This is a genomic window from uncultured Thiohalocapsa sp., assembly GCF_913062725.1.
GTDB lineage: Bacteria > Pseudomonadota > Gammaproteobacteria > Chromatiales > Chromatiaceae > Thiohalocapsa.
On record NZ_CAJXWY010000024.1, the window covers coordinates 1 to 55367 of the forward strand.

General features: G+C 66.7%; 47 protein-coding genes, 3 tRNA genes and 1 pseudogene. 15 read left to right on the top strand and 36 right to left on the bottom strand.

Going from position 1 to position 55367, the window contains the following annotated elements; translation table 11 throughout:
- Positions 1-320 precede the first annotated feature (320 nt).
- Complete coding sequence (locus tag QZ588_RS08480) at positions 321-1661, top strand: UDP-glucose/GDP-mannose dehydrogenase family protein (RefSeq protein ID WP_295541714.1); 1341 nt, start codon at positions 321-323, stop codon at positions 1659-1661.
- Positions 1662-1705: 44 nt separating this feature from the next.
- On the opposite strand, the gene QZ588_RS08485 is transcribed toward QZ588_RS08480, so the two are convergent.
- The 7 genes from QZ588_RS08485 to QZ588_RS08515 form a co-directional block, all read right to left on the bottom strand.
- Positions 1706-3241: an outer membrane protein transport protein gene (locus QZ588_RS08485; RefSeq protein ID WP_295541715.1), complete on the bottom strand. Its 1536-nt coding sequence runs from the start codon at positions 3239-3241 to the stop codon at positions 1706-1708.
- A gap of 414 nt (positions 3242-3655) precedes the next feature.
- A complete protein-coding gene (pth, locus tag QZ588_RS08490; protein ID WP_295541717.1) occupies positions 3656-4240 on the bottom strand; it encodes an aminoacyl-tRNA hydrolase in 585 nt (194 codons plus the stop codon).
- A 100-nt stretch (positions 4241-4340) separates the two neighbouring features.
- Complete coding sequence (locus QZ588_RS08495; RefSeq protein WP_295541719.1) at positions 4341-4964, bottom strand: 50S ribosomal protein L25/general stress protein Ctc; 624 nt, start codon at positions 4962-4964, stop codon at positions 4341-4343.
- 179 nt (positions 4965-5143) lie between these two features.
- On the bottom strand, positions 5144-6097 hold the full coding sequence (locus QZ588_RS08500) for a ribose-phosphate diphosphokinase (RefSeq protein WP_295541720.1): 954 nt from the start codon (positions 6095-6097) through the stop codon (positions 5144-5146).
- A 217-nt stretch (positions 6098-6314) separates the two neighbouring features.
- Positions 6315-6389: transfer RNA gene (locus QZ588_RS08505), tRNA-Gln, on the bottom strand.
- 79 nt (positions 6390-6468) lie between these two features.
- Positions 6469-7323 (bottom strand): 4-(cytidine 5'-diphospho)-2-C-methyl-D-erythritol kinase, encoded by an 855-nt coding sequence (ispE, locus tag QZ588_RS08510; RefSeq protein ID WP_295541722.1) that lies wholly within the window; start codon positions 7321-7323, stop codon positions 6469-6471.
- A gap of 25 nt (positions 7324-7348) precedes the next feature.
- Positions 7349-9100 (bottom strand): tetratricopeptide repeat protein, encoded by a 1752-nt coding sequence (locus QZ588_RS08515; protein ID WP_295541723.1) that lies wholly within the window; start codon positions 9098-9100, stop codon positions 7349-7351.
- Between the two features lie 285 nt (positions 9101-9385).
- On the opposite strand from QZ588_RS08515, the gene hemA reads away from it, so the two are divergent.
- From hemA to moeB, 5 genes are all read left to right on the top strand, one after another.
- Positions 9386-10660: a glutamyl-tRNA reductase gene (gene hemA / locus QZ588_RS08520; protein WP_295541725.1), complete on the top strand. Its 1275-nt coding sequence runs from the start codon at positions 9386-9388 to the stop codon at positions 10658-10660.
- A 73-nt stretch (positions 10661-10733) separates the two neighbouring features.
- Positions 10734-11816, top strand: a complete 1083-nt coding sequence (gene prfA, locus QZ588_RS08525; protein ID WP_295541727.1) for a peptide chain release factor 1 — start codon at positions 10734-10736, stop codon at positions 11814-11816.
- 96 nt (positions 11817-11912) lie between these two features.
- Positions 11913-12740, top strand: coding sequence for a peptide chain release factor N(5)-glutamine methyltransferase (gene prmC, locus QZ588_RS08530; RefSeq protein ID WP_295541729.1), 828 nt, complete (start codon positions 11913-11915; stop codon positions 12738-12740).
- Between the two features lie 52 nt (positions 12741-12792).
- Positions 12793-13200: a hypothetical protein gene (locus QZ588_RS08535; protein WP_295541730.1), complete on the top strand. Its 408-nt coding sequence runs from the start codon at positions 12793-12795 to the stop codon at positions 13198-13200.
- Positions 13201-13253: 53 nt separating this feature from the next.
- Positions 13254-14018 (top strand): molybdopterin-synthase adenylyltransferase MoeB, encoded by a 765-nt coding sequence (moeB, locus tag QZ588_RS08540; RefSeq protein WP_295541732.1) that lies wholly within the window; start codon positions 13254-13256, stop codon positions 14016-14018.
- 204 nt (positions 14019-14222) lie between these two features.
- Here moeB and QZ588_RS08545 read toward each other — a convergent pair whose 3' ends face one another.
- The 8 genes from QZ588_RS08545 to QZ588_RS08580 all read right to left on the bottom strand — a co-directional run bounded on the left by QZ588_RS08545 (position 14223) and on the right by QZ588_RS08580 (position 25693).
- A complete protein-coding gene (locus tag QZ588_RS08545; protein WP_295541733.1) occupies positions 14223-14858 on the bottom strand; it encodes a heme-binding protein in 636 nt (211 codons plus the stop codon).
- A 428-nt stretch (positions 14859-15286) separates the two neighbouring features.
- Complete coding sequence (locus QZ588_RS08550) at positions 15287-16063, bottom strand: molybdopterin-binding protein (RefSeq protein WP_295541735.1); 777 nt, start codon at positions 16061-16063, stop codon at positions 15287-15289.
- Between the two features lie 190 nt (positions 16064-16253).
- Complete coding sequence (locus QZ588_RS08555; protein WP_295541736.1) at positions 16254-17429, bottom strand: putative zinc-binding metallopeptidase; 1176 nt, start codon at positions 17427-17429, stop codon at positions 16254-16256.
- Positions 17430-17615: 186 nt separating this feature from the next.
- Positions 17616-18281 carry a 3'-5' exonuclease gene (locus tag QZ588_RS08560; protein WP_295541738.1) on the bottom strand — a complete coding sequence of 222 codons (666 nt, stop codon included), beginning with the start codon at positions 18279-18281 and terminating at the stop codon, positions 17616-17618.
- 174 nt (positions 18282-18455) lie between these two features.
- Positions 18456-20423, bottom strand: coding sequence for a DUF294 nucleotidyltransferase-like domain-containing protein (locus QZ588_RS08565; RefSeq protein ID WP_295541740.1), 1968 nt, complete (start codon positions 20421-20423; stop codon positions 18456-18458).
- A 70-nt stretch (positions 20424-20493) separates the two neighbouring features.
- Entirely contained in the window at positions 20494-23631 is a 3138-nt protein-coding gene (locus QZ588_RS08570; RefSeq protein WP_295541742.1) for an error-prone DNA polymerase, read from the bottom strand.
- 222 nt (positions 23632-23853) lie between these two features.
- On the bottom strand, positions 23854-24618 hold the full coding sequence (locus tag QZ588_RS08575; RefSeq protein ID WP_295541744.1) for a VacJ family lipoprotein: 765 nt from the start codon (positions 24616-24618) through the stop codon (positions 23854-23856).
- Between the two features lie 127 nt (positions 24619-24745).
- Positions 24746-25693, bottom strand: a complete 948-nt coding sequence (locus QZ588_RS08580; protein ID WP_295541746.1) for a TraB/GumN family protein — start codon at positions 25691-25693, stop codon at positions 24746-24748.
- Positions 25694-25788: 95 nt separating this feature from the next.
- On the opposite strand from QZ588_RS08580, the gene rnt reads away from it, so the two are divergent.
- Positions 25789-26451 (top strand): ribonuclease T, encoded by a 663-nt coding sequence (gene rnt / locus QZ588_RS08585; protein ID WP_295541748.1) that lies wholly within the window; start codon positions 25789-25791, stop codon positions 26449-26451.
- Positions 26452-26529: 78 nt separating this feature from the next.
- On the opposite strand, the gene grxD is transcribed toward rnt, so the two are convergent.
- The 3 genes from grxD to QZ588_RS08600 all read right to left on the bottom strand — a co-directional run bounded on the left by grxD (position 26530) and on the right by QZ588_RS08600 (position 30597).
- The gene (grxD, locus tag QZ588_RS08590; RefSeq protein ID WP_295541750.1) at positions 26530-26871 is read right to left on the bottom strand and encodes a Grx4 family monothiol glutaredoxin; all 342 of its coding nucleotides are present in this window, start codon (positions 26869-26871) and stop codon (positions 26530-26532) included.
- A 289-nt stretch (positions 26872-27160) separates the two neighbouring features.
- Positions 27161-28960, bottom strand: a complete 1800-nt coding sequence (locus QZ588_RS08595) for an N-acetylglutaminylglutamine amidotransferase (protein WP_295541752.1) — start codon at positions 28958-28960, stop codon at positions 27161-27163.
- Between the two features lie 65 nt (positions 28961-29025).
- Positions 29026-30597 carry a hydantoinase B/oxoprolinase family protein gene (locus QZ588_RS08600; protein ID WP_295541754.1) on the bottom strand — a complete coding sequence of 524 codons (1572 nt, stop codon included), beginning with the start codon at positions 30595-30597 and terminating at the stop codon, positions 29026-29028.
- A gap of 241 nt (positions 30598-30838) precedes the next feature.
- Here QZ588_RS08600 and QZ588_RS08605 point away from each other — a divergent pair, with 241 nt between their 5' ends.
- Positions 30839-31420: a Fe-Mn family superoxide dismutase gene (locus tag QZ588_RS08605; protein ID WP_295541756.1), complete on the top strand. Its 582-nt coding sequence runs from the start codon at positions 30839-30841 to the stop codon at positions 31418-31420.
- Between the two features lie 74 nt (positions 31421-31494).
- Here QZ588_RS08605 and QZ588_RS08610 read toward each other — a convergent pair whose 3' ends face one another.
- Positions 31495-31818, bottom strand: coding sequence for a multidrug efflux SMR transporter (locus QZ588_RS08610; RefSeq protein ID WP_295541818.1), 324 nt, complete (start codon positions 31816-31818; stop codon positions 31495-31497).
- Between the two features lie 266 nt (positions 31819-32084).
- Here QZ588_RS08610 and QZ588_RS08615 point away from each other — a divergent pair, with 266 nt between their 5' ends.
- Positions 32085-32666: a lipid-binding SYLF domain-containing protein gene (locus QZ588_RS08615; RefSeq protein WP_295541758.1), complete on the top strand. Its 582-nt coding sequence runs from the start codon at positions 32085-32087 to the stop codon at positions 32664-32666.
- A gap of 123 nt (positions 32667-32789) precedes the next feature.
- Here the strand turns inward: QZ588_RS08615 and QZ588_RS08620 are convergent, their stop codons facing one another.
- The 3 genes from QZ588_RS08620 to QZ588_RS08630 form a co-directional block, all read right to left on the bottom strand.
- Positions 32790-33296: a hypothetical protein gene (locus tag QZ588_RS08620; RefSeq protein WP_295541760.1), complete on the bottom strand. Its 507-nt coding sequence runs from the start codon at positions 33294-33296 to the stop codon at positions 32790-32792.
- 207 nt (positions 33297-33503) lie between these two features.
- Positions 33504-33579, bottom strand: a tRNA-Glu gene (locus tag QZ588_RS08625).
- A 71-nt stretch (positions 33580-33650) separates the two neighbouring features.
- A tRNA-Ala gene (locus QZ588_RS08630) sits at positions 33651-33726 on the bottom strand.
- A gap of 210 nt (positions 33727-33936) precedes the next feature.
- Here QZ588_RS08630 and htpX point away from each other — a divergent pair.
- Together htpX and uvrA are read left to right on the top strand one after the other, a co-directional pair.
- Positions 33937-34812, top strand: coding sequence for a protease HtpX (gene htpX, locus QZ588_RS08635; protein WP_295541762.1), 876 nt, complete (start codon positions 33937-33939; stop codon positions 34810-34812).
- 138 nt (positions 34813-34950) lie between these two features.
- The gene (uvrA, locus tag QZ588_RS08640; protein ID WP_295541763.1) at positions 34951-37788 is read left to right on the top strand and encodes an excinuclease ABC subunit UvrA; all 2838 of its coding nucleotides are present in this window, start codon (positions 34951-34953) and stop codon (positions 37786-37788) included.
- Between the two features lie 39 nt (positions 37789-37827).
- On the opposite strand, the gene cowN is transcribed toward uvrA, so the two are convergent.
- The 4 genes from cowN to QZ588_RS08660 form a co-directional block, all read right to left on the bottom strand.
- On the bottom strand, positions 37828-38127 hold the full coding sequence (cowN, locus tag QZ588_RS08645; RefSeq protein ID WP_295541765.1) for a N(2)-fixation sustaining protein CowN: 300 nt from the start codon (positions 38125-38127) through the stop codon (positions 37828-37830).
- A gap of 284 nt (positions 38128-38411) precedes the next feature.
- The gene (locus tag QZ588_RS08650; RefSeq protein WP_295541767.1) at positions 38412-39380 is read right to left on the bottom strand and encodes a metallophosphoesterase family protein; all 969 of its coding nucleotides are present in this window, start codon (positions 39378-39380) and stop codon (positions 38412-38414) included.
- A gap of 103 nt (positions 39381-39483) precedes the next feature.
- Complete coding sequence (locus QZ588_RS08655) at positions 39484-40251, bottom strand: hypothetical protein (protein WP_295541769.1); 768 nt, start codon at positions 40249-40251, stop codon at positions 39484-39486.
- Positions 40252-40368: 117 nt separating this feature from the next.
- Positions 40369-41208 carry a SirB1 family protein gene (locus tag QZ588_RS08660; RefSeq protein ID WP_295541771.1) on the bottom strand — a complete coding sequence of 280 codons (840 nt, stop codon included), beginning with the start codon at positions 41206-41208 and terminating at the stop codon, positions 40369-40371.
- 136 nt (positions 41209-41344) lie between these two features.
- Here QZ588_RS08660 and cysZ point away from each other — a divergent pair, with 136 nt between their 5' ends.
- Positions 41345-42085, top strand: coding sequence for a sulfate transporter CysZ (gene cysZ, locus QZ588_RS08665; RefSeq protein ID WP_295541773.1), 741 nt, complete (start codon positions 41345-41347; stop codon positions 42083-42085).
- A gap of 134 nt (positions 42086-42219) precedes the next feature.
- On the opposite strand, the gene QZ588_RS08670 is transcribed toward cysZ, so the two are convergent.
- Together QZ588_RS08670 and pta are read right to left on the bottom strand one after the other, a co-directional pair.
- Entirely contained in the window at positions 42220-43425 is a 1206-nt protein-coding gene (locus QZ588_RS08670) for an acetate kinase (protein ID WP_295541774.1), read from the bottom strand.
- A 50-nt stretch (positions 43426-43475) separates the two neighbouring features.
- Entirely contained in the window at positions 43476-45587 is a 2112-nt protein-coding gene (pta, locus tag QZ588_RS08675) for a phosphate acetyltransferase (protein WP_295541799.1), read from the bottom strand.
- A 214-nt stretch (positions 45588-45801) separates the two neighbouring features.
- Here pta and QZ588_RS08680 point away from each other — a divergent pair, with 214 nt between their 5' ends.
- Positions 45802-46224, top strand: a complete 423-nt coding sequence (locus tag QZ588_RS08680) for a hypothetical protein (RefSeq protein WP_295541801.1) — start codon at positions 45802-45804, stop codon at positions 46222-46224.
- 33 nt (positions 46225-46257) lie between these two features.
- Here QZ588_RS08680 and QZ588_RS08685 read toward each other — a convergent pair whose 3' ends face one another.
- Positions 46258-46782 carry an FmdB family zinc ribbon protein gene (locus tag QZ588_RS08685; protein ID WP_295541803.1) on the bottom strand — a complete coding sequence of 175 codons (525 nt, stop codon included), beginning with the start codon at positions 46780-46782 and terminating at the stop codon, positions 46258-46260.
- Positions 46783-46853: 71 nt separating this feature from the next.
- Positions 46854-47999, bottom strand: a complete 1146-nt coding sequence (locus tag QZ588_RS08690) for an aminotransferase class I/II-fold pyridoxal phosphate-dependent enzyme (protein ID WP_295541805.1) — start codon at positions 47997-47999, stop codon at positions 46854-46856.
- A 446-nt stretch (positions 48000-48445) separates the two neighbouring features.
- On the opposite strand from QZ588_RS08690, the gene QZ588_RS08695 reads away from it, so the two are divergent.
- A complete protein-coding gene (locus tag QZ588_RS08695) occupies positions 48446-48619 on the top strand; it encodes a hemin uptake protein HemP (RefSeq protein ID WP_295541807.1) in 174 nt (57 codons plus the stop codon).
- 147 nt (positions 48620-48766) lie between these two features.
- Here QZ588_RS08695 and QZ588_RS08700 read toward each other — a convergent pair.
- Positions 48767-48916: pseudogene (locus QZ588_RS08700) on the bottom strand (AAA family ATPase); the annotation flags it as partial.
- Positions 48917-49102: 186 nt separating this feature from the next.
- Between QZ588_RS08700 and wecB the strand changes: the two are divergent.
- Positions 49103-50266, top strand: a complete 1164-nt coding sequence (wecB, locus tag QZ588_RS08705; RefSeq protein ID WP_366929547.1) for a UDP-N-acetylglucosamine 2-epimerase (non-hydrolyzing) — start codon at positions 49103-49105, stop codon at positions 50264-50266.
- Positions 50267-50270: 4 nt separating this feature from the next.
- On the opposite strand, the gene QZ588_RS08710 is transcribed toward wecB, so the two are convergent.
- The 5 genes from QZ588_RS08710 to QZ588_RS08730 all read right to left on the bottom strand — a co-directional run bounded on the left by QZ588_RS08710 (position 50271) and on the right by QZ588_RS08730 (position 55230).
- Positions 50271-51650 carry a hypothetical protein gene (locus tag QZ588_RS08710; RefSeq protein WP_295541808.1) on the bottom strand — a complete coding sequence of 460 codons (1380 nt, stop codon included), beginning with the start codon at positions 51648-51650 and terminating at the stop codon, positions 50271-50273.
- A gap of 89 nt (positions 51651-51739) precedes the next feature.
- Entirely contained in the window at positions 51740-52891 is a 1152-nt protein-coding gene (locus tag QZ588_RS08715) for a hypothetical protein (RefSeq protein ID WP_295541810.1), read from the bottom strand.
- Positions 52892-52940: 49 nt separating this feature from the next.
- Positions 52941-54110, bottom strand: coding sequence for a glycosyltransferase (locus tag QZ588_RS08720; protein ID WP_295541812.1), 1170 nt, complete (start codon positions 54108-54110; stop codon positions 52941-52943).
- Positions 54110-54505: a DUF2304 domain-containing protein gene (locus tag QZ588_RS08725; protein ID WP_295541814.1), complete on the bottom strand. Its 396-nt coding sequence runs from the start codon at positions 54503-54505 to the stop codon at positions 54110-54112. Before QZ588_RS08725 ends, QZ588_RS08720 begins: the two co-directional genes overlap by 1 nt.
- Positions 54505-55230, bottom strand: coding sequence for a glycosyltransferase family 2 protein (locus QZ588_RS08730; protein ID WP_295541816.1), 726 nt, complete (start codon positions 55228-55230; stop codon positions 54505-54507). The genes QZ588_RS08725 and QZ588_RS08730 overlap by 1 nt, the downstream gene beginning before the upstream one ends.
- Positions 55231-55367 lie beyond the last annotated feature (137 nt).

A 55367-nucleotide genomic window follows, 5' to 3' on the forward strand; every position in this document is an offset into this window, starting at 1 on the left:
GCTGAGCCGTCAGATTTACAGTCTGATCCCTTTGACCGCTCGGGAACCCCTCCAAGCAATCGAGCGCGGCAGTATAGAGCCGGTTGAGTCGGCGGTCAATAGCCCGTGCCACGGCAGTGTCGTGCGTGACGGCCTCGAGGAGGCCGGAGGCCGTCAGGAAACCGACGCGGCCGCCACGACGGCCGCCGGCGGGGGTACCGGCGGGGATGCCGGTACGCTGCGATGGGGCATGGACTGGCGGGGTGATGGTAGACTGTTGGACGGTCATGCCGGCGCCCGGGCGCCCGCGATTGATGTCAAGCCGAAGGTCTTACACCCCGATGGATGTCACAATTTTTGGTAGTGGTTATGTGGGCCTCGTCACGGGCGCCTGCCTGGCGGAGGTTGGTAACAACGTCCTGTGCGTCGATGTCGACACCCATAAGATCGATCTGCTGAATGCGGGCGGCGTACCCATCTACGAGCCCGGCCTGGAGGACATGATCCGCCGCAACGCCGGGGCCGGCCGTCTTGCGTTCAGCACTGACCTTGCCGGTGGCGTGGCCCACGGCCTGTTTCAGTTCATCGCTGTTGGCACACCGCCGGATGAGGACGGCTCGGCGGATCTCCAGCACGTGCTCAGCGTTGCGACCACCATTGGCGAGTGCATGCAGGGTTACCGTATCGTCGTGGACAAGTCTACGGTGCCGGTCGGTACCGCGGATCGTGTTGCCGAACGCATTCGCGAGACCCAGGCCCGTCGTGGCACCAACATCGAATTCGACGTCGTCTCCAACCCGGAGTTCCTGAAAGAAGGCGCCGCCATCGAAGACTTCATGCGCCCGGATCGGGTCATCGTCGGTACCGACAACCCGCGTACCGCCGAGCTGCTGCGCGCGCTCTACGCCCCGTTCAACCGCAGTCATGATCGGCTGATGATCATGGACGTTCGCTCCGCGGAGCTCACCAAGTATGCCGCGAATGCGATCCTCGCCACCAAGATCAGCTTCATGAACGAGCTCTCCAATATTGCGGAGGCGGTCGGCGCTGACATCGAGCAGGTCCGAGTCGGCATCGGCTCCGATCCGCGCATCGGCTACCAGTTCATCTACCCGGGCTGTGGCTACGGCGGCTCCTGTTTCCCCAAGGACGTCCGGGCGCTGGAGCGTACGGCCACCGCAGTGGGTTACGGCGCCGAGCTGCTGCGAGCGGTCGAGGCGGTCAATTTCCGCCAGAAGGATCTGCTGTTTCGCAAGATCTCGGACTACTTCGAGCAGGCCCTCAGGGGGAAAGTGATCGCCCTCTGGGGCCTTGCCTTCAAGCCGAACACGGACGACATGCGCGAGGCATCGAGCCGTCGCCTCATGGAACAACTCTGGGACGCGGGGGCGAGCGTGCGCGCGTTCGACCCCGCCGCCATGGACGAGACACGCCGCATCTACGGCGAGCGCGCGGACCTGGCGCTGTTGGACGACCCGATGACCGCATTGGATGGCGCCGACGCCCTGGCCATCGTGACGGAATGGACCCAGTTCCGAAGCCCCGACTTCGTCGCACTACGCACCCGCCTGCGCACTCCTGTCATTTTCGACGGACGCAACATCCTTGACCATGGACAGGCCACCGCCGCCGGCATGACCTATGTCTCCATCGGCCGTGGCCCCATCGGTCCGCGGGACTGATCCGCCGGTTGAGACCAAACCACGGCCCGTGCGTCGCCACCCGCTTAAAATCGATGGTTCCAGCTGATCTCGATGTCCATTTGCTCCATGTAGATGCTGCCGGTCTGTCCCGGGGTGATGGACGGGCTGGTGCCGTTGACGGTCTCCTTGGGCATGTAGGAAAAGGCCAGGTTGAATTCGTCGTTGGCGCTGTGGGCATAGCTGGCGCCAAGGGTCAGATGCCAACGAACTGTTGCCGGGGCCAGCACATTGAACAAACTCTCCCGATCCGTCTTCAGGAAATCGGTGTTGTAACTGGCGCCACCAAAGAACGTCCACCGCTCGCTCTGATCCCAGCGTACACCCAATTTGAAGACATCCATACTGTCCCAGCCAAAGCCGAGCCCCGCCGTGCCGCCGAGACAGTAAGATGGCTTTGGTGGGGCAGCGAAGCAGGGTGAAAGGTCGAGATCGTTGGAGTTGGAAATCGCATCGATCTCGTTGTAGAAGATGTGTTGGTAGTCGAACCCGAGTGTTATTGCCGGGCTCAGCTTGTACGCGAGGCCAAAGTTGAACATCGCCGGGATATCGAAGGCGCCGCCGCCGGCGAACAGTCCACTGTAGTCGTCGAAATCCGACATCCACATTTTCGTCCGGTAGGAGAGTCCCAACGCGAGCTGCTCGGAGACCTCCCCGTACCAACCGACGTGCAGGCCTGCGCCATAGGACCAGTCTTTGCCGTTATTGGTCACCTTCTGCGGATTCACCGACGCCGCCCGGAACGGCTCCAAGCCCTCGGCTTCGAAGCTTTGGATTGCGAAAACCGGCGCGATACCAAAGGCCTGGTTGTCGGTGAGCTTGAGGGTGTAGGGCACCTCGATGAACAGCTGCTCGAGATTGACACCGGTGTTTGCCGTCGCAGTCAGGATGCCGTTCGGGTTGCCGTTTTCGCTGCCGGGTAAAGGCGTCGTCACCGGAATCGGCGCCCCATCCTCGATGAGCACCCGACCACCCGCCGGAATCGGCGTCCCCGCGGGAACGGTGGCGAAAACCGGCTGACCGTTGACCACCCGCTGGTTTGGTGCCGGTGCAAAATTCTCCCAGACGGCAGTCGGATAATCGGTGTTCATGCCACCGTTTCCATAAATGCTGATGCCGATGCTGGAGCGCTCATTCAACGGATGGTTGTAACCGATGCTGGGGATCAGAAACCAATCGCTGTCGCTGTCGACCCGACCCGGCGTGACGAAACCGCCCGCCGGAAACTGGACGTTGAAGTCCTGAAAGCCGCCGGGCGTCTGCACGGTGGCAGGCACCGTTTGTGTCGCGAAGTCACTGTTGGCTTGGTAGCCCCGATCGGACGGATGGAAAAACGCGACGCCAACATCGAAGCGGCGGCCCAGGAAAGCCATCCCCGCAGGATTGGTCGCCGTGACCAGAGTGTCCTGGGGTAACGCTGCGGCGACGCCGGCCATGGCTTTGGATTTCGTGCCCCAACCGTGCGCGAAATACCCATTGGTCGCCCAGGCCGTCGCCGGCAGCGCCAGGGTCAGTGCCACGGCGGGAGCAAGCGGCCGCCGAAGCCCGTTGATAGTCATCATAGGTTCCCCTTTCAGTGGTAGCCGCCCGTCACCACCGGACGGGCATTGGTGTTGACGCCACACAATCCAACGAGGCGGAACGCCGCTGGCGAAACGCCGGGCCGCAGGCAAGCAACAGTGTAGTTGTAGCGGTAATGCTAACGAATGTTTGCGTTCTGTCAACGTCCGACGATCACTGAACGGACGCATCCCTGGATCGCTGTCACCAGCGATACGAGGCTACCTGACACGCTTACCAGGGAGGGGGGCGGGCATGCACCAGGGGGGGAGCCGAACGGCACGATGTTGCAGATCAGCAACGCTATCGTATTCCAGCCAATGGGGCGCTCCCAGGGCACCGGCGATCCGGTGCCGCTCGCCGACGCAAGGCCACAAATACAGCGGCCCGTGTCACACAACCGATATTACTGTCGGTTACTGCTGGGAGTGGAGGCGGTTGACGGCCAGCTGATAGCGGCCTTCGACCAGGTCAGGAAGGGCGTGGACGGCATCGTCGATGACGTCGTGGATCAGTTTGCGATCCGTTTGCGAGGGTCGGCCCAATACATAGCCGAGCACACGGGACTTCTCGCCCGGATGACCAATACCGATCCGCAGCCGCCAGAAGTCTCGGCTGCCCAGTGCGTCGATGCTGTCGCGCACGCCGTTGTGGCCGGCATGGCCGCCGCCGTGCTTGAGCTTGACGCGCCCCGGCGGCAGATCCAGCTCGTCATAACACACCAGAATCTGCTCGGCGGGGATGTCGAAGTAATGTGCCACGGCGGCGACCGCACGGCCACTGTGGTTCATGTAAGTGGTGGGCTTGAGCAACCGCAGGTCGACACTACCGATGGTGACCCGTGCCAGCACGCCGTGAAACTTCGCCTCCGCGCGGAAGCTGCCTTGAGACGCCGCCACCACTCGGTCCACAAACCAGAATCCCGCATTGTGGCGTGTCTGCGCATAGTCGGGTCCGGGGTTGCCGAGCCCGATGATGAGCCGGATACCTGGCTGGGACATGGGTGAGCGCTCGTCGGCGTTGGCTGGGCGGCGGCGCTACGACGCGGCGGCGGGTGCGTCGGTGCACCCGCCGCGCGCGCGATTCGCCGCCGCGTGGCGCTCAGTCCGAGGCGGTCGCACCACCTTCGCCCTCGGACTCATCGGACGCCTCACCACCGAAGGCGGCGTGGATACTGACGATCATCGTCTCCGGCTCCATGGCGTAAGTGAGCTCGACGCCTTCGGGGAGCTTCAGGTCAGACATCAGCAGGCTCTCGCCCACCGCAAGCGGCCCCATATCCACTGCGATGAACTCGGGCAGATCCTTCGGCAGGCACGTGACCTCCACCTCTGTCAGGTTGTGCGCCACGACGCCGCCTGCCTTCACACCCACGGCGGTGCTCTCGTTCTCAAAATGCAGCGGCACGCTCATGCGCAGCTTATCCTTGGCGCTGACCCGCTGGAAGTCCACATGAATGACGAAGGGCTTGGACGGATGCCGCTGCAGATCCTTCAGCACCACCTGTGTCGTCTCGCCGTCGATCTGCAAGTTGAGCAGGCTGGAATAAAAGGCTTCGTAATCGAGCTGGCGGTAGAGCTCGCTGTGCTGTACCGAGACCATCTGCGGGTCGCGATGGCCACCATAGACGATGGCCGGCACCAGACCCTGGCGACGCAGGCGGCGGCTCGCACCCTTCCCCCCGTCGGTCCGCGGCTCGGCTACGACGTTGAACGTATCACTCATATCCTCTCTCCACAAAAAGCGGCGCCGCCACCCGCGACCAGGTTGGCGGCGCCCACATCACCGTTGCACCAGGCATCGGCTCGCTTCGGGCTTGGGGCCATCACAGACCCCTTCGACCCATTCCAATCGTTGGCGCACAGGCCACACCCCGAGTGCGGCGGCCCGGCGCCATCGACGCTTCAGTCGACGAACAAAGAGCTGACGGACTCTTCGTCGGACACCCGACGCATGGTCTCGGCGAGCAGTTCGCCGATACTCAGCTGCCGAATCTTGGGGCAGGCCGCAGCGTCGGCGTTGAGTGGGATGGTGTTGGTCACCACCAGCTCATCCAGCTTGGAGGCGGCGATGTTGTCCACCGCCGGCCCCGACAGGACCGGATGGGTGCAATAAGCCGAGACCATCGCTGCACCGTGCGCCTTCAGGGCGCCGGCCGCCTGGCACAGGGTGCCCGCCGTATCCACCAGGTCATCGATGAGCACACAGCTTCGATCACGCACGTCGCCGATGATGTTCATCACCTTCGCCTCGTTCGGCTTCGGCCGGCGCTTATCGATGATGGCGAGCTCGGCATCATCGAGGCGCTTGGCGACCGCACGCGCCCGCACCACACCACCGACGTCCGGCGACACGACCATGAGCGCAGGGTATTTCTGCTTCCAGATATCGCCGAGCAGCACCGGTGAGGCGTAGACGTTGTCCACCGGGATATCGAAAAACCCTTGGATCTGGTCGGCGTGCAAATCGACGGTCAGCACCCGGTCGGCGCCGGCGGTGCCGATCATTTTCGCTACCAGTCGCGCCGTGATCGGGACACGCGCCGAGCGGGGACGCCGGTCTTGACGGGCGTAGCCGAAATACGGGATCACCGCGGTGATCCGCTTCGCCGACGCCCAGCGCAGGGCATCGATCATCACCAGGAGCTCCATCAGATTGTCGTTCGTCGGCGCACAGGTGGGCTGCACGACGAAGACGTCCCGACCACGGACATTCTCCTGGATTTCGGTCATCACCTCGCCGTCGCTGAACTGACCGACCACGGCCTTGCCGAGCGGCAAGCTCAAATGCGCCGTGATCTCGGAGGCGAGCTCCGGGTTCGCGTTCCCGGCGAAGACCATGAGTTGGCTGTCGGGCATGACCTGACTCCGTAGACGCTCAGCCATCCCGGGCGTTGATGTGGTCTGCACTGCATGGCGCGGCGTTGGACTCGGTTTTGAGCGCACGGCCTGCCTTGTTGAGTCGTTCGGGTGATGGCTGGGGATGGTGGCTGGGCGGATGTTGCTTGGGCGGATGTTGCCTGGGCGGATGTTGCTTAGGGGGATGTTGCTGGGGGGAGATAATGGCCGGTACTAATGGCTGGGGCGCCAGGATTCGAACCTGGGAATGCTGGGATCAAAACCCAGTGCCTTACCGCTTGGCGACGCCCCAATGGTTTCAATGCGGGTCAGCGATGCGCAACGTCCGGGTGGTGATCGATGGCAGCCGTCGCCGGATGCACCCGTGATGGTCAGTCAAACAGCGGCGATCGATTGCATCCCCGGGAGACAAAGACCTCATACTCACTCGGTGCGCACGCCGCTACCGCTCGCGCCTGCTCGGCCGACGTGAAGGGTGCGAACACACAGCCGCCGGTTCCGGTCAGTTGTGGCGCCGTATCCATCGCCTCGAGCCAGTCGTACGCCGCTGCGACACTTTGGTAGTGCTTACGAACGACGGCCAGGCAATCGTTCGGCCGCTGACCTGCGACAAAGTCCGCCATTGTGAGCGCAGATGAATCCCGTGTCAATTCAGGATCGTTGAAGATCGCCGCCGTGGAGACGCGCTGCGACGGCGTCAGTACGACATACCAGGGCTCCGGCAGGGTCACGGGCGTCATCTGCTCCCCCACGCCCTCCGCCCAGCAGGCCTGACCGCGTACGAAAACCGGTACATCCGCCCCGAGCACGAGGCCGATATCAGCCAGGCGCTCGCTGCTGAGCCCGAGATCCCAGAGCTGATTCAGCGCATGCAATGCCGTTGCCGCATCCGAACTGCCGCCGCCCAGGCCGCCGCCCATGGGGAGCACTTTGTCGACGGCGATCTCGACACCAGCCGTACAGCCCGTGGCGGCCCGCAGGGCCATGGCAGCCCGCACCACGAGATCCTGCTCGGGAGCGATCTCGGCACAACCGCGCCGGCGCAGGATGCGCCCATCGCTACGCGGGCTGAAGTAGAGCCGATCGGCCTGAGCGAGAAACTGAAAGACGGTCTGCAGGCTGTGATAGCCGTCCGCCCGCCGCCCGAGCACCCGCAGCATCAGGTTCAGCTTCGCCGGGGCCAGCCAGGCCCCTTCGGCATCGGGATGCGGGACGATATCGGGCATGACGTCGCGGCGTCGCCGCACTCGCTCAATCAGGCGTCTGGCTGTAGCGATGCTTACCGAGCACGCGCAGCAGGTACTCGTGGTCAGGATCGGCCTCCAGGGCCCGATCCCAGATGGCACGTGCTTCATCCTGACGCCCCAAGGCCCAGAGCACCTCGCCTAGGTGTGCTGCGATTTCCGGGTCGAACGCCGACTCCAGGGCATCTCGCAGGTAGGGCTCGGCGGCGGCGGGTTGACCCATGCGATAGAGCACCCAGCCCATGCTGTCCTTGATGGCCGGCTCGTCCGGATTCAGTGCCAGCGCCCGCTCAATGAGTGCATGCGCTTCCGTCAGCCGATTCGTGCGGTCGGCCAGGGTGTAGCCGAGGGCATTCAGGGCATCGGCATGCTCAGGATCCTGCGCGATGATGTGGCGAAGATCCGACTCCAGCAGTTCGAGGCGGTCGAGGCCGACCGCCGTCATGGCCCGGGCATAGCGCAGGTCGGAATTGTCGGGCTGTGCGGCCAGCGCCTGGTCATAGATCGTGAGCGCTTGCTGCTCGGCATCGTGCTGGCGTAATAGCTCGCCCTCGATGAGATACAGCGTCGCCGTATCATCCGGTAGACGATCGCGCAGCTGCTGGAGCTTGTCGCGGGCGCGACTCAAGTCGCCCGCAGCAGCGTGCAGGCGTGCGATGCGTACCGCCGCGTCGGTGGCATTGGGACCGTCCACCTTCGCATACCAGCCGAGGGCAGCATCCGTGTTGCCGGCACGCTCCTCGAGCTGGCCGAACAGAAACGCCACGTCGTCCCCGCGGCGGCCCAGCTCATCGAGCCGCGTCAAATAGCGCCGCGCCTGCTCCAACGCGTCCACCTCCAACGCCAGCACGGCCGCGGTGAACAGGACATCCGGCTGCGCCGGATCATCGGCCAACAGCGAGTCGAACAGCGCGAGCGCCGGCTCGTACTCATCGGCATCGATGTACAGCTGCGCCCGCAGCAGCATCAGCTCCTTGGCGTGACGTTCGGTGTCGGCGAGAAAGCCGTCGAGCAGCTCGGCGGCGGCCCGACGCTCACCGGCGGTGACCAGGAGCTGCACCTGGAAGACGCGCGGCTCGGCCCAGCCCGGCCGCAGCTCCGCTGCACGCTGCGCCGCTGCTCGCGCGAGTGTGTCGTCATCGGCGGCGGCGGCGAGGGTCGCGAGGGCAAACTGCGCGTCGGCGTTATCGGCGGCGTCCACGATCAGGACCTGCATCAGGTCCAGTCGCTGCGCGGCATCCTCGACGCGGGCGAGCAGCTGCGCCACTTGCATGTAGGGTTGCTGATCCGCCGGTGTCAGACGCACCAGCTCGCGCAGCGCCGCGAGCGTCCCCGCGCGGCTTTGCGCCTCGATCTGCACATAGGCGGCAATCTGGCGCGCCTTCAGCGATTCGGGATCGAGCGCTTGCCACAAGTCGACGGCGCGCTCACCCGCCTGCGGATCGCCGAGGGCCAGCGCTGCGCGGGCGGCCAGGGCCGCCAGCGCTGGATCCCGGGCCAGCCGGGCCGCCTCCAGATAGTGGATGAAAGCCGTCTCTTGGTCCGAGCGCTGGGCGGCGACCTCCCCCACCAGCACCGAATAGATCAGATCCGCAGTCAGTGCGGGCGGCGCGTCACCGTCCGCCTGTGTGGCGGCTGCGGTGCCCGCGGCGGCCGCGGGTGGCGGCGCGCTCGCATCCGCCACCAGGTTGTCGGCGACGGCGAGTGCCGGCAGACTCACGCTGAGCCACAGCACGGCAATTCTGGCGTATGGGGTCATGGGCTTGCGGCTTCCCCGAGCTGTTGACCGCGATCAGCGGTACTTGAGTTTGATGGCAGTATACTAGGGCAGTTCCTGTGCCATGGGCACGCGTGCAAGGCATCGGCGTGAACCGGGCTTCGGCGGCAGTTGTGTTATAGCTCCCAACATTGGGTCACAGTCAGGGTCTCAGTAGGAGCCCTGAGACGCATCCCGGCTCAAACCAGGCCCATGCAGCAATGCTGCCGGCGGCGCGGTGGCCTGCACCGAAGCATACAGTCAAGCGAATAACGGCCGAATCGAACCATGACGATATTGACCCTCGGCTTGAACCACAAGACGGCGCCGGTGGACACGCGCGAGCGCCTGACCTTCGGGCCCGATGTCATCGTCGGTGCGCTGCGCAGCATCACCGAGCGAACCCCCGCCGACGAGGCGCTGATCCTGTCCACCTGCAACCGCATGGAAGTCTACTGTGCCCTCGAAGGCAGCGGCGGTGAGACCTTCCTGCGCGATTGGATCGGCGAGTTCCATGGCCTGGAGCCGCAGCTGTTCGCCCAGCACCTGTACCACTACCAGGATCGCGATGCGGTGCGTCACCTGCTCGAGGTGGCGAGCGGTCTGGACTCCATGGTGCTTGGTGAGCCGCAGATCCTGGGCCAGGTCAAGCAGGCGTTCCAGACCGCCAACGCCGCCGGCGGCACCGGGCGCATGCTCGGCAAGCTGTTCCAGCATACGTTCTCAGTTGCGAAGCAGGTGCGCACCGATACCGCCATCGGCTCCAGTCCGGTGTCTGTCGCCTTCGCCGCCGTGAGCCTCGCACGGCAGATCTTCAGCGATCTGAGCCGGCAGACCGCCCTGCTCATCGGCGCCGGCGAGACCATCGAGCTCGCCGCCCGCCACCTGCATCAGCACGGTATCGGCCGCATCATCGTCGCCAATCGCACCGTCGAGCGCGCCCATGGTGTGGCGCAGCAGTTCGACGGCTATGCCATCGCCCTGACGGAGCTCTCCAACCACCTGCCGGAAGCCGACATCGTCGTGTCCTCCACCGCGAGCCCGCTGCCGGTGCTCGGCAAGGGCACCGTGGAGCGCGCCCTGAAAAAGCGTCGCCACCGCCCGGTCTTCATGGTCGACATCGCCGTGCCACGGGATATCGAGCCGGAGGTGGGCGATCTACGCGATGTCTACCTCTACACCGTTGATGATCTCCAGGGGGTGGTGGACCAGGGCATGCGCTCACGCCAGCAGGCCGCCGCGCAGGCGGCGGAAATCATCGAGCTGCATGCGGAAGACTTCATGGCCTGGGTGCGCTCGCTGGATGCGGTGTCACTGATCCAGGACTATCGCGCCCGCGCCGAGCACACCCGCGACGCGCTGGTGGAGCGGGCCCAGCGCCAGCTCGCCGCCGGTAAGCCGGCGGATGAGGTGGTCTGCCAGCTGGCGCACCTGCTCACCAACAAGCTGCTGCACAGCCCGAGCGTGCGCCTGCGGCGCGCCGGCCGCGAGGGCCGCAACGAGCTGCTCGATGCGGCCAACGAGCTGTTCCAGCTCAAGCTGGAGCAGGATCGCAGCCGCTGAGCCCCGGCGCCCGCAGCCCGTCACCCAACACGCCACAGCGTCAGATCCGCATGACCGCCACCCATCGCACTGCATGAATCCATCCCTGCGGGGCAAGCTCGAGCAGCTCGCCGAGCGCCATGCCGAGGTCACCGCGCTGCTCGCTGACCCGGACACCCAAAACAACCAGGCGTGCTTCCGGGACTTGAGCCGGGAGTATGCGCAGCTGGAGCCGCTCGTGGTCCGTCTCGGCGAATACCGCGAGGCCGAGGCGGCGATCGCCGGCGCCCGCGAGCTGTTGTCCGATCCGGAAATGAGAGACCTCGCCGCGGATGAGCTCGCCGACGCCGAGGCGCGTCGCGACGCGCTCGAGCCGGAGCTGCTGCGCCTGCTGGTGCCACCGGACCCGAATGACCAGCGCAATGTCTACCTGGAGATCCGCGCCGGCACCGGCGGCGCCGAGGCTGCCCTGTTCGTTGCAGACCTGCTGCGCATGTACCTGCGCTACGCCGAGTCCCGGGGCTGGCGGCACGAGATCGTCAGCGCCAGCGAGGGCGAGCTCGGCGGTTACAAGGAGGTCGTCGTGCGCATCACCGGCAACGACGTCTACGCCCATCTCAAGTTCGAGTCCGGCGCCCACCGCGTGCAGCGGGTGCCCGAGACCGAATCCCAGGGTCGGGTGCACACCTCCGCCTGTACCGTCGCCATCCTGCCCGAAGCCGAGGCCGTCGACGACGTCGCCATCGACGGCAACGACCTGCGCGTGGATACCTACCGCGCCTCCGGCGCCGGCGGCCAGCATGTCAACAAGACCGACTCCGCGGTGCGCATCACCCACCTGCCCACGGGCATCGTCGTCGAATGCCAGGACGAGCGCTCCCAGCACAAAAACCGCGCCCGGGCGCTGGCATTGCTCCAGGCCAGGCTACTGTCCGATGCCGTCGCCGCGCAGGTGGCCGAGCGCAGCGAGTCCCGACGGCTGCAGGTGGGCAGCGGTGACCGCTCCGAGCGCATCCGCACCTATAATTTCCCGCAGAATCGGCTCACGGACCACCGCATCAATCTCACCCTCTATAAGCTCGACGAAATCATGCTGGGGCAGCTGGATCAGGTCATCGCGCCACTGCGACAGGAGCACCAGGCCGACGAGCTGGCGGCCCTCATGAGCGACGGATGAGCCGGTGCCGACGGCCGGCGGCATCACCGGCGGCCACACGCCGCCCCGCATCGTAAAACCCGCGCCGGGCTGTCTCTGATGCACCTGGGGCAAGCAATGCGCGCCGCCGCCGCGCGCCTCGCCGCGGCCGGCCAACCGGCCGCCGGTCTGGAGGCGCAGCTGCTGTTGTGCGCGGCAACGGGCCTGGCGCGCACGGCGCTGTTCGCCCACCCGCAGCGGCCCTTGGATGCGCTCCAGCGCGATGCCTTCGACGCGCTGTTGGCGCGCCGACTCGCCGGTGAGCCCATGGCCTACATCCTCGGCCGCCGCGACTTTCACGCGCTGACCTTATCCAGCGCGGCGGGCGCACTCATCCCGCGCCCGGAAACGGAGCTGCTGGTGGACTGTGCGCTGGCGTTGTTGCCGGCGCATGCGCCCCTGCGCGGCGCCGATCTGGGCACCGGCAGCGGCGCCATCGCCCTGGCCCTGGCCGCGGCGCGGCCCGATTGGACCCTGTACGCCGTCGAGCGCGACGCCGCCGCACTCGCCGTCGCCAGGACGAACACCCGCCAGCTCGAGGCGGCGACTGTGCACCTGTTACGGGGCGACTGGCTCACCGGCTTCGCCGCCCACAGCCTTGATCTGATCGCCGCCAATCCGCCCTATGTGCGCGCCGATGATCCGCATCTGGGCCGCGGCGATGTGCGCTTCGAGCCGCGCCAGGCCCTGGTGGCAGGTGTCGACGGCCTCGCCGCCATCCGCGCCATCGTGCCCCAGGCCGCGGCGGCGCTCCAACCCGGCGGTCTGCTGTTGTTGGAGCACGGCTGGCAGCAGGGCGCGGAGGTACGCGCATTGCTGCACCAGGGCGGCTGGTGCGCTATCTTCACCCAACGGGACCTGGCCGGCCTGGAGCGCGTCACAGGTGCCCGTCGTCCGACCTGCTGACCAGCCACCGGCCGATTGACACCGGCCCCAACGCCGTTAGCATACTTTGCTCATGGATATCCCCGAGTCAGATCGCATCAAGCACCGGCAGATCAACTTCCGCGATCTGCATCCGGAGCGCAACGACGCCCGCACCGCCGCGGATTTTCTGGTCGCCGTGGACGGCGTGCTCACCGCCGACCCGCAGACCCCCATTGTGCTCAACATCAGCTATGACCTGACCCGCACCTGTCTGCAGGAGCTGGAAGCAGCCTTGCACGAGCTGGGGCTGCATCTGGACAACGGCCTGCTCTACCGGCTACGCCGGGGCCTGTACTACTACACCGAAGACACCTTCCGCGAGAACGCCGGATGCAAGCGCAACAGCAACTGCACCAAGCGCGTCTTCGCCAAGCGCTACCAAGCCCTGGAGCACGGCTGCCGTGACCCGCGTCCGGAGCACTGGCGCCGGTATCTTTGAGGCGGCGGCGAGTGGCGAGCGACGCAGAGCGAGACCGGACGTTTGCCCCGCGCGTGCTCGGTGACACCGAGCGGGCGCGCTATTCCCGGCACCTGCTGCTGCCAGGCTTCGATGCGCCCGGCCAGCAGGCGCTGCTGGCATCGCGGGTGCTTATCGCCGGGCTCGGCGGTCTCGGCTCGCCGGTGGCCATGTACCTGGCCGCCGCGGGTGTGGGCGAGTTGGTACTGGCGGACTTCGACGCCGTGGATCTGTCCAATCTGCAGCGGCAAATCCTCCACAATACCGAGCGCATCGGCCAGGCCAAAGCCGATTCCGCCGTCGCGACCCTGCGGGCGCTGAATCCAGAGGTCTCGCTGCTGCCCATCAAGGGCGCGCTCAATGCGACACGACTCGCCGAGCTGATACCAACGGTGGATCTGGTCTGTGACTGCAGCGACAATTTCGCCACCCGCGACGCCATCAACGCCGCCTGCGTCGGCGCCGGCATCCCGCTGGTTTCAGGCGCGGCTGTGCGCACCGAAGGCCAGATCGCCTGCTTCTCCGGCCGCGCCGGCGCACCCTGCTACCGCTGCCTCTACCCGGACCTCGGCGGCGGTGGCGAGACCTGTGCTCGCGAAGGCGTGCTGGCGCCGCTGGTGGGCATCATCGGCAGCATGCAGGCGGCGGAGGCCATCAAGATCCTGACGGGGCTTGGCGAGCCCCTGTTCGGGCGCCTGCTGCTGCTGGATGCGCTCACCATGGAGTGGCGGCGCCTGCGCATACCGCCCGACCCCAATTGCGCCATCTGCGGTCAGGATACGCAGCATGCGCCCACCTGATTCCGGCCTGCGCCGGAGAGCCCATCGCTCGACAAGCAGTCGCTGCTGAGGATCATGCAACGGCTGGTTGTGCGGCGGCTCAGTCTGCACTGCCGTGGCGCCTCAGGACGCTGCCGCACTGTGGACATGCGCAACGAGGTCTACCCAGGCCGCGGATAGACTGTCCTTGGGTTGTCTAGCCCGCGGCCAGGTCGGGGCCGCGTATCACTCACGCTCACGCACCTCCACCATCACCTCGTTGCGGCGCATGAACCACAGCGAGAAGGGCGAGTTGTAGCGTGCGTAGATCGGTGTGCCCACGGGCTCATAGCCGTGCTTGCGCACGGCCTGCAGCAGTTCGCGCTCTTCGCGCTGATAATTCTCCTTGGTCCAGCGTCCGGAGTAGCGACGCACCGCCATCAGCCGCTCGGGCTCCCGGCGCAGCTCGATGCGCGGATCGATGGGCTCCGGCAGACTCTCCAGCGTAAAGCGCTGCGGCATCACGAAGCTCACCACGTAGCGGTCCGCGCCCACCGCCGTGGTGCTTGGCGCGTTGCCCGCCGGCCGCTGGGTGACCGGTGCCGTCATCTCGATCTTCTGGCCTCCCGCCTGCTGTTCCGTTCGCTCCCCGCCGCCGCCGGGGTCCGCCGGCTGCTGGGTCACCGGGGCCGTCATCTCGATCTTCTGCTCGCCGCGATTTTTGCCGAGGATATAGTCTGCGAGACGGCCGAAAGCACGGTTGCCCGCCTTGTCGAATCCAGCATCGACCACCGTCTCTGCAACCAGGTGCGGCGCATATCGGCGCAGCTCGAACGCCGGATAGGTCTTGATGACGCGATGGCTTGGCTCTTCAGTGGCCATGAGGGCAGCGGGAATAGCGCCAATCAACAGAAGAATCGCCAGTGCACCGGTGCGCATTGGGCGCGCAGCGACGCGTTTGGCGGCGTGGAACGCGGCATCGAACGTCTTTCTCATGGTGGCGGACGTCGGGGCTGCGCCGCCGAAGGCAAGTCTGCATTGATCGGGTGCTGCCAGTGCTCCATCAACACCCAGCCGAGGACCGCGATGGCGCCGGCGGAGGCCAGCACTTGCAGGCCACCCAGGCCCAGCAATCGGCGAGGAGTGCATCGAGATCGGCGTTGCGTCGGTTGAGCACGGGACATGCTGATTCTCGGCAAACGACAATGCCGGGATTCTGGCCAGCGCGCGGCCGCGAGCGACAAAGCACTCGCTGCGAAGATCGTGCGCGTCGCGTGCCGGTGCGCCGCGCGGGCAAGCCCTGTCCCGGACTAATCCCGCGCGTCCCCAGGCGGCGGGCCGTAAGCGATGCCCTCCGCATCCAGCGCGTCGCGCAGCGCCGCCAGAGCGGCCTCCAGGTCGCCGACGCCGCGGAAGCCGAGCAGCACGTACCGATCCTGCGGATCATCACCGATGTGCGGCAGACTGAAGTGCTTGAGGCCCGGGAAGGTACCGTCGAGCGCGCGCATCAGCGGGATCAGTCTGCTCTCCGGGGCGCCTTGCACCATGAGTGCGGCCTCCCGGGGCGGCACAGCCGCCGGATACTGCGTCTCGAGCACCCACTGTGCCATGGGCCAGGCCATCCGCGGGAAGCCGGGCAGGAACCAATGCTCTCGGATCATGAAGCCCGGGATCTGGTTGACCGGGTTGGGAATCAGCTGGGCACCGGCCGGCAGATCGGCCATCAGCACCCGGTACGGATAGGCCTCGGCGCCGAAGCGATCCTCGATGAGGGTGAGCGCCTGCGCATGGCGCTCCAGCGCAACGCCGGCGGCGGCGGCGGCACACGCCCGGGTATGGTCATCCGGGGTCGCGCCGATACCGCCGCAGCAGAACACGGGCAGACCCGCTGCCATGGAGTCCGTCAGCTGCCGTGTCAGCAGGTCCGGGTCGTCGGGGAGGATCCAGCACCAAGCGAGGCCGTGGCCGCAGGCGGACAGCATGTCCCTGAAAGCCGGCAGGTGCTTGTCGCTGCGATGGCCGACGAGGATTTCGTCACCGATGACGATGAGGCCGAAGCGGCGGCCCGGTTGCGCGGTATGACTCATACAGGCTTCTCGGTGATGATCGGCGCCGCATCGCAGGCGCGAGGCGCCAGGCACGCCGGATACAAGTCTACCTGGATCGATCGATGCTCGGCGCGGACTGCCGTGGGTCGGGTAGCCGCTGGCGGCGTCTTGTCAGCAAGCTCGACGGCGCCCGGGCGCCGGCGACACCGGGGGCGCCGATGCGAGCCACTCAGCCCCGCACCCGGCTCTCACGCACCACCCGGTGCACATACGCAAGTTTCTCGATCACCGGCGCGGACAGCACGAAGGGATACAGATCCGGCTGCCCCATGCTGCGGCTCAGGCTGTTGAGGGCAAAGGTCAGCGGCATCCACGCGTCGATGATGGGCTGAAAATCGTCGATGGTGTAAGGATCGAAGTCTGGATCCGAGCGTTGCACCGTGCCATCGGGCAGCCGCTGCTCGATCCGCACGCCGAAATGCTCGCTGGTTTCCAGAGTGTCGACGATGTGCAGATAATGCGCAAAGGTCTCGGACCAGTCCTCCCACGGATGCGACGCCGCATAGGCGCTGACGAAACGGGCTTGCCAGTCCGCCGGCGGGCCATTGGCATGGTGGGCATCCAACGCCCCGCCGTAGTCCCGCTGCTCATCGCCGAAGTGGGCGCGGAAGGCCTCCAGCCGGCCGCCGTCGCGGATCAGCCGGTCCCAATAATAGTGGCCGATCTCATGGCGGAAATGGCCGAGCAGGGTGCGGTACTGCTCGTCCATATCCAGGCGCACCTGCTCGCGGGTGGGCGCGTGCGCCTCGTCGATGTTGATGGTAATGAGCCCGTTGGCGTGACCGGTCAGCACGGGCTCGCCTGGATTTGTCTCCTGCGGGGACAGGAAGGCGAAGCCGAGCCCACCTGCCGGGTCCTGCGCCTTGGTGTGCACGGGCAGGCCGAGCCGCAGCAGCCCGTAGCTCAGACGCCGCTTACTGCGCTCGAGCCGGTACCACTTGTCCAGATTGCCGGGTCGGGCGAGGTTCGGAATGATTTGATTCGGCTGGCAGGCGAGGCAAAACGCCTGCTCACTGTCGGCCGGCACCATCCAGTTGCAGACCTCGTGCTGTGCGTAATTGACGCACTTGCGGTAGGCGCGCGGCGCCGTCGGCGTCAGCGCCACCGGTGCCGCCGCCGGCGCCGGACGCTTACCGAACCATCGCGCAAAGAGCAGCGGCGCCGCCGCGCGCTCGGCGGCCGCCGGCTGCGGCTGCGGCACGCGCCATAAGCCATCCTGCCCCTGCTCCAGCGCCGACAGCCGCTGGCGCTCGGGCAGAAAGCCGAGGGTGGCGCCGCAGTAAGTGCAGCGCGAATTCTCGAAGTAAACGGGCTGAGCGCAGACCTGGCAGGCGAAGGTACGCATGGGAGTTGGGCCCCGTGGCGGATGGAGGTGAAGGATTGCGGACGTGCGCAGTATTCGCGAGACCGTCTGGGCCCATGCGTCGGGCGGATCACCGCGCGGGACGACGCCACCGACGGCGATGGCGATGGCGACAACGGGCGCGGACGACGCCAGGGGCTGCGGTGAGCGGCACGAGGCCCTGTCCCCTCACTCCGGTGCGGTCGGCTTCTCGAGCAGATCCGCCAGCGTTGGACGCCCATGTCTGGCCGCGAGCCGCAGCATCCGCAACAAAATCTGCGCGGTGAGAAAGGCGTCACCGGGCGCCGTATGGCGATCATAGGGCACGATCTCGAAGTGCCGGCAAAGACCATCCAGGGATAGGTCCTGGAGTGGCTGCCGGCCGGCGAGCGCGCCGTCGGCCTCCAGCAGGAGCGCCAGCTCGCCCGTGTCGAGCCGCCGATTCAACAGGCCGGGGGCTCCCTGTCGCTCGAGCGCGGCATCGATCATGGCCAGGTCATGGCCGATGTGATGCCCGACGATGACGCCATCTTGCAGGTAGCGCAGCAGGCCCGCCAGTGCCTCGTCCTCGCCGATGCCCTCGCGGGTCTCGTCCCGGGTAATGCCGTGGACCAGGGTGGCAGCGGTGTTGTGCAGCACCCGCAGCAGGGCCTCGAAGGTATCGCCGAGGTCGATTTCGCCGCCGGTCACCGCAATGGCACCGATGCTGACGATCCGGTCGCGCCTCGGATCCAAGCCGGTGGTCTCGCAGTCCAGCACGACGAAACGTACGCTCGCGAGGGCGCTCGTCTCCGGCCATGTACCGGCGAAGGCGGCCTGGTACCCGGATAACGCCCGGGCGAGCGCGCTCACCATGCGCTCCGTTCCATCAGGCGGGCTTGCCATCGTATCGGACCCAATGCCAAGGTTCCCCATCGTATCGTCAGACTCGTCCGAACGGTACACCGACAGCCTGCGCCCCGCAGACCGTGCCGGTGGCGGCGCCAGCGGCCAGGCTTGACCAGCGCACCGGCGACCCTGCCGACGGCTTCAGCGCCGCGGCTTCAGCCCATAGCGCCGCCCCGTATACTCCATCAGCCGCAGCACGGTGCGAAAGCCGGACTTGAGCAGATTCTGCTCCAGACGGGTCAGCTTCGCCGGGTCCACCCGGCTGCCATCGGTGCCGGTGGTCAGGCCGGTGCGGGCGCGATGGTACAGGGCATTGCGAAAGGCCGCCGCGGTCTCCTCGATCAGGCGTGCCGCATCATCGTCCTCCGGCGTCAGCATCGTCAGACGATCCAGTGTCGTCGGCGCCTGCCGACCGCAATCCAATGCCAACGCGCGCGCGATGTCGACGATGGGCTGCAGCGTCGCCCGCAGCAGGTCCAGCACTTCCCGGTAGCCGCCCTCGTCGTCCACCACCAGATCGCGGAAGAAGGTGAGCGGCGGCAGATTGGCCATGGAGTCTTCCAACAACAGCGGCACGAAGCGCGGATGACGATCCTCCTCACTGTGGATGTGGCGCGCCAGGCGCTGTACCAACCGGCAGTCGCCGTGCACCGGGCGTAGATCGAACAGCGAGGTCGCCCGGTAGACACAGCTCTCCAGGGGCTGCTGGATCCAGTCGCTGAAAGCCGCCTCCCACTCGTGCACCGAGCGGCAGGCGCTCGGATGCCCGGCGCTGATGGCCTTGGTGCTGGTGACGAAACCGCAAGCCGCCAACGCCGCACTCACCCGCCGGCCGAGCTCCAGGAAATAGGCGCGGGCACCACGGGCATGGTCTGGGTCGGGGTCGTCGTAGATCAGGCCGCAGTCGAGATCGTGACGGGTGAAAAGCTCGTTGCGAGCCGCGGAGCCGAAAAAGACCCAGCAGTGGTCCAGGCCCGGCGACGCCAGACCCTGGTCGGCGAGACCGCCCTCCACCAGTATCACCGCACGCCGCAGGACGGCGGCATTGAAGGCCCCCGCCATGGGCGCAAGCCAGCGGGTGGCCTCCGGATCGGCGAGCCCCGCCGCGAGCACACCCTCGGCCTGCACCCGCAGCGCGGCGAGCTCCGAAATGCGCGGCGCGCGGGCCATGTCCTCGATGAGCGCCAGGGGCGCGGCACCCTCCACCCGGGTCAGGTCGCGTCGGGTGAGCACGCCGGAGAAAGGCCCATCCAGGCGGCCATCGGCGGTGAGCACCAGGTGATCGGTTTGCTGATCGAGCATGCGCATGAGGTAGTCCCCCGCCTCCAGACCGGGCGCCGCCACGGCGGACACCCGTTGCATCAGCGCCTTCGCCGGGATGTCGGGTGGCTGCCGACCGCTCGCCACCTCATCACTCAGGATGCGGGGGGTGACGACGCCCCGGGGAGCGCCTCTGCCATCGATCACCACGGCCGCCGCGGCATCCCGCTCGGCGAGTAGCCGCGCCACGTCGCGCGCGGCGGTGTCCGGCAGGCAGGTCAGCGGGCGCGACGGCTGGTCGACGGGGCGCGCCATCCAATCCACCGGCCGTCGGCCCAACCGCAGCTCATCGCTGCGCTCCTCGCGCATTTCCAGCGCCGGCGGCAGGATGGCGACGGAAAAATAGGTCGCCAGGAATCGGCTCGCCCGTGGATGGCGCTTGACGGTCTCCCAGAAGGCCTCCGCCGGCAGGGCATACAGGATGACGTCGGTCTCCGTGCGTGCCGTGTAGACGTGCTCGCCGAAGCCGAGGTAGCGGCCAATGCCCAGCAGATCCCCCTCTGCACGCACGTCCCGCAGCTGCTCGACGCCGTCCTCGCGCTGCTCTTCCAGGCGCACCGCGCCTTGCTGGATGACATAAACATAGGGCTTGCGCTTGCGCCCCTGCATGAACACCAGCTCGTCGCGCTCGTGGAAGACCACGCGCCCGGCACCCACGAGCGAGAACAGCTCGTCGTCATCGAAATACTGAAATGGCGGCCATCGGTGCAGAAAGTCCACGACACGATGGGCAATGCTGGCGGTCTTCACGGCGGGGCGCGGGTTGGCTTCGATGGCGCGCGGTTGCACGGGTGCGCGGATGGTAGCCGAATCCAAGGCGCTGAGGTCGCGCGGTGTCTAAGGACAATGCCCCGTCGATTCAGTGAAAATCCCGCGACGTCACGAGCAGCCCGCCGAGCAGCTGCGAATAGTCCAGCAACTGCCGGGCGACGACGTGCGTCACGCCGGCCTCGCGCTGCACTTCGCCGCGCACGCCCATGAGCCGGGCGCCGAGCAGAATACGCCGCTGGCGCTCGGCGAGGCGGTTCCAGATGATCAGATTCACCTGCCCGGTTTCGTCTTCCAGGGTGACGAAGGTAACGTTGTTGGCGGATGCCGGGCGCTGGCGGTTGATGACGAGACCGGCGGTGCTGACCTGCTCACCGGCGACGGTGGCCGCCACATCCTCGGCGCTACCGAGGCCCAAGCCCGTGAGGCGCCCGCGCAGGAGGGCCAGCGGGTGGCGACGCAGGCTGAGGCCGAGGCTCGCATAGTCGGCGACGATATTCCGGCCTTCCGTGGGCTTGCTCAGCGGTGGCAAGGCCGGCTCGGGGGGCGGCGGCAGCGGCAGGCTGGCTTGTGCCTCCGTTTGCGGCCGTGACAGACCCGTTGTGAGCGTTTGCCGCGCCACCTGCCAGCGCGCCTGGTGCCGATCGCCGGCGAGTCCGGCGAGCGCATCGGCGCCCGCCAGGACCTTGAGGTCGCGCCTGTCCAGCCGCGCCCGCGCGCGCAGCGCATCCAGGGTTTGCCAGCCGGGGTCGGCGCGGGTGGCCACCAGCCGCTCGGCAGCGGCCTGGGACAGGCCCTTCACCAGCCGCAGGCCCAGTCGCAGCGCCGGCTGCCGGGCCGTGCCCGGCGCGGGCCGCTCCAGCGTGCAGTCCCAGTGGCTGTCGCGCACATCCACCGCCCGCACCTCGACGCCTTGCCGGCGCGCCTCGCGCACCAGCTGCGCCGGGGCATAGAAGCCCATGGGCTGGCTGTTGATCAGCGCCGCGAAGAAGGCCGCCGGCTCGTGATGCTTGAGCCAGGCGGAGACATAGACCAGCAGCGCGAAGCTCGCGGCATGGGACTCCGGGAAGCCATACTCGCCGAAGCCCAGAATCTGCTTGTAGATCTGCTCGGCGAATGCGCGGCTGTAGCCACGCTGTACCATACCGTCGATGAGCCGCCCGCGGATGTGCGCCATGCCGCCGCGGCGGCGCCAGGCGGCCATGGAGCGGCGCACCTGGTCCGCCTCACCGGCATCGAAGCCGGCGGCCACCATGGCCACCTGGATCACCTGCTCCTGGAAGATGGGCACGCCGAGGGTGCGCCCGAGCACCGCCGCCACCGCCGCCGATGGGTAGGTCACGGGCTCCAGACCCTGGCGGCGGCGCAGGTACGGATGCACCATGTCGCCCTGGATGGGCCCGGGGCGGACGATGGCCACCTCGATGACCAGGTCATAGAAGCAGGCCGGCCGCAGCCGCGGCAGCATCGCCATCTGCGCGCGGGACTCGATCTGAAAGACACCGGTAGTCTCGCCGCGCTGGATCATGGCGTAGACGTCCGGGTCTTCGGCGGGGATATCGGCGACGCTGAGCACGCTGCCGCGACAGGCGCTCACCAGCGCCAGCGCCCGGCGGATGGCGCTCAGCATCCCCAGCGCCAGGCAGTCCACCTTGAGCAGGCCCAGGGCGTGCAGGTCGTCCTTATCCCATTGGATGACACTGCGCCCGTCCATGGCCGCGTTCTCGATGGGCACCAACTCGTCCAGACGCCGGCGGGCGATGACGAAGCCGCCCACATGCTGAGACAGATGCCGCGGCATGCCGATCAGCGCGTGCACCAGGCGCATGAGCATCATGATGCGCGGGTTGCGGGGATCGAGCCCGACCTCGCGCAGCCGCTGCGGCGGTATCTGCTGGCCGTCCCACCAGTTGATGTTGCCCGCGAGGCGGTCGATTTGATCGGGCGACAAGCCGAGTGCCTTGCCCACATCACGCACGGCGCTCTTGGGTCGGTAGGCGACCACCGTCGCCGCCAGCGCCGCCCGGTCACGACCATACTTGGCGTAGACGTACTGGATGACCTCCTCGCGGCGCTGGTGCTCGAAGTCGACGTCGATGTCCGGCGGCTCATTGCGCTCGCGGGAGACGAAGCGCTCGAACAGCATGTCCATGCGCGCCGGGTCCACCTCCGTGATCCCGAGGCAGTAGCACACGGCCGAGTTGGCCGCCGAGCCCCGCCCCTGACAGAGGATGCCGCGCGCACGGGCGAAGCGGACGATGTCATGCACCGTGAGGAAGAAGGGTGCATAGGCCAGCTCATCGATGAGGCCGAGCTCGTGCTCGATCTGCCCGCGGACCTTGGCGGGCACACCTTGCGGAAAGCGCTTGGCTGCGCCCTGCTCGGTGAGCCTGCGCAGATGCGAGCCCGGCGTCTCGCCGGCGGGCACCAGCTCTTGCGGGTATTCGTAACGGATGGCATCCAGCGTGAAGCCGCAGCGCTCGGCAATGCGGATGGTCTCCGCCAACAGATCCCGGGGATAGAAGCGTGCGAGGCTGTCCAATGGACGCAGGTACTGCTCGCGGTTCTGGCGCTCGGCGGCGCCGTCCGCCACCGTGGCGCCCCTGCGGATGGCGGTCATCACATCCAGCAGGGCGCGGCGCTCGGCCACGTGCATCAGTGCCCCGCCCACCGCGGTCAGCGGCAGGCCGGTGCGCGTACCGAGCCGACGCAGCCGCCTGAGCCTGCCGGCGTCGTCGCCGGTGCGGTGCAGTGCGACGCCGATCCAGCAGCGGTCGGCGAAGCGCGCCGCCAACCGGTGTCCCCATTCCTCCTCGGCACCCGGCGGCGCATCGGGGTCCGGCAGCCAGAGGATCAGACAGCCATCGAGCCCGGCATCCAGGTCCGCGGCCAGCATCTGCCAGTGCCCCTTGGGCGCCCGCCGCCGGGCGCGGGAGATGAGCCGGGAGAGGTTGCGATAGCCCGCCAGGTCCGCCGCCAGCACCACCAGGCGCGGTCCGTCTTGGCAGGCGAGCTCGCTGCCGATGAGGAGCTTCAGCCCCAGCGCCCGGGCTTCCTCGTGGGCGCGCACCACCCCCGCCAGCGAACAGAGATCCGTGATGGCCAGCGCCCGGTAGCCGAGCCGGGCCGCAGTGCGCACGAGTTCCTGCGGACGCGAGGCCGCAGACAGAAAGCTAAAGCAGGTGCGGCAATGGAGCTCTGCATACGCCAGCCGCGGGGCAAGCACCATGGGCGGGGACGGGTAACTGTCAATAATGACAGTTTAGCAGGTCGCAGCCAGGGGGTGGCGCAGGACGCCGCCCGCAACCCGGCGACGCGGGAGTCGTTGTCATGAATACGACGATCGTCGGCTGCGGATGCGGGGCGCAGGGCACCACACTGGAGCCGCACCAAATGCCAGCCCCGCTGACTCGACGGTGCCGGTAGGCGGTGCGTGGGACTGACGCTCGCGTCAGTACTCGCCGTCTTCGGGGGTGGGCGCCGGCAGATCGTCCCAGAGCATGGGATCCTCCTCGCTTGCGGGCGGATCACCGTCGAACACGAGGCTGCGTCGCCGCTGGAGATAGGCATCCCGCACGAGGGTGTAGGGATCGATGGCCGCGGCGTCGATCAGATCCCCCGCGGCGAGCAGTTCTGCACGTCGGTCGATGATGCGCAGCGTCACGAAGCCCCAGTAGATTTCGTCTTTGCGCAGATTGAAGAAGGGGTCGAGCACGATATCGCCCGCCAAGCCAAAGGTATCGCGAACGTTGCTCGGACCCAGGATGGGGAGCACGACGAAGGGGCCGGCCCCGAAGCCCCAATACCCCAGGGTCTGCCCGAAATCTTCCTTGTAGCTCGGCAGACCGACGTTGCTCGCGACATCGAAGAAGCCGACGAAGCCGACCGTGGTGTTGATGAATACGCGGCCCACGTCGCTGCCGGCTCGCGAGAGCTTGAACTGCAGCACATTGTTCACCGCCGAGGTGGCATCGGCGATGTTGTTGAAGAAGTTGGTGATGCCCTCGTCGACGGGCTCCGGCGTGATGAACCGATAGCCTTCGGCGGCCGGCTTCAGAAAGGCATTGTCAAAGTCGGTATTGAACCTGAACACCGCACGATTGAACGGCTGCCACGGATCCTGTGGATCGCGATACTCGGGTGGCAGCGACGCGCAGCCACCGACAAACAGCGACACCGTCAGCACGGTGGCGGCACAGTTGAGCCATCTGCGCATGCACTCTGCCTCCCGGGGTTAGCCGATTCCCTGCGGCACGACGGCGCGGATGTTAACACAGGGTCCATGGCAGATTCGGGATCGATCGCGCCTGGCGGGCGCTCGGGCGCCAAACCCACCGGCGCAGTCAGTGCAAACGCCGCACCTGGTAGTCTGCGGCGTGCAGGCCGGCCAGCAGGCCCTGCGCACCCGGTAAGTGGAGCGCGCCGACGGCGATGAAGTAACCCCGCTGCGCCGGCAATGCCCGGATACGCGCCAACAGCCGTCGGTTACGGCTGTCGATGAGCATCTCGCGCAGGCGGCGTTGCAACCGCGGCTCGAGCCCGGGCACACGGTCCTCGCTCAACGCAAGCAGTTCATCCAGCGCGCCGCGGAGATAGGCGTCGATGAGTGCCTCGAACACCCGCTCGCGCTCGCCTTGGGCGGCAATCGCGGCGCGCAGCAGTGCAATCTGCTCATCGGCGTGTAGTTGCTCGAAAACCGCGAGCTGCTCCGCCGTGGTCTCGAGACCGAGTATGGGCTTGGCATCGGCTTGTGCGCGCTGGTACAAGCGCCGATCGAGGAACACGCCGGTGCGCGCCGGAGGCGTGCTGAGGATGGTCATCACGGCCCAGGGCTTCAGTTTGCGCGTCAGCGCATCGGGCAGCCCGCGCGTGGTGAGCGCCTGCACGCAGCGCCGATACAGCGCAGGCGGCAGCAGATCCGCGAGCGCCGTATCACCGGGCAGTCGCATGGCCCGTGCGGCGGCGCGCACTGAAGCCGCATCCGGCACCACTTCCAGCACCAAGGCGTCGGCGGCGGCCAGGGCGTCGGCCACCGGCTCGGCGAGACGCAATACGCGCGGGTCTTCGGTGTGCATGGTGGCAAACAGCCAGCTCGGTGTCTCGGCCGCAGGCGGTGTCAGCTCGAACAGCAGGCCCTTGGTATGCGCCACCGGCTCGTCACGGGCCTTGGCAGTGCCGACGACGGCCACCGCGAGCAGCAGCGCGAGCGCCAGCAGGCGCACAGGGCGATGCACGCTAGCGGCGACCACGGTGCGCCGCGTCGGTATCAGCGTTGATCGGGTATCTCGCATCCGCAGGGCGTTCAGACCGATGGACGCAAGCGCCAATGGCTGCGTCGTCGCAACGGGGCTTGGCGTCCCGTGCCCCGACTCCGTATCCTGGCTACATGGATCTGAATGCGCTAGCCCCCCCCGACCCGAATGACGAGCCCGATGGGCCGCCCGCCATCGCCAGACGCTTCCGTGGCTTCTTGCCGGTGGTGGTGGACGTCGAGACCGCGGGCTTCGACGCCCGGCGTCATGCACTGCTCGAGATCGCCGCCATCATCATTCGCATGGACGAGGCCGGTCGGCTCGTGCCGGGACAAACACTGGCGTGTCATGTGCTGCCCTTCATCGGCGCCGACCTCGACCCACGGGCTTTGGCGTTCAACAAAATCGACCCGCATCATCCGTTTCGGGATGCGGTGTCCGAGCGCGATGCACTCCGGCATATCCTGGGCCCGATTCGCAAAGCCGTCGGCAGCCAGGGTTGCACGAGGGCCATATTGGTGGGGCATAACGCCCACTTCGACCTCGGATTTCTCAAGGCGGCCGTGGAGCGCACGGGCTTCAAGCGCGACCCGTTCCACGCCTTCAGCGTATTCGATACCGTCACGCTCGCGGGCGTCGCCTACGGCCAGACGGTGTTGGCGAAGGCGGCGCAAGCCGCCGGTCTTGACTGGGACAACAGCGAGGCCCATTCGGCCGTGTACGATGCCGAGAAGACCGCTGCGCTGTTTTGTACCATCGTCAATCAGTGGCGGATGCCGCGCGGCGGCGGCGACTGAGCCGCCGCTGCTGCAGCGCTCGCATCACCGCGCCGCCGCCCGGCGATGCGGTGACGCCGCGCAGCGCACATGCTGCGCTCAGGCGGCGTTGTCGTTGCCTTCGGTCTTCGCTGTGGCCTGTTCCATCATGGTCTTGAGCTCGCCATTCTCGAACATCTCGAGTGTGATATCGCAGCCGCCGACCAGCTCGCCGTCGATATAGATCTGCGGGAAAGTGGGCCAGTCCGCATAGCGCGGCAGGTTCTCGAAGATCTCCGGATCCTGCAGCACGTTGACGTACGCGAAGGCTACGCCCGTGCTGCCGAGCGCCTGCGCCGCACGCATGGAGAAGCCGCACTGGGGCATCTGCGGCGTTCCTTTCATGTAGATGACGATCGGGTTGTTCTTGACCTGTTGGTCGATGCGTTCGAGCACGTCCATCACAATACCTCGGCAGGAGCGTTGTTGGATGCGGGGGGAGGTGGGATTGTCGGAGCGCTTATCAAGCGATGCTCAGCCAGACCTTCCGCCCTTGGCCCGAGCGCTGCGTCGCGCTGATTCAGCGACGGGCGCGCGGGGGCCGCGGGCGGTTGGCGCAGCAACGCAAGGGCATCCTGACCCGCCACCGGGCGGGTCGAACGGCCATGCCGCCGCCTGCGCCCAGATGCGTGAGCCCACCATTCCTGAGCAATTTACTTGGTTTTGCTGGTGTCCGCAACGTCGGCGACGCTCAGGCAGGCTGTGCGTCGACGTGGCGCTGCAGCCAGTATTCCAGCAGGGCCAGATGCCAGAGCTTGCTGCCCTGGATGCGGGTGTGATGCTGATCCGGCGCGGCGAGGAGCCGCGCCACATACTCGCGCCGATAGATGCCGCGCTGACGACACTGCCGAGAGTCCAGGATGTCGCGCATGAACTCGAAAAACTCGCCGCGGACGTACTTCAGCGCCGGCATCGGGAAGTAGCCCTTGGGCCGGTCGATAACCGCGTCCGGCAGCCGTCCGCGGGCGATGGCCTTGAGCGGCCACTTCCCCGCGTCGCGCAGCTTGAGCGCCGGCGGACAGCGGGCGGCGACCTCCACCAGCTGATGATCCAGGAACGGGACGCGCGCCTCCAGGCCCCACGCCATGGTCATGTTGTCCACGCGCTTGACCGGATCATCGACGATGAGCGTGGTGACATCGAGCCGCAGCACGGCGTCGATCACTTCATCCGCCAGGGGCTCCGCCAGACGCCCGGCGGCCCAGGCGCCGGTGTGGTCGGCACCGGCGTAGGGGTCGGTGACCAGCGCCAGGTATTCCTCGTGGTCGCGGTCGAAGTAGTGGCGGCGGAGCTTGTCGACCGGGCTGCCGTCGGCGTCGGCGGCGATGCGCGGATACCAGAAATAGCCGCCGAAGACCTCGTCTGCGCCCTGCCCCGACTGCACCACCTTGATGTCCCGCGACACCTGCTCGGCCAGCAGATAGAAGGCGACGGCATCCTGGCCGAACATGGGCTCGGCCATGGCGTCCACCGCCTCCGGCAGCCGGCGCAGCACCTGGCTGTTGGGGACTCGGAAGCGATGGTGTCGGGTGTCGTAGCGCGCGGCCACGGGGTCGGAATACTCGAACTCGCTACCCGCCTCCTCCGGCGTGTCTTCGAAGCCGACGGAGAAGGTGTGCAGGTCGCGTGCGCCCTGCTCCGCCAACAGCGCCACCAGCAGACTCGAATCCAGCCCACCGGAGAGCAGCACGCCCACCGGCACATCGGCGATCTCCAGGCGCTTTTGCACGGCGCGCCGCAGGTTCTGCTGGATCAGCTCCACCCATTCCTGGTCGGATTGGGGCCAGCCGCCGCCCGCCGCCGGGCGCGTCGCGTCCAATTGCCAGTAGGCACGCTCGCGACGCCGGCCGTCCGCGTCGATGCGCAGCCAATGCGCCGGCGCGAGCTTGCGCACACCGTTCAGGATGGTCCGCGGCGCGGGCACCACCGCGTGCAGCGTGAAGAGGTTGTGCAGGGCCACCGGATCGATGGAGGTATCCACGCCGCCGGCGGCGAGCAGGGCTTGCGGGCTCGAGGCGAAGCGCATGCGCTCGCCGTCCTGGGTCCAGTACAGCGGCTTGATGCCAAAGCGGTCGCGGGCCAGGAACAGGCACTGACGATTCGCATCCCAGATCGCGAAGGCGAACATGCCGTGCAGCCGGGCGACACAGTCTTCACCCCAGGCATGCCACGCCTTGAGGATGACCTCGGTGTCACCGTCGGAGAAGAACTGGTAGCCCAGCCCGAGCAGTTCCCGGCGCAGCTCGGGGTAGTTGTAGATGCTGCCGTTGAACACCAGCGCGCAGCCCAGCCCCTGGTCCACCATGGGCTGGTTGGCCCGCACCGAGAGATCGATGATGGCGAGCCGACGATGGCCGAAGCCGAGGGGCCCGTCGCTGTAGCTGCCACCGTGATCCGGTCCGCGTCGCGTCAACGGCCCCAGCATGCGGCCGATGGCTGTCAGGTCTGCCGGCGCACCGTCGAGGCGCAGTTCGCCGCAAATACCGCACATGGGGGTCTCCTGGGTCGATTGGGTGAGGTGCCGGCGGCGCGGGCGTCGAACCGCGGCGGCCCCTGCTAATCCGCAGCGCCGTAACCGCCGCCGCCGGCGGTCTCGATGCGAAGCCGGTCTCCGGGCGCCAGTTCCAGCGCCACCTTGCCCGTCAGCGGCCGGTCGTTGAGCCATTGGGCGCCGCGCGCGCCCGGGCGACCGCCCTCGAGCCCCCAGGGCGCATGCCGGCGACGCTCGCCGATGACGGTCGCGTGGGCCGGCGCCAGGCATTCGAGCTCCCGGATCAGGCCGTCGCCGCCGGTGCGCCCGCCGGCGCCGCCGGAGCCGTTACGGATGGCATAGCGCGTGACCCGCAGCGGAAAACGGGACTCGATGGCCTCGATGGGCGTGTTCAGGGTGTTGGTCATGTGGGTTTGCACGCCGGAAAGCCCGCCGCCGGCGGCACCGGCGCCCATACCGCCGCCGATGGTCTCGTAATAATCCCAGGGCGCGCCGTCGCGCATGCCACCCAGGGCCAGGTTATTCATGCTGCCGTGGCTCGCCGCCGGAATCCGGCCATGCCACTGCGCGTTCTCGGCCTGCGCCAGCGCGCCCAGCACCAGGTCCACGACGCGACTGCTGGTCTCCACGTTGCCGGCGGCCACCGCCGCCGGCCGCCGCGCATGCACCAGGCAGCCCGCCGGCGCATCCACGGTGATGGGCCGCAATGCCCCGGCACAGGCCGGGGTCTCGGGCGGCATCAGGCAGCGGAAGCAGTAGAACACCGCAGCCGCCGCCACCGCGAGGGGACAGTTGACGTTGCCCGCCACCTGGGACGCGGTGCCGGTGAAATCGCAACGCGCCTGGTCGCCGGCGATGGTGAGCGTCAGCCGGAGCGGGATGTCCACCTGTCCCTTGCCATCGTCGTCGAGCAGGTCCTCGAAGACATAGCAGCCATCCGGAATGGCGAGCACGGTTTGTCGCGCCAGGCGCTCGCCGTAGTCGTTCATGGTCCGCAGCCCGTCGGCGAAGGCGTCGCGGCCGGCGGCCGCCGCCAGCTCGGCAACCCGAGCCCTGCCGGCGCGGTTCGCCGCCATCTGCGCAAAGACATCGCCGCGCGCGTGGTCAGGGTTGCGCGTGCGGGCGGTGATGGCGGACAGGACCGCGTCGTCGACGGCCCCGGCGCACACCAGCCGCTGCGGCGGGATGATCACGCCCTCCTCCTCCAGCCGCCCCGAGATGGGCATGGAGCCCGGCGTGCTCGCGCCGATGTCGGCGTGGTGGGCGCGGTTGGCGACGAAGCCGACGAGCGCCGGCGGTGTCGTCTCCCCGGCGGCGGACACGAACACCGGCGCGATCACCGTCACGTCCGGCAGGTGGGTGCCGCCGAGGAAGGGATCGTTGACGATCACCATGTCGCCGTCGGCCCAGTCGAAGCGTGCGACCAGGTCAGCCATGGCGTAGGCCATGCTGCCGAGGTGTACCGGGATATGCGCCGCCTGGGCGCAGAGGGCGCCGCCGGCATCGAAGACGGCGCAGGAGAAATCGAGGCGGTCGCGGATGTTGGGGGACAACGCCGCGTTACGCAGCACCGCCGCCATCTCGTCGCACACGGCGGTAAGGCGGCTGACGAACAGACTGAGCTGGATGGCATTCATGGCATAGCGTCAACGCTGGGCTTTTGGTCACTGCAGGCGGTTTCTGCAGGCGGTATCGTCACACACCGCCCGTGCCACGGCAAAGCCGCATGGGGCCTGACCCGGACCTGACCCGGAACCTGACGGGGGCGCGCCGGCGACACCTTGAGAAACCCCATGGCGGGCACAAAATTGCCGCATCGAACGCAGCCGCCGCTCAAGCAGGCGAACGCCCCATCACGCAGCCATCAGGAGACGAATCATGGCCCATGAGCTCCCCGCCCTCCCCTACGAAAAGAACGCCCTGGAGCCCGTGATCTCCGCGGAGACCCTCGACTACCACTACGGTAAGCATCATCAGACCTACGTCAACAATCTGAACAATCTGATCCCGGGCACCGAGTTCGAAGGCCTGTCCCTTGAGGAGATCATCAAAAAGGCCGCGGGCGGTATCTTCAACAACGCGGCCCAGGTGTGGAACCACACCTTCTACTGGAATTGCCTGAGCCCAAACGGCGGCGGTGAGCCCACCGGTGCCCTCGCCGATGCCATCACGGCCAAGTGGGGCTCGTTCGACGCGTTCAAGCAGGCATTCAACCAGTCTGCGGCCACCAACTTCGGCTCCGGCTGGACCTGGCTGGTGAAGACCGCGGACGGTGGCGTGGACATTCACAACACGTCCAATGCCGGCAACCCGATGACCGACGGCCTGACGCCGCTCCTCACCATCGATGTGTGGGAGCACGCATACTACATCGACTACCGTAACGCCCGGCCCAAATACCTGGATGCGATCTGGGACAAGGTGCATTGGGACTTCGTCGGCGCAAACTACGCGGGCTGACCTGCGCCGGCGCTCGGCCCAAGACCGCCGCCAGCAACCGCCCGACGCGCGAGCGTCGGGCAGCTTTTTGGCTCTTACGGCGATGCGAGCTTGAGGCCGACGATGCCGACGACGATGAGTCCGACGAAGAACATGCGAGCCAGACTGGCGGGCTCCCCGAACAACAACAGCCCGAGGGCGAAGGTGCCAACCGCACCGATGCCCGTCCAAACCGCATAAGCGGTGCCCATGGGGATTGTGCGCTGTGCCAACAGCAGTAGCGTGCCGCTGGCGGCAATACAAGCCACCGAAAAGCCAAGCCACCCCCAGCGGGCACCCGACTCCGCCATGCCGAGCTTGAGTCCCACGGGCCAGCCCCACTCGAACAGACCAGCGGCGATCAGGTAAATCCATGCCATCGACATGTCGCGACCTCCCGGAGATATCGATACACTCCGATCCCGCCTGTCCCGTGGTGAATCGACCGGCTATGCCCGGCAGCTAACGCCGGGGCGGCATGTCGCACCGGCTCCAAGGCCCCGTCGCGGCAGGGCCCAGGCAAGGGTCCGGTCGTCTTCCGGCAGGCTCCGACTGTCCATCTGTATCATTAGGGGCTCACCCTAACATTCAACCAACCCACTGACGTGCGCAACCGCGTGCTCAGTACTTGCGATCTCAGCGCCTCATGTCCACGCCAGCATCCTTCCTCAAGCATCTACTCGTCGCCTGTGTCTTCATGTTGCCCGCTACCGCGGCGAAGGCGGACAAGTACGAGGCCACCGCCGACATCTTTCGCGAGGCCGGTGAAAGTGCGCGCTTCTTCGATAGCAGCTATGCGTATGCCGTTTTTCCCGTCGTCGGCAAGGCGGGTATCGGTGTCGGTGGCGCCTTCGGCACGGGTATGGTCTACCTCACCGGCGATTCCAGGCCGGTCGGCAAGACCAGCGTCACCCAGCTTAGCATCGGCTGGCAGCTCGGCGGCCAGGCTTACAGCATGATCGTCTTCCTGCAAGACCGGCGCGCCTTCGAGGAATTCACCAGCGGCGATTTCGAGTTCTCAGCCCAGGCCGAGGCGGTGGCGGTCACCGCGAGCGTCTCGGCGGCGGCTCGCACCACAGGCAGTTCCGTGAGCGCCGGCGGCAGTGAATACGACGCCGCCACCTCGGGGCGCTACTACAAGGGTATGGCGGTATTCACCGTCGCCAAGGGCGGGCTGATGTACGAAGCGAGCATTGCCGGCCAGAAATTCAGTTACAAGCCTCTTTGACCCTCGGCTATGCGGCGCGACCCGGTTGCCGGTCACTGGTCGTCGTCCAACCCTTGTCACCATGCTCGCAGTGATGGGCCAGGTGACAGGACATGTGCCATTGAGAGCAGAGTGGTCGTCGACTCAGGGCTCGTAGTAGTAGGTTGCACAAAGGCCGTCGCTGTCGATGCTCGACGGCGGCACTCGTGCGGTGAAGACGGCCAGGCCAATCAACGATCGCCCGCCGTCACCAACGCGATCTGCCTGATACAAGGCGGCGTATCGTGCGGGATGTGTCTGCACATTCCCACAAAGGGTATTGTCTTGCAGCAAGCCGCCGGGATCCTGTTCGAACCGCAGGATCTCCGCATGCTGGCGCTTGGCATCCCCGCCGTCCCAATGGCCCAACACCTCCCCCTCCGATAACAGGCGCGTCTCGCGTCCGGTCGCGAACGTCACTGTCACCGTCTCGGGCCCATCGCGGGTAGCCGGGCCCGGCGTCAAGGTGATATCGCCGGTAACGGCCTGTGCAGTGCGGCTAAACGCATGCAAGACCCCCTGGGGTCGCCCCACGCCCTCTGCGCCAACAGTCTGGGTGCCGAGCAGGCCCGTGAGCACAACCAACAAGGATGGAACAAACTGCGGGGTCATCGTCTTTCCAGGTTACGTCATCATCTGACCAAGCGGGTCGCTCGCGCCCAACGGCATGAGACCGAGGAACTGTCACCTGAGGAGAGGCGCTCTGGTGGACACGAACTGGGGGGATGCGAGCCGGGAGCCGGAGGGGGGGTGGCGGCATCGGGTACGATGCCAAGCCTTGCGAGGCGGTGATCCATGACCGCCTCGACGCGGTTGATGTGGCGTCCCCACGGGGATTCGAACCCCGGTTGCCGCCGTGAAAGGGCGGTGTCCTAGGCCTCTAGACGATGGGGACCTGAACGTGGATCGGACGAAAAAGCGGCCGGTCACCGTGGCGGCCGGCCGATGATTCGAGCCGCTTGGATTTGGTGGAGCCAGGCGGGATCGAACCGCCGACCTCAACACTGCCAGTGTTGCGCTCTCCCAGCTGAGCTATGGCCCCAGTGAGCTGCGCAGTATAATCAGGACTTGCACGGCTGTCTACCCCTGATGACGCCGCTTGCAGGCGCGGCAGCTGCTGCGCGCCGCCACGGCCCGCGGCTTACTTGCGCCGGTGGATGCTGGCATCCATTTTATTGTCGCTGGAATTTCCTCGCCAAGAACCGACTCGTCCCTTTCCAACCCATCGCTTTCCACTGGGAGAACCCTGCAGATGTTGAGAGTCTTGTTGTTCGTCGCGACCAACTTTGCGATCGTGACTGTGCTCTACATCGTGTTGAGCATCCTCGGCCTGTCGTCACGCACCGGCAGCGGGCTGCTGATCTTCGCCCTCGTGCTCGGCTTCGGCGGCTCCATGGTCTCGCTGCTCATGTCCAAGTGGCTCGCCAAGCGCTCCATGGGGGTGCAGATCATCGAGCAGCCGCAGACGCCGTTCGAGCAATGGCTGTTCGAGGTCGTGCGCAAGCAATCCGAGCAAAGCGGCATCCGCATGCCCGAGGTGGGCATTTTCGACCAGCCGGACCCGAACGCCTTCGCCACCGGCTGGAACCGCAACGACGCCCTGGTGGCCGTCAGCACCGGCCTGCTGCAGCACATGAACCGTGACGAGGTGGAGGCCGTGGTAGGCCACGAGATCAGCCACGTCGCCAACGGCGACATGGTGACCCTGGCCCTCATCCAGGGCGTGCTCAACACCTTCGTGATCGTGCTCGCGCGGGTCATCGGCGGCGTCGTGGACTCCGCGCTGCGCGGCAACGACGACAGCGGCGGCGTTGGCATCGGCTACTTCGTCGTCTCGATCATCGCCGAAATCGTGCTCGGCGTTCTCGCATCCATCATTGTCATGTGGTTCTCGCGCTTCCGTGAATTCCGCGCCGATGCGGGCGGGGCGCACCTCGCCGGGCGCGAGCGCATGATCGCCGCCCTGCGCGCGTTGCAGCGGGTGCACGAGCCGCACGATCTGCCCGCCGGCGAGTTCGCCGCCTTTGGCATCTCCGGCAACATCGGCGACGGCCTGAAGAAGCTCTTCTCGAGCCATCCGCCGTTGCAGGATCGCATCGCGGCGCTGGAGGCCGCGGGGCGTACCTGAGGTCCGCTGCATCGGCCAGCCGTCGCCGGCGAGCGCCCGGGGCGTCGCCGGTGCGTCCGGCGACGGCGCCCCGCCTGCGTCTCGCCGGCGGTGACCGCGTCAATCCTGTCCAAGCAAGCGCCGGGAGTGCTGTCACACATGGAGTCTATCCGCATCCGCGGGGCGCGCACGCACAACCTCAAGGACCTGAGCCTCGACCTGCCGCGGGATCGGCTGGTGGTGATCACCGGCCTGTCCGGATCGGGCAAATCGTCGCTGGCCTTCGACACCATCTACGCCGAAGGCCAGCGCCGTTACGTGGAGTCTCTGTCCGCCTATGCGCGGCAGTTCCTGTCCACGATGGACAAGCCGGACGTGGACCTCATCGAGGGCCTGTCGCCGGCCATCGCCATCGAGCAGAAGACCACCTCCCACAACCCCCGCTCCACCGTCGGCACCATCACCGAGATCCACGACTACCTGCGCCTGCTGTATGCGCGGGTGGGCACGCCCCACTGCCCGACGCACGCCGAGCCCCTGTCGGCGCAGACCGTGCAGCAGATGGTGGACCAGATCCTGAGCCATCCCGAAGGCGAGCGCCTGATGCTGCTGGCCCCGCTGGTGGCCGCGCGCAAGGGCGAGTACCAGCACCTGCTCACCGAGCTGAACGCCCAGGGCTTCGTGCGCGCGCGCATCGACGGCACCCTCTACGAGCTGGACGACCCGCCGCAGCTGGACGCCAAAAAGAAGCACACCATCGACGTGGTGGTGGACCGCTTCCGGGTGCGCCCCGACCTGCAGCTGCGGCTCGCCGAATCCATCGAGACGGCGCTCAAGCTCTCCGGCGGCGGCGTGCGGCTCGCCGCCATGGACGCCCCCGACGCCGAGCCCGAGACCTTCTCCGCCAATTTCGCCTGCCCGGTGTGCAGCTGGAGCCTGGCAGAGCTGGAACCGCGGCTGTTCTCCTTCAACAACCCCGCCGGCGCCTGCCCCGCCTGCGACGGCCTCGGCGTGGAGCAATACTTCGACCCGGCCAAGGTCGTGGCCGCGCCAACGCTGAGCCTCGCCGACGGCGCCATCCGCGGCTGGGACCGCCGCAACGGCTACTACCACCAAATGCTCAAGGCCCTGGCGGCACACTTCGGCTTCGAGCTGGACCTGCCCTGGCAGGATCTGGCGCCCTTCGCCCGCGACCTGGTGCTCCATGGCAGCGGCGATGAAAAGCTCAAGCTCAAGCTGCCGCACGAGCGCGGCGCCGGCAAGCAGCGCGCCTTCGAGGGCGTGCTCGGCCACATGCGGCGGCGCTACCGGGAGACGGACTCGCCGGCGGTGCGCGAGGAACTGGCCCGCTTCATCTCCAACCGTCCCTGCCCCGCCTGTGGCGGCGCCCGGCTCAACCCCGCCGCGCGCAACGTCCTGGTGGCCGGCAAGGATCTGGGGGCCGTCTCGGCGATGCCGGTGGGCGCGTCGCTCGCGTGGCTCGACGCGCTGCGCACGGGCGGGCGTCTCACGGGTCAGCGCGCGGCCATCGCCGACAAAGTGCTGCAGGAGATCACCCAACGGCTGCGCTTCCTTGCCGACGTGGGCCTGGACTATCTCACCCTGGCGCGCAGCGCCGAGACTCTCTCGGGCGGCGAGGCGCAGCGGATTCGCCTCGCCAGCCAGATCGGCGCCGGGCTGGTGGGCGTGATGTATATCCTGGACGAGCCCAGCATCGGCCTGCACCAGCGCGACAACGAACGCCTGCTGGGCACCCTCACACGCCTGCGCGACCTCGGCAACACCGTCATCGTCGTCGAGCACGACGCCGATGCCATCCGCGCCGCCGACCATGTGGTGGACTTAGGCCCCGGCGCCGGTGCCCACGGCGGTGCGCTGGTGGCCGCAGGCACCGCGGCGGAGATCGCCGCCGACCCGAGCTCCCTCACTGGCCGCTATCTGTCCGGCGCCCTGCGCATCGAGATCCCCGCCACGCGCCAGCCGGCCGCAGACGGCAACCATTTGATCATCCGCGGCGCCACCGGCAACAACCTGCGCGGTATCGATGCCGCCATACCCGTCGGCACCTTCTGCTGCGTCACGGGTGTGTCCGGCTCCGGCAAGTCCACACTGGTGAACGACACCCTCTACCCCGCCGCCGCCCGGCGCCTCAACGGCGCTGGACTGCGCGCCGCCGCCCACACCGAGATCCAGGGCCTCGAGCACTTCGACAAGGTGGTCGACATCGACCAGAGCCCCATCGGCCGCACCCCGCGCTCCAACCCGGCCACCTATACGGGCGTGTTCAACCTCATCCGCGAACTGTTCGCCAATGTGCCCGAGGCCCGCTCCCGCGGCTACGGTCCCGGGCGCTTCAGCTTCAATGTCAAGGGGGGGCGCTGCGAGGCCTGCAAGGGCGACGGGCTCATCCGCGTGGAGATGCATTTCCTGCCGGACGTCTACGTGCAATGCGACGCCTGCCGCGGGCGGCGCTACAACCGCGAGACGCTGGAGATCCGCTACAAGGGCAAGACCATCGATGAGGTGCTGGACCTGACGGTGGAAGACGCCCTGACGTTCTTTCTGCCGGTGCCGGTGATCCACCGCAAGCTGCGCACGCTGGTGGACGTGGGCCTGGGCTACCTGCGCCTGGGCCAGAATGCCGTGACCCTGTCCGGCGGCGAGGCGCAGCGGGTGAAGCTCGCCCGCGAGCTCTCCAAGCGCGACACCGGCCGCACGCTGTACATCCTGGACGAGCCCACCACCGGGCTGCACTTCCATGACGTACAACATCTGCTCGCGGTGCTGCACAAGCTGCGCGACGCCGGCAACACCGTGGTCGTCATCGAGCACAACCTGGACGTCATCAAAACCGCTGACTGGATCATCGACCTCGGCCCCGAGGGCGGCGACAAGGGCGGCGAGATCGTCGCCGCGGGGACGCCGGAGCAGATCGCAGCCACCGACGCCTCCCACACCGGGCGCTTCCTCGCACCCCTGTTGGCGCGCGGCTGGTGATGCCGTAGGCGGCGGTCCGGCGGACCGCCGACGCGGCCCTCAGCAGCACTCGTGCTCAAGGCTCTCCAAGCGCTCCAGCAGGTCGGGGCGCTCGGCGCGAAGCAACATCTCGCGCACCGGGTTGAGGTTGGCGTGGATGTGATAGAGCGCGTCATGGGCAGGGCCGCGCTCGCCGTCGAGCTTGGCGCGAAAATAGTGCCAGAAGGGATCGACGGCGTCGGCGTCGCGGTCCAGCGCCTCGCGCATGGCGGCGGCCAAGCGTTCGGCTTTTCCATCACAATCGAGGCCGATGAAGCTGAGGTAGCGGTCAAGCGCTTCGGGCTGGCGGGATGCAGTCATGAGTACCTGGGTTTCGGGTGGTTCGCTTTGAAGCCCTTCCCCACCGGAGGAAAGGCGGTCCGAGAACACCGGTCGCCATGGCGGATGCCCGACGCAGACCCGACAAACACGCGCGCCCGGCGTCGGCAAGCCTGCATGGCGGCCGGCACGCAAAACGCCGATGGCTTTGCCATCAGCGCTTTAGCTGCCAATGCGGAGGGCACTGGCTGCCAGCCGAATTGTTTAAGCACGTTGCGCGCCAACACTCGCCGAGCAATGCACACCGGCAATCCGCCCGGGACGCCCTAGCGCTGCAGCCAATCCTCACCGGCGCTCGGAAGGAGGGTGCGGACACTGAAAACGGGCGCGGCATCCAGGTCGACGCTCACCCTGACGCCGGCCACGAAGGGCGAGCCTGGGACTTCGAGACGCTGGACGCGGGCCAGGGGCTCGCCGCTGACCGGATCCCGCAGGGGCCGATCGAATTTGTAGCTGTGAGTATCGCCATGCAGCAGCAACAACGGGCCCTCGAAATCCGCCAGCAGCTGCCGCAGGCCCTGCTTGAAGGGCGCAAAGCCGCGTTTGCCCGGCTGCTCGAACAGCGGATTGGCATGGAAGATCAGCACTGCGGCGCCGACGCCGGCGGCCTGCCCGGCGTCCAGCGCCCGGGCGAGCAGTGCCCGATTGGCATCGGTGCGCGTCCGAAATGCCGCCTGCGCCTGCGCATCCCGGGGCTGCCAACCGTTATTGCTGCCGACGATGTGGAGCACCACGAAGAGGACATCATCGCGGATGAACCAGGCATTCTCGGGAAACGCCGCCTGCGGGGCCTCGAGCCCGAGACTGGCGTTGTGCAGCACGGCGGGGTCGCTGAAGAACATTCGGCGCACACTGGCGAGGCGCGCCAGCGGATCCAGGCCACCCGCGGCGGCGCGGTGGCAGTCGGTCCATTCGTTGTCACCGGGTGTATAGATGACCGGCACGGGCTGCTCCTGGAACAACTGCGCGACGGCGCGGTTACGGGCATCGGTGCAGGGCTGACCGCCACCCTTGATGTCGCCGACGTGGACGATGAAGGCGGGGTCCTCGGCGGCGGCCTGGGCCAACAGGCGCCCGAGCAGCGCCGCTTCGGCGTCCGAATAGGGCAGATCGCCGAGCGCGAAGAAGCGTAGGGGCTCAGCCGCCGCCGGCGTTGCCAACAGCGCGGTGACGAGCACGAAGCCGAGCCATGGACGCCCGGGCAGACAGCGGAATGTCGAGCCGAAAAGCATCATAGGAGGCCTGGGGTCTGAGGTGGGCGCAGCGTCACCGTGGCGATCCCTGGCAGCGGCAAGATGAGGCCGATGGGTCGGCGGCACGGGGCGCATGACGAGGGATTCACGACACGGCGGCGCGGGGTCCATGGCCCGCCCGCACATCCAGGGTGATGAGCGGCATGGGCAGACCATCGCGAATGACGGCGCGGTTCCAGGGGATCAGGGCCGTGTCCAGCGCCTCACGGGCGCGGGCACGGGCATAGGGATCCAGATTGACCTCGACGGCGCAGCGCCAGCGGCGCAGGCCAAAACCGTCTTCACACCTGGACGTCAGGCGATAGCGGGCCGGTGGCACGAGGCCCTCGGCGATACAAGCGTCCAGGGCCTGGCGCAGCAAGGCCTCGGCGGCATCGCTGCTGGCCGGGCACTGATGACGCGAGCCCTGCCAGGCCCGGGCCTGCTCCGCCAGCGCGCGCTCGGGCTGGGCCAGCAGCTGGGCGCGGCGCTCCCTGATCCAGTCGCCGGCCACCAGTGTCAGGGCAACGGAGGCGACTTCCTCCGTGCTGAACCGACGCCCCGACAACGCAACCACGGCGGGAGGCACGTAGACACCGAGCAGGCGCATGGCCCGGCGCTGTTCGGCGGCGGTCAGTGGCCGGCGACCGGCGGTGCCGGTGGTGCGCTCGGCCATCTCGAACCAGCGCCGCGCCTCGGCCATGGCATGGGTGTCGACCACGCGCACGGCATTGTTCGGCTCCAGCACCCAGCCATCCGGCCAGAGCGCGATGCGATATGCGGGCAGCGCCCGAATCGCGTCGCCGGCGGCACGCCGCGCGGCGAGTTGGTGGCGGATGACATGGGTACGCAGCAGCAGACGGCTCGGCATCATCGGCGCAGTGCCTCGTGTGGCGCAACGACCCCGACTATACCGAACCCGCGGCGCGGGCATGAACTCCCTCGTCGAGCCATGGCGCCTGCGCGATGTCGTCGGCCGGCCTGGGCCGCATCAATGCAAGCGCAGGGGCTGCGTCGCCAGCGCCTCGATGATCGGCGTCAGGGCGGCGATCTGCTCGGCATCGTCGGATAACTCGACAAAGCGGCGCAGGTCGGCCAGGGCCCCCGCCGCATGCCCCAGCGCGTGCAGCAGCATCCCCCGCTGCTGCAGCGCATCCGGCAGGTCAGGCAGCAGATTCAGCATGGCCGTCAGCGCCGCCAGTTGGTTGCTCGCATCCTGGCGTTGGGCATAGATGCCCGCCAGGTTGCGCAACATCCGCACGAGAATCTCGCGCCGCGCCGCCGGGCGCAACAGCGCCGGGTGGGAGCGGATACTCAGGGCGCCCTCGCCGTAGACATCCGCAAGCCGGCGGTCCAGCTCCGGCTCGGCGAGCGCGATGCCGCCGGCATAGACATCCAGCATCAGGGCGCTGTTACCGCGCCCCACCCGCACCAGAAAGTGCGCCGGAAAGCTCACGCCGAAGGCCGGCAGCCCAACACGCCCCGCCACCTCACAGTACAGCACCGAAAGCGAGATGGGGATGCCGCGGCGTCGAGCCAGCACCTGATCCAGGAAGCTGTTGCGGGGGTCGTAGAAGTCGTCCCGCTCACCGGCGAAGCCCAGCTCCTCGAACATCAGCGCATTGAGTGCCTGCACCTGCTGTAGCAGGTCGGCGTGCGGCGGCAAGCGGCTGCGCGCCGCCGCGGCGAGCAGATCCAGCTCGCTCACCGCGGCCGCCACATCGACTTCGGGCTGGAACAGCGCACTGACGGCCAGTGCCCCCTGCGCCAGGTCGACGGCGTCGTCGGGACCGCGCCCGAGGGCGATGAAGGTCTGCTGCGCATCGTCCATTGGCCTCACCATTGCTGCGTGTGACTGGGGAGCGGCAGGCATCGGCGCGGTGATGTGCCACGCGCGCGAGCGCGTCGCACCTGCGCCTGCCTCATCCCTATAATGTTGGGCTTTATCGGCCGAACAACCCCGAATCATGGCTTCCAACCCGGTCACCGGGGCGCTCTACATGCTGCGTGGCATGCGGTTGCTGACGCGACCCGGACTCAAGCGCTACGTGCTCATCCCGCTGTTGGTGAATATTGTTGTGTTCGGCGGCGGGATCTGGCTCGGGGCGGCCGGCTTCGAGCATCTCATGGACCGGATGCAGGCGAGCCTTCCAACCTGGCTCGCCTGGGTGGAGTGGCTGCTGTGGCCGCTATTCTTGATGGCGGTGCTGGTCGTCGTGTTCTACGGCTTCACCCTGGTGGCCAATCTGCTCGCGGCACCGTTCAACGGTTTACTTGCGGAAAAGGTCGAGCGCATGGTCACGGGCCGGCCCCTGGGCGACGACATGAACTGGGGAACACTGCTGCGGGAATTGCCGGCGACGCTGGGCGATGAAGTGCGCAAGCTCCTCTATGCCGTGCTCTGGAGCGTGCCGTTTCTGATCCTGGCCTTCGTGGTGCCAGTGATCGGGCCGCTGCTGTGGTTTCTGGTCAGCGCCTGGATGCTGACCCTGGAGTATGCGGATTTCCCCATGGGCAATCACGGTCTTAAGTTTCGGCAGATGCGCGCGACCCTGCGCCGGCGGCGGCTGCTGAGCTTTGGCTTCGGCGCCACCACCGCCGCCCTCACGGCCATTCCAGTGGTGAACTTCGTCGTCATGCCGGGGGCGGTGGCCGGCGCCACGCTGATGTGGGTCGGCGAGCTGCGCGGGGTGGCGGCAGAGACGTGAAGTGCCGCCGCTCCAATCCCCGTGATCAGGCGTCGACGGCACTGCGGCCGGGCCGGCCCGCTGCTGCGACGGCTCACCGGTCATCCGGCTGACCTGAAGGCGCAGGCGACGGGCAACACCGTCGGGCCGGTGGATCAGGAGATCGCTTCCAGCGTCTCCCGGCCGATCTCCAATTCCTCGTCCGTGGGCACCACCAGCACCGCGACCCGGCTGTCCGCGCAGGAGATGGTGCCGACCCGCCCCTGGACCTGCGCATTGGCGTGCGGATCGAGCGCGATGCCGAGCTGCTCGAGCTCTGCACAGGCGCAGCGGCGGATCTCGGCGTCGTTCTCGCCGATGCCGCCGGTGAAGACCACTGCGTCGACACGCCCGAGCACCGCCACATAGGCGCCGATGTATTTGCGCAGGCGGTGGCAGGTCACGCCGAGGGCCAGCTCGGCGTCTTCGTCGCCCGCCTCGGCCAGACGATGCACTTCCCGCATGTCATTGACGCCGCAGAGGCCCACCAGGCCGCTCTGGCGGTTCAGCAAGTCGTCCATGGTGTCGTTGTCGAAGCCCAAATGGCGGCACAGGTAGAAATGCACGGCCGGATCGATGTCACCGCAGCGCGAGCCCATGACCAGGCCCTCCAGGGGCGTCATGCCCATGGATGTGTCCACGCTCGCACCCTCGCGAATGGCCGTCGCGCTGGCGCCGTTGCCGAGGTGCAATGTGATCAGATTGCAGTGCGACAGGGGCTTGTCGAGCATCCGCGCCGCCGCCTTGGCGACGTAATGGTGCGAGGTGCCATGGAAGCCGTAGCGGCGCACGTGATGCTCGCGGTAGAGATAGCCCGGAATCGCGTAGCGGTACGCCGTCCGCGGCATGGTCTGATGGAAGGCGGTATCGAACACGGCCACCTGCGGCACGCCGGGAAAGAGTTCCCGGGCCACCATGATGCCGTCGAGGTTGGCGGGGTTGTGCAGCGGCGCCAGCGGGATCATGCGGCGGATGGCGGCGATCACGTCGTCGTCCACCAGTGTTGGCGTATGAAAGGCCTCGCCGCCATGCACCACCCGATGGCCGACGGCGCCGAGCTCCGCGATGCCACCGAGGGCCCCGGTGTGCCGCAAGGCCGTCACGATATGCTCGATACCGGCATGATGGGAAGCGATCGTCGCCGCATCCTCACGGCTGTGGACTTCGCTGGCGGCATCGGTCCAGCTCAGGCGCACGGCGGCGCCGTCCTCGCCGATGCGGGTGGCCGCGCCGCTGGCGGCCACTCGCCAGTCATCCTCGGCGACGGCGAAGAGCCGGAACTTGATCGACGAGCTGCCGGAGTTGAGCACCAGTATCTTCATCGGCTGCCTCTGGGCGCTAAGTTCGGTGGTGGGCCGTGGGGGCGGCGGGCTCAGCCCGGAGCATCGCTCGCTTCGGCCGCCGCCGTTTGGGCCTGAATGGCGGTGATGGCCACGGTGTTGACGATGTCGGTCACGGTGCAGCCGCGGCTCAGGTCGTTCACGGGCTTGTTCAGCCCCTGCAGCACCGGCCCGATGGCCACGGCATCGGCGCTGCGCTGCACCGCCTTATAAGTGTTGTTACCGGTGTTGAGGTCGGGAAAAATGAACACCGTCGCATGCCCCGCCACCTCGCTGTCCGGCAGCTTGGAGCGGGCGACACTGGCGTCCACCGCCGCATCGTACTGGATCGGCCCCTCGATCTTCAGATCCGGCCGCCGCGCGCGGGCAATGCCCGCCGCCTCACGCACCCGCTCCACGTCCTCGCCCTTACCGGACGCGCCGGTGGAGTAGGACAGCATCGCCACCCGCGGCTCGACGCCGAACGCCGCCGCCGTGCCGGCGGAGGTGATGGCAATGTCGGCGAGCTCCTCGGCGCTCGGATTGGGGTTGACGGCGCAGTCACCGTACACCAAAACCCGATCCGCCAGGCACATAAAAAACACGCTCGAGACCAGCTTGGTCTCGGGCTTGGTCTTGATGGTCTCGAACGACGGGCGAATGGTGTGCTGCGTGGTGTGCACGGCACCCGACACCATGCCGTCGGTATCGCCGGTGTAGACCATGAGCGTGCCGAAGTAGCTCAGGTCTTCCAGCGCATCATAGGCCATCTGCTTGGAAATACCCTTGTGCTTGCGCAGCCGGTAGTAGACGCCGGCGTACTCATCGCGCTTCGGCGAGGACACCGGGTCGATGATGGTGATGTCCGCAAGCTGCAGACCCAGCTCGCCGATGCGCCGGCGGATCTTGTCCGGGTCGCCCAGCAGGGTCAGCTCGGCCACACCACGCAGGGTCAGGATCTCGGCCGCGCGCAGGATACGCTCGTCGGTGCCCTCCGGCAGCACGATGTGCTTGCGATCGGCCTTGGCGCGGTGCACCAGCTGATACTCGAACATCAGCGGCGTCATGCGCTCGCTGCGGTGCACGGCGATGCGCTGCTGCAGGTCCTTGATTTCGACATGCTGCTCGAACAGGCCGAGTGCGGCGGCGATCTTGCGATCGTCGCCGGGCAGGATGGTGGACTCCACCCGGTTCACCGCCAGCGCCGTCTGGAAGGTATCGGCATCCACGCTCAGGATGGACACCCGCGTGCGCCGCAGACCGGCGAGCAGGCGCTGCACATTCTCCGCCGGCTGCAAGCCGCCGGTGAGCAGCAGCCCCGCCACCCGCGGAAAGGCCGCCGAGACGTCCGCCGCCAGGCTCGCGAGAATGATGTCGCTGCGGTCACCGGGCGTGATGATCAGGCTGCCGTCTTCGATGTAGTTCAGAAAATCTGGGATCTCCATGGCGGCGACCTTGTAGCTCGTCACCACCTGGTTCAGCGCATCGTCATCGCCGCACAGACACTCGCCGTTGAGCATCTTGCTGATCTCGCCGATGGTGGGCTTGGCGAGCGATTCGGTGTCAGGCAGCACGTAGAGCGTCTCCTGCGCCGGCACCACCGCCCGTGCGTGTCGCCTGATCGGCTCGACGAAATCGGGATCGACGCCGTTGACGATGGTGGCCAGCAGATCGCCACCGCGATCGATCATGGACTCGTGCGCCATGTGCACGGCGTGCAGCGCCTCGTCGGGACTGCGCCCGAAGCCCTTCACCACCACCACGATGGTGCAGCCGAAATTATTGGCGAGGTCGGCGTTGAAGTCGAACTCCAGCGACGGGACCAGGCCGTCGTAGTCGGTGCCGGCGCACAGCACCATGTCGCACTCCTCTTCCAGCAGCATGTACTTGTCGAGGATGCACTTCAGGAGCTCGTCGTACTGACCCGCAGCGACCAGCTCGCTCGCCTGCTCGGCGGTGCAGCCATACAACCGCTCGGCGGGAAACGGCAGATCGTAGCGCCGCCGCACCAGGGTCGTGAGGTTGTCCTCATGCACGTCGCGGCTGACCACGGGCCGGAAGAAGCCGACCCGCCGATTGATGGCGGACAGGAGTTCCATGAACCCCAGGACCACCACCGATTTGCCGCTGCCGGAGCCGGCACCGGCGATGTAGATGCTCTGCATATCGCTTCGATCCCGATGTTGGAGATGGGCTGGCCGACGTCTACCGGCATCATCGCCGCGGATGATGCCGCATGCTGGCCGTCGACGATGTTACCTGCTGTTTACAAGGCCCCGCCCAGGTGTCCACACTGCAGGTCAACACCCAGGGTGGACGGCCGGGCAAGGCATTCGACCAGAGGTTTTAAGCAAATTGCATGCACAAACGAGCAGGCTCATGGCGGTGGCCATCGGCACCGGCTGTGCACTGGCTGTGGTGACACTCACCGCTACTGTCGGCGCTCAGGCCCGGGTTTATCGCTGCGCCGGCGCGGACGGCAGCATCGAATTTCGCCAACAGCCCTGCCCCAGGAGGCCGCATTCCAGGCCGGTGACCATCGAGGATACGCGCACGGGCTGGGTGCCCCCACAACCTGAGCCCGAGCCCCAGCGAGCGCCGAGCCAGCGCACCAACCCACCGAGCCAGCGGGCCGCTGCGGCGTCGCGCAAAGACCAAGCCGGCGAGCGCTGCTGGCGCAAGCGCCAACAGATCCAGCGTATCGACGACGAGCTTCGCGCCGGCTACCGGCCAGCCCGTGGCGAGCAACTGAAAGCCCGCCGCCGGCAGCATGAGGCCTATGTGGACGCGTTTTGCCCCTGACGCAGAGGCGGACTCAGGCGCGACTCGTACCCATCACTTGAGCGGATACCAGGTATCGTCGTCGCGGCGCGGCGGCAGCAGCTCACGGCGCAGTGCCCGTAGCCTGATGGCGCCGCCGGCGGTGAGGCCGGCGAGGGGATCATCGGCATCCAGCACATCGGCATAGTCCGCCTCCAGCGCATCCGGATCTTCCCCCGCCTCCATACGGCCCAGCATGTCGGCCATGGCATCGCCGGGCTGCAGGCCGGACGATGCGAACAGCCTGCGCATCATCCGTGCCGCCTGCTTCGGGTCGTCCTCATCCATAGTTTCCAGTTCGCTGGACATGGCGGCCATGGCTTTCATCATTGCCGCCTCATCCATGCCGGGCGGCAGCTCGGCGTCGCTGTCATCCTCGGCATCGCCGCGTCCTTTGGAGATGGCGAACATCGAGGCGCGCCGATCCAGCCGTGCGCGGTGGCACTTGGGGCAGGCAGGACACGTCTCCGTATCCACCCGGCGCGAGAAGAAATGATAGATGGCGTGGCAGTCTGGACAATAGAACTCGTAGACGGGCATGGTGGATTCTCACTCCTTTGTTGCGCTCGCCGCTGCTGTGCTCGCCAGCCAGGCGTGCTCGGTGCGGAGATTTAAGCCCCCCCGCGGCGTTGGGACAAGTCCCGTGTCGGTTGCATGTCGGTCGCCTCCGCGAGCACAACCGCAAGGCCCGCCAACAGCTGCGCATGCTCCGCTGCTGTGCGCACCGCCACCCGCAGCCAGGCCCCATCCAGACCCGGATAATCACCACAGGTGCGCACGGCGATCTTGCTGCGCCGCAACAGTGCATCGGCGACCGCGGCCGCGGACGGCGCCGTGTCGGGCAGCCGCCACAGCAGATAGTTGGCGGCGCCGTCGATCACCCGAGCGCCCAGCCCGCGCAGCCCGGCGGCGAGCAACCCCCGTTGCGCACGAATCGTCTCCCGCGTGCGCGCTTCGAATGCCGCGCGCCCGGGATCCGACAACAACGCAACGCCCACCATTTGCGCCGGCGTGCTCACCGACCAGGCCGGCAGCAAGCGCCGGCCGGCGGCGGCGAGCCCCGGCGCCAGCACCGCATAGCCCAAGCGCAATCCCGGCATGGCGAAGAACTTGGTCATGGAGCGGACCACCACGACGTTGTCCAAGCCCAGCCCCACGCCGGATGCGGCATCGTCCACGAAATCGATAAAGGCCTCATCCAGCGCCCACCAAACGTCCCGGCGCGCGACGGCGATCGCCGCCAGCGCATGCACGTCGACACACCGACCCGTCGGATTGTTTGGATGCCCGAGCCAAATCAGATCCCCTGCCGTCGCCAGACTGACGAGTGCGGTCAGATCCACCGCAAAATCATCCTCGGCCGGCAGCCTCATGGGCACGACCTCCAGCCCCCAAACGTCGGCCGCACGCCAATAGTCCAGGTAACAAGGCGCCGTCACCACCACCCGCCTCGCCCCCAGCAACCGTGGCAACCACCAAATGAGCTGCTCGGCGCCGTTACCCACGAGGATGCGCGCCGGCGACACGGCGAGCTGCGCGCCGATACAAGCCCGCAGTGCCGTGCAATCCGGGTCCGGATAGTCGCCGAGTGTCTGCGTCGCCTGCGCCAGCGCGTGCATGCCCGCAGGCGGCATGCCCAGCGGATTGATATTGGCACTGAAGTCCAGCAGGTCGCCCGGGCGGCAACCGGCGTGCTCGGCGAGCACGCGGCGGTTACCGCCGTGCGTGCCGGCGACGGGTGGGGTCGTGTTGGTCATATCCGCCGTTCCTGCAACGCGCCACCGCCAAACGCCACACCCCGCTCACGAGCAGCGCATGGCCGGAGCAAGCGCCACGCCTGCCGGCCTGCTCCGCCACGCATCCCGGCCCCAACGTCCCAGCCGGCGCACCTGTCATCGTACAGCTGTGGCCGACGCGCGCGAACCCCGCCCCGGCTGCGCGCGCTGGCATCGCAGCGCCCAGCCGGCTCATGCCGACGCGATCGCAGAACAGTTGCGATTAACTCGTATTTGCATTATCGTCCCACACGACACCCGCGGTGCATCGCAGGCCTTGCTGCGGCACCACGCGGCTCAGGCAGCGCCTGCGCCGGCAGGACACCACACCACCAGCGCCACAGGCGACGCACGGCTGATATCCCTGCGCCCGGCCCAGGCACCGCGTCAAACCCCATCGCCACCCCGCTGCAACCCGGAGAGCAGTCATGCACCAATCCGCACAATCCCTCCCCCACGGCAACCGTACCGCACAGATCCCGCCGCGGCGCCTCACCAGCGATGAGCTCATGCAGGGCGAGCGGCGCATCGTCATCGAGCACGGCGACGCCCGCTACACCCTGCTGGTGACGCGCAACGATAAACTGATCCTGGTGAAATAAGCACCCGCGTCAGCAAAAACCTTGTGCGCAGGCCGGGCCGGGCCCGCAGCGGTTGGCGCATCGCGCTGCTCGCTCGCCATGCCGATCGGCCCGGCCTGCCGCAGCGTGCGCACCTTGCGGAGACGTTCGCCATCCCCAGTGCGCTTCCGCCGCCAGGCCGGTGAACAGCTCGCGGTTGCCCTCGAACAGCCCGGCCAAGGTCTCCAGAAACAGCGACTTGCCAAAGCGGCGCGGGCGCGACAGAAAGTAGTGGGTGCCCTCCTCGATCAGGCGCAGCGCCAGCGGCGTCTTGTCGACGTCGTCGTTGTATGTTCTCGGTATTTTCAAAGCGCAGCACTCGAACAGCTACAATCGTCAACGGCAGCGTGGGCATAGATGGGACAGTCTGGCGTTTCGGTCGACATCAGACGATACCGCCTGCGCCGCTCTGCCGCCAACCGTTCAGCCGCTGGCTGTCCTGCCGACGTTGGCCGCTCACCGGCCATGAAACCGCTCAGCAAAATGGCCAAAGTCGAGATGAAGATACTAATTATCTTTGGCACACGGCCAGAGGCTATCAAGATGGCGCCGGTCGTTCACATCCTCAATGACGCCCCAGACTGCGACGTTCGGCTCTGTGTTACAGCACAGCATCGCCAGATGCTTGACCAAGTGCTCGATCTCTTTGCGCTCCAGCCCGATCATGACCTCGATATCATGCAGCCGGGCCAGGATCTCACCGACATCACCAGCAATATCTTGCTCGGCCTACGCGATCTGTTGCGTAGCGAGCGCTACGATTTACTACTGGTCCATGGAGATACAACGACGTCCATGGCTGGCGCATTGGCGGCATTCTACGAAAAAGTTCCCGTTGGCCACGTCGAAGCTGGACTGCGTACCGGAGACATCCATGCCCCTTGGCCGGAGGAGATGAATCGTCGACTGGTTGGGCGCATCGCAGCACTCCATTTTGCACCCACGGCCCGAGCGCGCGACGCGCTCATTCGCGAAGGGGTAGCCGACCAGGATATCTACATCACCGGAAATACGGTGATCGACGCGCTACAAACGGTCTCGCATAAGCTGAAAGCCGATACCAACCTGCAGCGGCACTTTGAGCAACAGTTTGACCGCCTGGATGCCCGTAAAAAGCTGATTTTGGTTACAAGCCATCGGCGCGAAAACTTGGGCGATGGACTCGAGCGTATCTGCAGGGCGCTTCGATATTTGAGCCAACGGGCTGATCTGCAGATTGTTTACCCCGTGCATCTCAATCCAGCGGTGCGGGACCCCGTGCATCGAATACTTGAAGGCGTGCCTGATGTGCTCCTCATCGATCCGCAGGAATACCTCCCGTTCGTTTATCTCATGTCGAAGGCCTATCTCATTATCACCGACTCCGGTAGTGTGCAGGAAGAGGCCCCAGCGCTCGGCACGCCCGTGCTAGTGATGCGCGAGCGCACAGAGCGGCCGGAGGCCATCGCAGCGGGCACGGCTCGCCTCGTTGGCACGGATGAAGACAGCATCATTATCGAGACCGAGCGCCTGCTTGACGACGAAGATGCTTATCAATCGATGACGCATGCCCATAACCCCTACGGTGATGGACGGGCGGCCCGGCGCATTCTGGATGCGATTCGACGGTTCAGATGCTCTGGTCAGTGAGACCTCAGGCATCGGCTGGTTGATTGCCATTTTCACGATCCGCGGTGGCTGTATACCAGATCGTCAAAACCCAGAACATCAAAGCAGGGGCCAAGTGCAGCAGAATGCGGTTGATGCTGGAACCCCGCTCCGCCCATTGGGACGCGCTCGTCCAGAAGAACAACAGATACACAGCGAAGAGCGCCATGGTGGTCCACAGTAAGCCGGCCCGCAGTGCCGGGCCACCCATATCACGTGCAAGCAGTATGGTGGCAGCAACCCAGGCGATGGGCACGAGCAATGGAAGGAGATGCCAATTATTGTTGATGAACAAGTACCTGATCACCGGCTCCCAAGACCCATTCGATTGCAGCTCGAATGTTCCAATCCCAGGAAGCTGGAGTCGGTCCGGGCCGAGCACGATCTGCCCCAGCATCGGCAGCGACAGCTGGATGCCGCCGGCGAGCCAGATCGCCAGGGCCGCGGCGATCGCCGTCGTCGGTGTCAGCAGTAGCCAACCTCTGCCCAGTCGGGCCGCCGGGATGATCGCCAGGAGCAGCAGCATCCACACCAGACCCTCGCGCTTGATCAGCGCGCAGCCCAGCGCCAGCAGTATCGCCAGCAGCACCTGCCGCCAGTCGCCGCGCTGCGTCCAGTGCATGAGCGCGAAGAACGACAAACCCAGGCTCGTGGCGAGCCAAAGGTCTGCATAACCCGCCAGGGCAACATGGGTGCCCAGCATGGGCAGCGACAGCAGCAGCCAGACGAACAACAAGCCCGTTAACGGGCTTACCCCCCAGAGCCGTGCCTGGCCATAAAGACCCAAGGCCAGCGCCAGCGCACAGCCGATCCAGGGCAGGTTGGCCACCGTCTCGTTCCAGTCACCGAAGGCGAGGGCTGGCCAGGCGGCGATGAGCGAGACGGCAGGCGGATAGCGCCAAGCCAGGATACTGTGACTTTGCCCTGAAGGTTCAGCCAGCCAAGTCTCTGGACCAACGAAGGGGACAAGGGTCTGACTGTGCGCCCAGATCTGGGCCCGAACCGCCCAAGTTGTCCAGGCATCCCAGGGATAAAGCGGTAGCCACCACACCTCCAGCGCCAGGCCCAGCAGGCGGATCGATAGCAACACCAGCAGCAATGCGATCAATAGCCGTTGCCACCATGCCGGCTGAACAGAGAGAGGCGGTCGCCGAGGCGCGCTGTTCGTCACGGTCCAACCACTGCGCTGGAATTTCAGAACGCCCAAGATCAAGCAACCGAAGACGACGATGCTCGGCCACCATTGCAGCGCTGCATCCAGGCTCAATGCAGAGAACAACGCCGCCTGTAGCCTAAGAATGAGTGTCGTGACAAGCAGCCCGAGCACATAGCCGTACCCGAGCAGCAGCGGCCAGCGCCCGGGCATCGGTGTTGGAAAGAGTAGGCGCAGCCAAAGGATCGCGACCACCCAAGGCAGTGATAGCGCAGCGCCAACGCCGACCCAGCCCGCATGCATCATTGCGCCCTCACTCTGTAGAGGGCGGCCATTCCGCGCATCACCGCTACCGACTCGACTGGCACTTGATGCGTCTCATCGCCGAGCACGCGGATGTCAGGTCGATAACGAATATCCGGCGGCGGCTGGATGAGGAGCAGATAGTCTCCTGCTTGCATCCGGCTCGCGTCCGGCAGCCGGGTCTGCCCCGGAGATACGTTCAGTGGCAGGAGGCGATAGCGCACACGCAGCGGTACGTGATCAGCCGGGTCTTTGGTCACGAGCACGATGCGCGCATCCTTCGGCCGTAGGTATTTGCGGACCCCTCCCACCAGATCGGCGACCCAGTCATCCACGTCGGTGATGGGGCCACGCATTCCGGGCGGTGTGTCGCCATGGCGTTCATGTGTTGCCTGCAACCGGGTCAGGAGCTGCCATTGCCACTGGGCATCCAGTCCCAGCCAGGCGAGCAACAGCAAAGCCACCAGGACGGTCCGTCGTGCCTGTCCACTGACGTTGATCGACAGTATCAGGAACGTACCAACACTGATCACGAGCCAAAGCGTCGCCTGCATCAGGGGGCTGGTCTGCCACTGGTTTTCGGGGTGTTCACGATAGTTGATCGAGCGCATGCTCCAGGGCTCGCGCTCATACCAGGGTCGCAGGAGGTTCCGCACACTACCGGCGACGGTGCGTGGTGCTGGAATCAGCGATATCTGCATCAATGCCAGAGGCTGCGAGAGCGCTCCCCCGACCGCAATGCCGATCAGGCTGATCTGCCCTGTCCAGTCAACATTGGTGGTCAGGTCCACCGCGCCCTGCTGCTTCTGGGCATCTGTCAGCAGTAGGGTGCGTATCTGCTGAGGCGCCTGATTGGACACCCACAACAGCTTCAGATCCTGATCGTCGGTCAAGCCGTCGAGTTGCCATTGTAGTCTGCCGTAACGGTGCGCTTCTATCGCGGGCAGCCGGGCAAGCACGATCGACGTGTCGTTTGCGCCCTCTTGTCGGATCATCAAACGGTCACTGGCGGCTTCTCCCTTTCCTTGGCGAAGTTGCAATTGATCCGGAGTGATCGTGACCGGTGGAAAGCCCGGCCCGCGCAGCTCGACGAGCAAAAGCACGGTGAAGGTCAGCAGCAGGCCAATGAAAGCCGCCGACAGGGCTCGCATCGCCGGCGCCCGGCGACACTCCCAGAGCAGGCGTGTCAGTGTTCGTGGTCTAGCGTGCATCGTCACCCAGCACCCGAGCGTAGACATCGGCCACACGTTTGGCAATGGCATTGATGCTGAAAGCAACCGATAGCGCAGTCCGACCCTTGTCGCCCAGCAGCCGTCTTTGCGCGGGATCTTGCTCAAGTTGGCGCAAGGCGTCGGCGACGGCCGACGCCTTGCCTGGCTGGGTCAGCAGGCCATTACCAGCCTGGCGGACCAACCATCCTGTGCCGGACCCCGGGATATCGCTGACCACCACGGGTTTTGCAAAGTGCATCGCCTCGAGCAGGACAAGGCCAAAGGCCTCTGTACGTTCGATGGAGGGTAGACAGAAGACATCACAGGATGCCAGCAGGGCCGCCAACTCGACGCGTTTGGCCTCACCCCAGAGAAGGACCCTGTCCTGCAGGCCGCGTTCCTGGATCAGGGCACGCAACCGTGACGCCTGGTCGCCGGTGCCGACAATGATGGTGCGGGCGTCAGGCAACGCGCCCGTGGCGTCGATCAGCACATCATGGCCCTTGTAATAGGTGAGGCGGCCGACGGACAGCACCCGCAGCCCGACTCGGCCCCAAATAGGCTCTGCGTCCGGCGCCTCGTGCGCCGCCGAGACACGGAGGCGATTGGCATCCAGCCCCAGTGGGATCGTGAGACAGCGCTCTCGCCACCGCCTGAGCGCGTCGCTGCTCTGCAGATAGGGCGGCGATGTGGCGATGACGGCGGCGCTTTTGGCCAACAGTTGTTGTTCCAGCGGACGATAAAATCGGTAGGCAAGCGCCAGTCGTCGATCCACGCGCGACATGGCCACATCGGCATGCCAGTGCACGACCCAGGGCAGCGCACGGGCGCGTCGAGACAAGAGCGCCGTGAATGCAGACACGTTTGGCACATGTAGATGCAGGAGGTCCGGGCGAAATTCCCGGATGCGACGGTTCAGCCAGTGCAGATAGGTCGGGCTTATGGGCACATACAAAAATCGCCCGAGCGTTGGAACGCGATGCACAATCGGCTGCTCGTTATCCGAGGGGACATCCGCGGCGGGGTCGCCGCCTGCCTTGTGCACCAGTGCTGCCGTAGTGATGCCGCGCCGCTCGAGGGCGCCCAGCAGATCCGCCAGGAAATATTCGACACCACCAGCTACTGGTGGGTAATACTTGCCGAGATGCAATACACGCATCAGCCGCTATCAGCATCGTGGCCCGCCGGGTTTTCCACGGCCGTCTTCCCCGCCAAAGCGGAAGCCTGCCGAAGGTCGGCCTCGACCATGGCCAGTCGCTGTGCGAGACGCCGAATCTTGCGCTCTTGCCGTGATCGTTCGATGTCCAACGTCAACATCTTGAGCAGCATGAAACCGAACGCGAGGACCAGCGCCAGGATTGGCGGGTAGCTGACGCCCAAGTGGCCTGCGATCGAATCGAAGAGCGTGGGCCAAAAGCCGACCACGATCACCGTGATCGCAACGGCAATCCACCAAAGCGCAAACGGACCGTGAAGATGATCACGGCGGACCAGCCACAAGATGCCCAGCCCCAAAAACAGACCCAGGAAGAGAGAGGTCAACTGATACGTCATCAGCGGCACTCAACGGATTCGGAGTCGCGCTGCTCGCCTTCTGGCAACTGCGACGAGCAGTCAATACGGCGTCCGACCTGTGCCAGACACAGCACGCTTGTCTGCACCATATAACGGCTCACCGCCCACCAGGAGTTGAAGATACGCGAATGGCCATGACGTCGGTCGCGCATGCGTACGGGCACTTCAACGACACGAAAGCCGTGATGCTTCAGGTTGAGTAACACACCAACGTCTTGGTAGTCCAGCAGGGTAGCGAAGGGTCGCGCCAGTTGCTCGATGGCACGCTGGTTGTAGGCCCTGAAGCCAGAGGTCAGATCTTCGAGAGCCAAACCGCCGAACCCCCGAAAGTAGCGCTGTGCCACTCGTCGCAGGGTACTTGCCCGTTCCGGGTAAGCGCCGATCGCTACGTCCGCTGCGTCCGATACCACTGGATGCAGCAACCTGCCCAGGTCCGACGGGGCGTGTTGGCCATCCGCATCCAGCGTGATTGCCACTGGCCAGTCCTGCCGCAGTGCGTAGCGCAGACCCGCCTGGGTTGCGCCCCAGGCACCGAGTTGAAAGGGCAACCGGAGCACCACGGCGCCGGCCGCTTCGGCCCTGGTGGCCGTGCCATCCGTGCTCGAATCATCAACGACGATGATCGCTTCGCTGACGTACTGCTGTACCTCAGCGACCACCTTGCCGATGCTTTCTGCCTCGTTGAAGGCGGGGATGACGATCACGACGTGGATCCAGATAGATATCCTAGGAGCCTGTCCGACTTAGGCTCAGGATTCGGTCTTATCCGTGTGCTACTGCCAAAAAATATACGAATCGGTTTATTTGGGGCGAAAATTCGGGCTTTTTTCGCGAAAACGCG

Bases quoted from the DNA above. Each gene is read 5' to 3' on its own strand.
- QZ588_RS08605 (WP_295541756.1), top strand. From the start codon at position 30,839: ATGGCCCATGAGCTCCCCGCCCTCCCCTACGAAAAGAACGCCCTGGAG.
- prmC (WP_295541729.1), top strand. From the start codon at position 11,913: ATGCGCGCCGCCGCCGCGCGCCTCGCCGCGGCCGGCCAACCGGCCGCC.
- QZ588_RS08685 (WP_295541803.1), bottom strand. From the start codon at position 46,782: ATGCCCGTCTACGAGTTCTATTGTCCAGACTGCCACGCCATCTATCAT.
- QZ588_RS08660 (WP_295541771.1), bottom strand. From the start codon at position 41,208: ATGGACGATGCGCAGCAGACCTTCATCGCCCTCGGGCGCGGTCCCGAC.
- QZ588_RS08515 (WP_295541723.1), bottom strand. From the start codon at position 9,100: ATGACCCCATACGCCAGAATTGCCGTGCTGTGGCTCAGCGTGAGTCTG.
- QZ588_RS08650 (WP_295541767.1), bottom strand. From the start codon at position 39,380: ATGATGCTTTTCGGCTCGACATTCCGCTGTCTGCCCGGGCGTCCATGG.
- QZ588_RS08485 (WP_295541715.1), bottom strand. From the start codon at position 3,241: ATGATGACTATCAACGGGCTTCGGCGGCCGCTTGCTCCCGCCGTGGCA.
- QZ588_RS08720 (WP_295541812.1), bottom strand. From the start codon at position 54,110: ATGCGTGTATTGCATCTCGGCAAGTATTACCCACCAGTAGCTGGTGGT.
- QZ588_RS08615 (WP_295541758.1), top strand. From the start codon at position 32,085: ATGTCCACGCCAGCATCCTTCCTCAAGCATCTACTCGTCGCCTGTGTC.
- QZ588_RS08555 (WP_295541736.1), bottom strand. From the start codon at position 17,429: ATGCGTACCTTCGCCTGCCAGGTCTGCGCTCAGCCCGTTTACTTCGAG.
- rnt (WP_295541748.1), top strand. From the start codon at position 25,789: ATGGATCTGAATGCGCTAGCCCCCCCCGACCCGAATGACGAGCCCGAT.
- QZ588_RS08715 (WP_295541810.1), bottom strand. From the start codon at position 52,891: ATGCGAGCCCTGTCGGCGGCTTTCATTGGCCTGCTGCTGACCTTCACC.
- QZ588_RS08725 (WP_295541814.1), bottom strand. From the start codon at position 54,505: ATGACGTATCAGTTGACCTCTCTCTTCCTGGGTCTGTTTTTGGGGCTG.
- QZ588_RS08710 (WP_295541808.1), bottom strand. From the start codon at position 51,650: ATGCCCGGGCGCTGGCCGCTGCTGCTCGGGTACGGCTATGTGCTCGGG.
- ispE (WP_295541722.1), bottom strand. From the start codon at position 7,323: ATGCCCGATATCGTCCCGCATCCCGATGCCGAAGGGGCCTGGCTGGCC.
- QZ588_RS08535 (WP_295541730.1), top strand. From the start codon at position 12,793: ATGGATATCCCCGAGTCAGATCGCATCAAGCACCGGCAGATCAACTTC.
- QZ588_RS08690 (WP_295541805.1), bottom strand. From the start codon at position 47,999: ATGACCAACACGACCCCACCCGTCGCCGGCACGCACGGCGGTAACCGC.
- QZ588_RS08575 (WP_295541744.1), bottom strand. From the start codon at position 24,618: ATGCGCAGATGGCTCAACTGTGCCGCCACCGTGCTGACGGTGTCGCTG.
- QZ588_RS08495 (WP_295541719.1), bottom strand. From the start codon at position 4,964: ATGAGTGATACGTTCAACGTCGTAGCCGAGCCGCGGACCGACGGGGGG.
- QZ588_RS08550 (WP_295541735.1), bottom strand. From the start codon at position 16,063: ATGAGTCATACCGCGCAACCGGGCCGCCGCTTCGGCCTCATCGTCATC.
- QZ588_RS08595 (WP_295541752.1), bottom strand. From the start codon at position 28,960: ATGTGCGGTATTTGCGGCGAACTGCGCCTCGACGGTGCGCCGGCAGAC.
- QZ588_RS08570 (WP_295541742.1), bottom strand. From the start codon at position 23,631: ATGGTGCTTGCCCCGCGGCTGGCGTATGCAGAGCTCCATTGCCGCACC.
- QZ588_RS08560 (WP_295541738.1), bottom strand. From the start codon at position 18,281: ATGGTGAGCGCGCTCGCCCGGGCGTTATCCGGGTACCAGGCCGCCTTC.
- cowN (WP_295541765.1), bottom strand. From the start codon at position 38,127: ATGACTGCATCCCGCCAGCCCGAAGCGCTTGACCGCTACCTCAGCTTC.
- cysZ (WP_295541773.1), top strand. From the start codon at position 41,345: ATGGCTTCCAACCCGGTCACCGGGGCGCTCTACATGCTGCGTGGCATG.
- QZ588_RS08600 (WP_295541754.1), bottom strand. From the start codon at position 30,597: ATGAATGCCATCCAGCTCAGTCTGTTCGTCAGCCGCCTTACCGCCGTG.
- uvrA (WP_295541763.1), top strand. From the start codon at position 34,951: ATGGAGTCTATCCGCATCCGCGGGGCGCGCACGCACAACCTCAAGGAC.
- wecB (WP_366929547.1), top strand. From the start codon at position 49,103: ATGAAACCGCTCAGCAAAATGGCCAAAGTCGAGATGAAGATACTAATT.
- hemA (WP_295541725.1), top strand. From the start codon at position 9,386: ATGACGATATTGACCCTCGGCTTGAACCACAAGACGGCGCCGGTGGAC.
- QZ588_RS08680 (WP_295541801.1), top strand. From the start codon at position 45,802: ATGGCGGTGGCCATCGGCACCGGCTGTGCACTGGCTGTGGTGACACTC.
- prfA (WP_295541727.1), top strand. From the start codon at position 10,734: ATGAATCCATCCCTGCGGGGCAAGCTCGAGCAGCTCGCCGAGCGCCAT.
- QZ588_RS08610 (WP_295541818.1), bottom strand. From the start codon at position 31,818: ATGGCATGGATTTACCTGATCGCCGCTGGTCTGTTCGAGTGGGGCTGG.
- htpX (WP_295541762.1), top strand. From the start codon at position 33,937: ATGTTGAGAGTCTTGTTGTTCGTCGCGACCAACTTTGCGATCGTGACT.
- pth (WP_295541717.1), bottom strand. From the start codon at position 4,240: ATGTCCCAGCCAGGTATCCGGCTCATCATCGGGCTCGGCAACCCCGGA.
- QZ588_RS08500 (WP_295541720.1), bottom strand. From the start codon at position 6,097: ATGCCCGACAGCCAACTCATGGTCTTCGCCGGGAACGCGAACCCGGAG.
- QZ588_RS08670 (WP_295541774.1), bottom strand. From the start codon at position 43,425: ATGAAGATACTGGTGCTCAACTCCGGCAGCTCGTCGATCAAGTTCCGG.
- grxD (WP_295541750.1), bottom strand. From the start codon at position 26,871: ATGGACGTGCTCGAACGCATCGACCAACAGGTCAAGAACAACCCGATC.
- QZ588_RS08480 (WP_295541714.1), top strand. From the start codon at position 321: ATGGATGTCACAATTTTTGGTAGTGGTTATGTGGGCCTCGTCACGGGC.
- QZ588_RS08580 (WP_295541746.1), bottom strand. From the start codon at position 25,693: ATGCGAGATACCCGATCAACGCTGATACCGACGCGGCGCACCGTGGTC.
- QZ588_RS08695 (WP_295541807.1), top strand. From the start codon at position 48,446: ATGCACCAATCCGCACAATCCCTCCCCCACGGCAACCGTACCGCACAG.
- pta (WP_295541799.1), bottom strand. From the start codon at position 45,587: ATGCAGAGCATCTACATCGCCGGTGCCGGCTCCGGCAGCGGCAAATCG.
- QZ588_RS08655 (WP_295541769.1), bottom strand. From the start codon at position 40,251: ATGATGCCGAGCCGTCTGCTGCTGCGTACCCATGTCATCCGCCACCAA.
- QZ588_RS08545 (WP_295541733.1), bottom strand. From the start codon at position 14,858: ATGGCCACTGAAGAGCCAAGCCATCGCGTCATCAAGACCTATCCGGCG.
- QZ588_RS08620 (WP_295541760.1), bottom strand. From the start codon at position 33,296: ATGACCCCGCAGTTTGTTCCATCCTTGTTGGTTGTGCTCACGGGCCTG.